The 56586-nt window shown below is 68.7% G+C and carries 52 protein-coding genes (2 of these 52 running past the window's edge); 37 read left to right on the top strand and 15 right to left on the bottom strand.

What is annotated here, in order from left to right:
• The 7 genes from AB0P21_RS17370 to AB0P21_RS17400 form a co-directional block, all read left to right on the top strand.
• Positions 1-548 carry the end of a glycoside hydrolase family 3 protein gene (locus tag AB0P21_RS17370; RefSeq protein ID WP_363697677.1) on the top strand. 1261 nt of this gene lie to the left of the window's left edge, so the window shows 548 of its 1809 coding nt (coding positions 1262-1809); its start codon lies beyond the left edge, outside the window; its stop codon occupies positions 546-548.
• Positions 549-573: 25 nt separating this feature from the next.
• The gene (locus AB0P21_RS17375) at positions 574-1863 is read left to right on the top strand and encodes a DUF1343 domain-containing protein (RefSeq protein WP_363697679.1); all 1290 of its coding nucleotides are present in this window, start codon (positions 574-576) and stop codon (positions 1861-1863) included.
• A gap of 35 nt (positions 1864-1898) precedes the next feature.
• Positions 1899-3584: a serine hydrolase domain-containing protein gene (locus AB0P21_RS17380; RefSeq protein ID WP_363697681.1), complete on the top strand. Its 1686-nt coding sequence runs from the start codon at positions 1899-1901 to the stop codon at positions 3582-3584.
• A gap of 35 nt (positions 3585-3619) precedes the next feature.
• A complete protein-coding gene (locus AB0P21_RS17385) occupies positions 3620-4522 on the top strand; it encodes a MurR/RpiR family transcriptional regulator (protein ID WP_363697683.1) in 903 nt (300 codons plus the stop codon).
• A gap of 32 nt (positions 4523-4554) precedes the next feature.
• A complete protein-coding gene (murQ, locus tag AB0P21_RS17390; RefSeq protein WP_363697685.1) occupies positions 4555-5448 on the top strand; it encodes an N-acetylmuramic acid 6-phosphate etherase in 894 nt (297 codons plus the stop codon).
• 42 nt (positions 5449-5490) lie between these two features.
• Positions 5491-6489, top strand: coding sequence for a GNAT family N-acetyltransferase (locus AB0P21_RS17395; RefSeq protein WP_363697687.1), 999 nt, complete (start codon positions 5491-5493; stop codon positions 6487-6489).
• A gap of 394 nt (positions 6490-6883) precedes the next feature.
• Positions 6884-8245, top strand: a complete 1362-nt coding sequence (locus AB0P21_RS17400) for a fatty acid--CoA ligase family protein (RefSeq protein ID WP_363698443.1) — start codon at positions 6884-6886, stop codon at positions 8243-8245.
• On the opposite strand, the gene AB0P21_RS17405 is transcribed toward AB0P21_RS17400, so the two are convergent.
• Positions 8176-8802: a 4'-phosphopantetheinyl transferase superfamily protein gene (locus AB0P21_RS17405; RefSeq protein WP_363697689.1), complete on the bottom strand. Its 627-nt coding sequence runs from the start codon at positions 8800-8802 to the stop codon at positions 8176-8178. The genes AB0P21_RS17400 and AB0P21_RS17405 overlap by 70 nt on opposite strands.
• A gap of 17 nt (positions 8803-8819) precedes the next feature.
• On the opposite strand from AB0P21_RS17405, the gene AB0P21_RS17410 reads away from it, so the two are divergent.
• Genes AB0P21_RS17410 through AB0P21_RS17475 form a run of 14 tightly spaced genes read left to right on the top strand, consistent with a single transcriptional unit; the run spans position 8820 to position 22531 of the window.
• The gene (locus AB0P21_RS17410) at positions 8820-9074 is read left to right on the top strand and encodes an acyl carrier protein (protein ID WP_270136227.1); all 255 of its coding nucleotides are present in this window, start codon (positions 8820-8822) and stop codon (positions 9072-9074) included.
• Positions 9074-9307: an acyl carrier protein gene (locus tag AB0P21_RS17415; RefSeq protein ID WP_363697691.1), complete on the top strand. Its 234-nt coding sequence runs from the start codon at positions 9074-9076 to the stop codon at positions 9305-9307. The genes AB0P21_RS17410 and AB0P21_RS17415 overlap by 1 nt, the downstream gene beginning before the upstream one ends.
• Complete coding sequence (locus AB0P21_RS17420) at positions 9300-10334, top strand: beta-ketoacyl synthase N-terminal-like domain-containing protein (RefSeq protein WP_363697692.1); 1035 nt, start codon at positions 9300-9302, stop codon at positions 10332-10334. The genes AB0P21_RS17415 and AB0P21_RS17420 overlap by 8 nt, the downstream gene beginning before the upstream one ends.
• Positions 10331-10870, top strand: coding sequence for a beta-ketoacyl synthase chain length factor (locus AB0P21_RS17425; RefSeq protein WP_363697693.1), 540 nt, complete (start codon positions 10331-10333; stop codon positions 10868-10870). The genes AB0P21_RS17420 and AB0P21_RS17425 overlap by 4 nt, the downstream gene beginning before the upstream one ends.
• Complete coding sequence (locus tag AB0P21_RS17430; protein ID WP_363697694.1) at positions 10867-12465, top strand: class I adenylate-forming enzyme family protein; 1599 nt, start codon at positions 10867-10869, stop codon at positions 12463-12465. Before AB0P21_RS17425 ends, AB0P21_RS17430 begins: the two co-directional genes overlap by 4 nt.
• A complete protein-coding gene (locus AB0P21_RS17435) occupies positions 12462-13721 on the top strand; it encodes a beta-ketoacyl-[acyl-carrier-protein] synthase family protein (protein WP_363697695.1) in 1260 nt (419 codons plus the stop codon). Before AB0P21_RS17430 ends, AB0P21_RS17435 begins: the two co-directional genes overlap by 4 nt.
• Positions 13721-14794, top strand: coding sequence for a 4-hydroxyphenylpyruvate dioxygenase (gene hppD, locus AB0P21_RS17440; protein WP_363697697.1), 1074 nt, complete (start codon positions 13721-13723; stop codon positions 14792-14794). Before AB0P21_RS17435 ends, hppD begins: the two co-directional genes overlap by 1 nt.
• Positions 14791-15699: a phytanoyl-CoA dioxygenase family protein gene (locus AB0P21_RS17445; RefSeq protein ID WP_363697699.1), complete on the top strand. Its 909-nt coding sequence runs from the start codon at positions 14791-14793 to the stop codon at positions 15697-15699. The genes hppD and AB0P21_RS17445 overlap by 4 nt, the downstream gene beginning before the upstream one ends.
• Positions 15700-15715: 16 nt before the next feature.
• On the top strand, positions 15716-16516 hold the full coding sequence (locus AB0P21_RS17450; RefSeq protein WP_363697701.1) for a DUF3050 domain-containing protein: 801 nt from the start codon (positions 15716-15718) through the stop codon (positions 16514-16516).
• 10 nt (positions 16517-16526) lie between these two features.
• Positions 16527-17477 carry a thiamine pyrophosphate-dependent dehydrogenase E1 component subunit alpha gene (locus tag AB0P21_RS17455; RefSeq protein WP_363697703.1) on the top strand — a complete coding sequence of 317 codons (951 nt, stop codon included), beginning with the start codon at positions 16527-16529 and terminating at the stop codon, positions 17475-17477.
• The gene (locus tag AB0P21_RS17460) at positions 17477-18454 is read left to right on the top strand and encodes a transketolase C-terminal domain-containing protein (protein WP_363697704.1); all 978 of its coding nucleotides are present in this window, start codon (positions 17477-17479) and stop codon (positions 18452-18454) included. Before AB0P21_RS17455 ends, AB0P21_RS17460 begins: the two co-directional genes overlap by 1 nt.
• A complete protein-coding gene (locus tag AB0P21_RS17465) occupies positions 18451-19800 on the top strand; it encodes a hypothetical protein (protein ID WP_363697706.1) in 1350 nt (449 codons plus the stop codon). Before AB0P21_RS17460 ends, AB0P21_RS17465 begins: the two co-directional genes overlap by 4 nt.
• A complete protein-coding gene (locus tag AB0P21_RS17470; protein WP_363697707.1) occupies positions 19797-21170 on the top strand; it encodes a hypothetical protein in 1374 nt (457 codons plus the stop codon). The genes AB0P21_RS17465 and AB0P21_RS17470 overlap by 4 nt, the downstream gene beginning before the upstream one ends.
• Positions 21167-22531 (top strand): hypothetical protein, encoded by a 1365-nt coding sequence (locus AB0P21_RS17475; protein WP_363697708.1) that lies wholly within the window; start codon positions 21167-21169, stop codon positions 22529-22531. Before AB0P21_RS17470 ends, AB0P21_RS17475 begins: the two co-directional genes overlap by 4 nt.
• Positions 22532-22533: 2 nt before the next feature.
• Here the strand turns inward: AB0P21_RS17475 and AB0P21_RS17480 are convergent, their stop codons facing one another.
• Together AB0P21_RS17480 and AB0P21_RS17485 are read right to left on the bottom strand one after the other, a co-directional pair.
• On the bottom strand, positions 22534-23541 hold the full coding sequence (locus tag AB0P21_RS17480; protein ID WP_363697710.1) for a methyltransferase: 1008 nt from the start codon (positions 23539-23541) through the stop codon (positions 22534-22536).
• Entirely contained in the window at positions 23538-24791 is a 1254-nt protein-coding gene (locus AB0P21_RS17485) for an MFS transporter (RefSeq protein ID WP_363697711.1), read from the bottom strand. The genes AB0P21_RS17480 and AB0P21_RS17485 overlap by 4 nt, the downstream gene beginning before the upstream one ends.
• 134 nt (positions 24792-24925) lie before the next feature.
• On the opposite strand from AB0P21_RS17485, the gene AB0P21_RS17490 reads away from it, so the two are divergent.
• Positions 24926-26185 (top strand): cytochrome P450, encoded by a 1260-nt coding sequence (locus tag AB0P21_RS17490; RefSeq protein ID WP_363697713.1) that lies wholly within the window; start codon positions 24926-24928, stop codon positions 26183-26185.
• On the opposite strand, the gene AB0P21_RS17495 is transcribed toward AB0P21_RS17490, so the two are convergent.
• Entirely contained in the window at positions 26151-26852 is a 702-nt protein-coding gene (locus AB0P21_RS17495; protein WP_363697715.1) for an SDR family NAD(P)-dependent oxidoreductase, read from the bottom strand. The genes AB0P21_RS17490 and AB0P21_RS17495 overlap by 35 nt on opposite strands.
• A gap of 164 nt (positions 26853-27016) precedes the next feature.
• Here AB0P21_RS17495 and AB0P21_RS17500 point away from each other — a divergent pair, with 164 nt between their 5' ends.
• On the top strand, positions 27017-27604 hold the full coding sequence (locus tag AB0P21_RS17500; protein ID WP_363697717.1) for a CatB-related O-acetyltransferase: 588 nt from the start codon (positions 27017-27019) through the stop codon (positions 27602-27604).
• On the opposite strand, the gene AB0P21_RS17505 is transcribed toward AB0P21_RS17500, so the two are convergent.
• Genes AB0P21_RS17505 through AB0P21_RS17515 form a run of 3 tightly spaced genes read right to left on the bottom strand, consistent with a single transcriptional unit; the run spans position 27581 to position 31022 of the window.
• The gene (locus tag AB0P21_RS17505) at positions 27581-28237 is read right to left on the bottom strand and encodes an SGNH/GDSL hydrolase family protein (RefSeq protein ID WP_363697719.1); all 657 of its coding nucleotides are present in this window, start codon (positions 28235-28237) and stop codon (positions 27581-27583) included. The two genes, AB0P21_RS17500 and AB0P21_RS17505, sit on opposite strands and share 24 nt — an antisense overlap.
• Positions 28234-29463, bottom strand: coding sequence for an MFS transporter (locus tag AB0P21_RS17510; protein WP_363697720.1), 1230 nt, complete (start codon positions 29461-29463; stop codon positions 28234-28236). The genes AB0P21_RS17505 and AB0P21_RS17510 overlap by 4 nt, the downstream gene beginning before the upstream one ends.
• A complete protein-coding gene (locus AB0P21_RS17515; protein WP_363697722.1) occupies positions 29460-31022 on the bottom strand; it encodes an AMP-binding protein in 1563 nt (520 codons plus the stop codon). The genes AB0P21_RS17510 and AB0P21_RS17515 overlap by 4 nt, the downstream gene beginning before the upstream one ends.
• A gap of 191 nt (positions 31023-31213) precedes the next feature.
• On the opposite strand from AB0P21_RS17515, the gene AB0P21_RS17520 reads away from it, so the two are divergent.
• The 7 genes from AB0P21_RS17520 to AB0P21_RS17550 all read left to right on the top strand — a co-directional run bounded on the left by AB0P21_RS17520 (position 31214) and on the right by AB0P21_RS17550 (position 39245).
• Positions 31214-32506, top strand: coding sequence for an SGNH/GDSL hydrolase family protein (locus AB0P21_RS17520; protein ID WP_363697723.1), 1293 nt, complete (start codon positions 31214-31216; stop codon positions 32504-32506).
• A gap of 7 nt (positions 32507-32513) precedes the next feature.
• The gene (locus AB0P21_RS17525) at positions 32514-33731 is read left to right on the top strand and encodes a cytochrome P450 (RefSeq protein WP_363697724.1); all 1218 of its coding nucleotides are present in this window, start codon (positions 32514-32516) and stop codon (positions 33729-33731) included.
• Positions 33728-34933, top strand: coding sequence for a cytochrome P450 (locus tag AB0P21_RS17530; protein ID WP_363697726.1), 1206 nt, complete (start codon positions 33728-33730; stop codon positions 34931-34933). Before AB0P21_RS17525 ends, AB0P21_RS17530 begins: the two co-directional genes overlap by 4 nt.
• Positions 34934-34944: 11 nt before the next feature.
• Positions 34945-35874 carry an alpha/beta hydrolase gene (locus tag AB0P21_RS17535; protein WP_363697728.1) on the top strand — a complete coding sequence of 310 codons (930 nt, stop codon included), beginning with the start codon at positions 34945-34947 and terminating at the stop codon, positions 35872-35874.
• Positions 35867-36925 carry an alpha-hydroxy acid oxidase gene (locus AB0P21_RS17540; RefSeq protein WP_363697730.1) on the top strand — a complete coding sequence of 353 codons (1059 nt, stop codon included), beginning with the start codon at positions 35867-35869 and terminating at the stop codon, positions 36923-36925. The genes AB0P21_RS17535 and AB0P21_RS17540 overlap by 8 nt, the downstream gene beginning before the upstream one ends.
• A complete protein-coding gene (locus AB0P21_RS17545) occupies positions 36925-38208 on the top strand; it encodes a PLP-dependent aminotransferase family protein (RefSeq protein WP_363697732.1) in 1284 nt (427 codons plus the stop codon). Before AB0P21_RS17540 ends, AB0P21_RS17545 begins: the two co-directional genes overlap by 1 nt.
• 74 nt (positions 38209-38282) lie before the next feature.
• Positions 38283-39245: a hypothetical protein gene (locus AB0P21_RS17550; protein WP_363697733.1), complete on the top strand. Its 963-nt coding sequence runs from the start codon at positions 38283-38285 to the stop codon at positions 39243-39245.
• A gap of 9 nt (positions 39246-39254) precedes the next feature.
• Here the strand turns inward: AB0P21_RS17550 and AB0P21_RS17555 are convergent, their stop codons facing one another.
• Positions 39255-39857, bottom strand: a complete 603-nt coding sequence (locus AB0P21_RS17555; protein ID WP_363697735.1) for a M15 family metallopeptidase — start codon at positions 39855-39857, stop codon at positions 39255-39257.
• 87 nt (positions 39858-39944) lie between these two features.
• On the opposite strand from AB0P21_RS17555, the gene AB0P21_RS17560 reads away from it, so the two are divergent.
• Together AB0P21_RS17560 and AB0P21_RS17565 are read left to right on the top strand one after the other, a co-directional pair.
• A complete protein-coding gene (locus AB0P21_RS17560) occupies positions 39945-40637 on the top strand; it encodes a response regulator transcription factor (RefSeq protein ID WP_363697737.1) in 693 nt (230 codons plus the stop codon).
• The gene (locus tag AB0P21_RS17565; RefSeq protein ID WP_363697739.1) at positions 40630-41724 is read left to right on the top strand and encodes a HAMP domain-containing sensor histidine kinase; all 1095 of its coding nucleotides are present in this window, start codon (positions 40630-40632) and stop codon (positions 41722-41724) included. Before AB0P21_RS17560 ends, AB0P21_RS17565 begins: the two co-directional genes overlap by 8 nt.
• Positions 41725-41728: 4 nt before the next feature.
• On the opposite strand, the gene AB0P21_RS17570 is transcribed toward AB0P21_RS17565, so the two are convergent.
• The 6 genes from AB0P21_RS17570 to coaA all read right to left on the bottom strand — a co-directional run bounded on the left by AB0P21_RS17570 (position 41729) and on the right by coaA (position 47821).
• The gene (locus AB0P21_RS17570; protein WP_363697740.1) at positions 41729-42862 is read right to left on the bottom strand and encodes a UDP-N-acetylglucosamine--N-acetylmuramyl-(pentapeptide) pyrophosphoryl-undecaprenol N-acetylglucosamine transferase; all 1134 of its coding nucleotides are present in this window, start codon (positions 42860-42862) and stop codon (positions 41729-41731) included.
• Positions 42859-43482 (bottom strand): D-Ala-D-Ala dipeptidase VanX, encoded by a 624-nt coding sequence (vanX, locus tag AB0P21_RS17575; protein WP_363697742.1) that lies wholly within the window; start codon positions 43480-43482, stop codon positions 42859-42861. Before vanX ends, AB0P21_RS17570 begins: the two co-directional genes overlap by 4 nt.
• Positions 43479-44510 (bottom strand): D-alanine--(R)-lactate ligase, encoded by a 1032-nt coding sequence (gene vanA / locus AB0P21_RS17580; protein WP_363697743.1) that lies wholly within the window; start codon positions 44508-44510, stop codon positions 43479-43481. Before vanA ends, vanX begins: the two co-directional genes overlap by 4 nt.
• Positions 44507-45490: a D-isomer specific 2-hydroxyacid dehydrogenase family protein gene (locus AB0P21_RS17585; RefSeq protein ID WP_363697744.1), complete on the bottom strand. Its 984-nt coding sequence runs from the start codon at positions 45488-45490 to the stop codon at positions 44507-44509. The genes vanA and AB0P21_RS17585 overlap by 4 nt, the downstream gene beginning before the upstream one ends.
• 106 nt (positions 45491-45596) lie before the next feature.
• A complete protein-coding gene (locus AB0P21_RS17590) occupies positions 45597-46760 on the bottom strand; it encodes a peptidoglycan bridge formation glycyltransferase FemA/FemB family protein (protein ID WP_363697746.1) in 1164 nt (387 codons plus the stop codon).
• 107 nt (positions 46761-46867) lie between these two features.
• Entirely contained in the window at positions 46868-47821 is a 954-nt protein-coding gene (gene coaA, locus AB0P21_RS17595; protein WP_363697748.1) for a type I pantothenate kinase, read from the bottom strand.
• A gap of 93 nt (positions 47822-47914) precedes the next feature.
• Between coaA and AB0P21_RS17600 the strand changes: the two genes are divergently transcribed.
• From AB0P21_RS17600 to AB0P21_RS17610, 3 genes are read left to right on the top strand one after another with little or no spacing between them, the layout of a single operon-like run.
• Positions 47915-48265 (top strand): holo-ACP synthase, encoded by a 351-nt coding sequence (locus AB0P21_RS17600; protein WP_363697750.1) that lies wholly within the window; start codon positions 47915-47917, stop codon positions 48263-48265.
• A gap of 1 nt (position 48266) precedes the next feature.
• Positions 48267-49730, top strand: coding sequence for an NAD(P)H-hydrate dehydratase (locus AB0P21_RS17605; RefSeq protein WP_363697751.1), 1464 nt, complete (start codon positions 48267-48269; stop codon positions 49728-49730).
• Between the two features lie 55 nt (positions 49731-49785).
• Entirely contained in the window at positions 49786-52743 is a 2958-nt protein-coding gene (locus AB0P21_RS17610) for a sugar-binding protein (protein WP_363697754.1), read from the top strand.
• Here the strand turns inward: AB0P21_RS17610 and AB0P21_RS17615 are convergent.
• A complete protein-coding gene (locus AB0P21_RS17615; protein ID WP_363697755.1) occupies positions 52730-53527 on the bottom strand; it encodes an META domain-containing protein in 798 nt (265 codons plus the stop codon). The genes AB0P21_RS17610 and AB0P21_RS17615 overlap by 14 nt on opposite strands.
• A gap of 173 nt (positions 53528-53700) precedes the next feature.
• On the opposite strand from AB0P21_RS17615, the gene AB0P21_RS17620 reads away from it, so the two are divergent.
• Together AB0P21_RS17620 and AB0P21_RS17625 are read left to right on the top strand one after the other, a co-directional pair.
• Positions 53701-56151 carry a lamin tail domain-containing protein gene (locus tag AB0P21_RS17620; RefSeq protein ID WP_363697757.1) on the top strand — a complete coding sequence of 817 codons (2451 nt, stop codon included), beginning with the start codon at positions 53701-53703 and terminating at the stop codon, positions 56149-56151.
• A gap of 84 nt (positions 56152-56235) precedes the next feature.
• A protein-coding gene (locus AB0P21_RS17625; RefSeq protein ID WP_363697759.1) for an HAD family phosphatase crosses the window boundary here: on the top strand, positions 56236-56586 show its 5' portion. Its footprint extends 297 nt past the window's final position; 351 of the gene's 648 nt are visible here — the first part of the coding sequence; its start codon is at positions 56236-56238; its stop codon lies off the right edge, out of view.

A 56586-nucleotide genomic window follows, 5' to 3' on the forward strand; every position in this document is an offset into this window, starting at 1 on the left:
AGAAGATCGTCGACAAGTCGGTCACGCTGGTCAAGAACGACGCCGCCGCGCTGCCTCTGAGCAACACCCCGCGCAAGGTGCTCGTCACCGGCTGGGGAGTCACCACCACCCAGGCGCTGGCGACCAGCCTCACTGCCCGCGGCGCGACCACCACGGTCGCCCAGACCGGCGCGACGCCGACCGACGCGGCGATCACCGACGCGGTCACCAAGGCGCAGGCCAACGACGTCACCGTGGTCCTCACCCAGAAGGCCTGGGACACCACGGTCACCGACAAGCTCGCCAAGCAGCAGAAGCTGGTCAAGGACCTGCTCGCCACCGGCAAGACCGTGATCGTGGTGGCGGTCCGCGACCCCTACGACATCGCGTACTTCGACGCGGCGCCGACGTACCTGGCCACCTACGGCTACGCGGCCGTCTCGATGGAGTCGCTGGCCAAGGTCCTGTACGGCGAGATCAAGCCCACCGGCAAGCTCCCGGTCGACATCCCGGTCGCGGGTCAGCCCGCCACGCCGCTCTACAAGTTCGGCCACGGACTGTCCTGGTGACTCGTACTTCCACGAAGGAGAACCGATGAAGCGCCGCAGTCTGCTCGCCGGCGCGGGAGCCCTCGCCGCCGCCCCGCTGATCGATGTCCAGGGTGCGGCCGCCGCCGCGCCGGCCAAGCACGGCAAGGGCGTCACCACCGGCGCGCAGGCGCTGGCCAAGGACGGCTGGAAGGCGCTGGCCGGCCAGAAGGTCGGCGTGATCAGCAACCCGACCGGCATCCTCGACGACCTCAACCACATCGTCGACACCATGCACGCCTCCGGCAAGGTCAACGTGGTCGCGGTCTTCGGTCCCGAGCACGGCTTCCGCGGCAGCGCGCAGGCCGGTGGCTCCGAGGGTGACCACGTCGACCCGCGGACCGGTATCCAGGTCTACGACGCGTACGGCGCGAACGCGGCCAAGCTCGTCACGCTCTACCAGAAGTCCGGCGTGGAGACGGTCGTCTTCGACATCCAGGACGTCGGCGCCCGGTTCTACACCTACATCTGGACCATGTACGAGGCGATGCTGGCCGCGGTCCAGACCGGCGCGAAGTTCGTCGTGCTGGACCGGCCGAACCCGGTCGGCGGTTACGCCCGCGGTCCGATGCTGAAGCCCGGCTACACCTCGGGTGTCGGCAAGGAGGAGATCATCCAGCAGCACGGGATGACCGTGGGCGAGCTGGCCCGGCTCTTCAACGCGGAGTACCTGCCGCTGGACGCGAACGGCGCCCGGCTCAAGGAGCTGCAGGTGATCCAGGTGAAGGGGTGGAAGCGCGACCAGCTGTTCGCCGACACCGGCCTGACCTGGGTGATGCCGAGCCCGAACATGCCGACCCCGGACACCGCGCTGCTCTACCCGGGCGCCTGCCTGTTCGAGGCCACCAACATGTCCGAGGGACGCGGGACCACGCGGCCGTTCGAGCTGATCGGCGCGCCGTACGTCGACTACAAGTGGGCGCAGGCGTTGCAGGCCAAGAACATCCCGGGCATCGATTTCCGCGAGGCCTACTTCACGCCGTTCATCTCCAAGAACGCGAACGTGCTGTGCGGCGGCGTCCAGATCCAGATCACCGACCCGACCAAGGTCGAGGCGATCGTGGCCGCGACGCACATGATCGTGGAGGCCAAGAAGCTGTACCCCGGTTTCGCCTGGCGTACCGGTGACAACCCGCCCGGGCGCTGGATCGACCTGCTGACCGGATCGGATCGGTTCCGCACCATGCTGGACGGTGGCGCCACCGCGGAGGCGATCGTGGCGGCCTGGAAGAGCGAGACCGACGCGTGGACCGCCCGGCGGGCGAAGTACCTGCTGTACAAGGGAGATCATCGGTGAAACTGCTCCGGCCGATCGCGATAGTCTCTGTCCTGATGCTCACCATGACCACTCCCGCGGTTGCTTCGGGCAACAAATCCGGGCGGTTCGACCACCCGTACGACGGCTACGCGCCGAAGTCCACCCTGCTGCGCGACGCGACCCCGGCCAAGGCCGGTCTCGACCCCGCGCCGATCGACGCCGCGCTGGCCCAGGTGGCCGGCTGGACCCAACCCTCCGGCACCACCAAACCCCTGTACGCCGGCGCGGTCACGCTGCTCGGCCACGACGGCAAGGTGGTCACCAGGACGGCGACCGGCCTGGCCCTCAAGTACTCCGACGGTTCGGGCACCGAGTTGCCGCCCGACCAGCAGATCCCGATGCGCACCGACACCATCTTCGACATGGCCTCGGTCTCGAAGCTGTTCACCTCGATCGTGGTGATGCAGCTGGTCGAGAAGGGCAAGGTCGGGCTGGACACCCCGATCGCGACCTACGTGCCGGAGTTCGCCGAGAACGGCAAGGCCGCGATCACCGTCCGGCAGGCGCTCACCCACACCACCGGACTGCCCGCGTTCCTGCCGCTGTGGCGGGACTACCCCACGCCGGAGCTCAGGCTGAACGCGGCGTTGACCGCGAAGCTGGTCAACCCGAGCGGCAGCACCTATCTCTACAGCGATCTCAACCTGATCTCGCTGGGCGAGCTGGCCCACCGGGTGAGTGGCAAGACGCTCGACAAGCTGGTCGCCGACGGCATCACCAAGCCGCTGCAGATGCGCGACACCGGCTACAACCCCGACGTGAAGAAGAAGCCGCGGATCGCCGCCACGGAGTACCAGACGGCGCCTGCCCGCGGAATGGTCTGGGGCTCGGTACACGACGAGAACGCCTGGTCGCTGAACGGGGTCGCCGGGCACGCCGGCGTCTTCTCGACGGCCGACGATCTGGCCGTGCTGGCGCAGACCTTCCTCAACGGCGGTAGCTACCGCGGCGCGCGGATCCTGAAGACCGACACCGTCACCGCGATGGTCACCAACTTCAACCAGGGCTTCCCGGGCAACGACCACGGGCTCGGCTTCGAGCTGAACCAGCGGTGGTACATGGGTGGTCTGTCCAGTCCGCGTTCGGCGGGGCACACCGGCTACACGGGGACGTCGGTGGTGATCGACTTCGACTCGCGGTCGTTCGCGATCCTGCTCACCAACCGGGTGCACCCGAGCCGTAACTGGGGCAGCAACAACCCTGCCCGCAGGGCCGTAGTACAAGGGTTGGCGTTGTCGTTGGGTGTTGGGCCGCAGCATGGCAAGGATGCCTGGTTCTCCGGTACGACGGATGCCAGTACGTCGACGCTGGCGGCGAAGGTCGCCGTACCGGCTGCCGGCGCGAAGGTCTCGTTCGACCTGTTCGTCGACACCGAGGACTCGGATCTGCTCTGGCTGGAGACGTCCGCGGACGGCGCCACCTGGACCAAAGTGCCTTTCACCGTTCGCGATCGGGGCTCGGTGACCGACACCGACGGGACCATCAGCGGTTCCGGCGATCGGCACTGGCACCAGGTGACCGCGGACCTCGGCGCCGGTGACCAGACGTTGCGCTGGCGCTACACCTCGGATCCTTTGTACCAAGGCCGCGGCGTCTACGTGGACGGTGTGAAGATCTCCTCGGGGCGGCAGGTTCTGTTCGACGGCGAGCGGCATCCGGAGTCATTTACCGCCTCTGGTTGGAGACTTTCGCGTCGATGACCCCGCTCGGTGCTTAATCGCCGTACGGTGGCGTCATGACTTCAGTTACCTCTCCAGAACCCACGGGGCCGCTGCTGGTCCGGGTCCGCGCGGTGATGCCCGCGCTGGCTCCGGCCGAGCAGCGGGTGGCGAACGCGGTCCTCGCGGACCCGGGCGGAGTGGCGGCGATGACGATCTCCGAACTGGCCGAGGTGGCGTCCACCTCGGAGACCACGGTCATCCGGTTCTGCAAGCAGATCGGCGTCCCCGGCTATCCGCAGCTCCGCCTGCAACTGGCGGCTCAGTCGGCAACGGAGAACATCCGGCCCGAGGTCGGCGGTGACATCGAGCCGGGTGACTCGCTGGCCGACGTCGTCGGCAAGGTCGCCTTCGCGGACGAGAAGGCCGTCCGGGAGACCGCGCAGCAGCTGGATGTCGAGGCCCTGAGCAAGGTGGTCGCGGCGGTCGCCAAGGCGCCCCGGGTCGACCTGTACGGGACCGGCGCCAGCGCGTTCGTGGCGCTCGACCTGCAGCAGAAGCTGCACCGGATCCGCCGGGTCGCGTTCGCCTGGTCGGACGTGCACGTCGCGCTGACCAGTGCCGCGCTGCTCGGCGAGGGCGATGTGGCGATCGGCATCTCGCACACCGGGACCACGGTCGAGGTCGTCGAGGCGCTCGAGGAGGCCGCCAAGCACGGCGCCACCACCGTCGCGGTGACGAACTTTCCCCGGTCGCCACTGGCCCGGACCGCAGATCTTGTGCTCACCACCGCCGCGCGGGAGACGACTTATCGTTCCGGCGCGATGTCCAGCCGGATTGCGCAATTAATGGTGATCGATTGCCTGTTCATCGGCGTCGCTCAATCGGTTCTGCCGGACGCCCGGAAGGCCCTGGAAGAAACCGCCACCGCGGTCCGCGGGCACCGGTTGAAGAGTTCTGTCAATGATCAACAGAATTGAAAATTCTTCAGTAGAAAACTAACATCGTAGTTGTGATCACACCCACGGAGCAGCGCAACCCCAGGACGCTCGCGATCGATGCGGTGGGCACCACCGAGATTCTTCGGATGGTCAACGCGGAGGACGCTCGGGTCGCGGGTGCGGTGGCCGCTGTGATCCCCGAGCTGGCGCGAGCGGTGGATGCCGCCGTCGAGGCCGTCCGCAACGGCGGGCGGGTGCACTACTTCGGCGCCGGCACCTCCGGGCGGCTGGCCGTCCTGGACGCGGCCGAGTTGCTGCCGACCTTCCACGCTCCCGACGACCTGGTGGTCGCTCACCACGCCGGTGGCATGGAGGCGCTGCTGCGCGCGGTCGAGAACGTCGAGGACTCCGAGGAGGGTGGCGCCGCCGACGCGGCCACCGTCACCGGCCGCGACGTCGTGATCGGACTCGCCGCCTCCGGCAGTACGCCGTACGTCGCGGGCGCGTTGCGCGCTGCCCGGGCGGTCGGCGCGACCACGGCCCTGGTCACCTCCAACCCGTCGGCGCCGTTGGCTCCGCTGGCCGACATCGTGATCGCCGCCGACACCGGCCCCGAGGTGATCGCGGGCTCCACCCGGCTGAAGGCCGGCACGGCGCAGAAGCTGATCCTGAACAGCTTCTCCACCACGCTGATGATCAAGCTCGGCCGCACCTGGTCGAACCTGATGGTCGACATGGTCGCCACCAACCAGAAGCTCCGCGGCCGGATGCTGCGCATCCTGGGGGAGGCCACCGGCGCCGACCCCGAGGCCTGCGCCACCGCTCTGGCCGAGGCCGACGGTGAGCTCAAACCGGCTCTCGTGCACCTTCTGACGGGCTCTCCGGTCCCGGAGGCCCGCCGGGCCCTGTCCCAGGCCAACGGGCGCGTAGCCGTGGCTCTAGGGCTGCTCAGCGCCTCTGCGTAAAACTGTTCGCCGCGGACCGGGCTGATCCCTACAGTCGGTTGGGTGATCACTGAGCGCATCGACCCACGCGACCCGGCTGCTTTCGGCGAATGGCATGCGGTGATGGCCGCTGCCACCGGGGAGGGCCGCGAGTACCCCGCGATCTGGTCGCTGGCGGAGATGCGGGTCGCGCTGACCCGGGACTCGCCGTATGCGGCGTCGGAAATCTGGATCGTCCGGACCGACGACGGGCAGCCTGCCGGCTTCCTCCACCTCCACCTTCCGTTGCTCGACAACACGAGCCTCGTCTCGGCCGACCTCGGGGTGCTGGCCGAGCATCGCCGGCAGGGCTACGGGTCTGCCCTGGCCAAGCTGGTCGAGGAGCGGATGGCCCACCACGGCCGCGAGATCGTGCAGGCCATGGTGCACAACCCGCTCGACGGCGCCGCTCCGGGCCGCCCCTTCGCGCTGGCCCACGGGATGAAGGTGGGCATCGTCGACATGCACCGGGTGCTCCAGGTGCCGGTCGACAACGCGTACCTGGAGAGCCTGGCCGCCGAGGTCGCCGATCACCATCGCGACTACCAGCTGGTCACCTGGCGGGATCGTTGCCCCGATCACCTGGTCGACGCGTACGCCGTACTGGAGGGCACGTTCCTCAGCGAGGCGCCGATGGGGGACCTGGAGATGGAGAACGAGGTCTACGACGCGGCCCGGATTCGGTTCCGGGAGGATCAGGCGCTGGCTCAGGGCCGGCAGTCCTGGGTCACTGTGGCGATCGCGCCGGACGGCGCCCTGGTCGGGCAGACCGAGCTGTTCATCCCCAGCCACGACCCGGCTAACGCGTACCAGTCGGGCACTCTGGTCGCTGCAGCGCACCGCGGGCACCGGCTCGGGCTCGCGCTGAAGGCCCGCAATCAGCTCGAACTGCAGCGCACCGAGACCGGCCGCCGGGTGCTGCACACCTGGAACGCCGAGCAGAACACCGCGATGAACGCGGTCAACGAGCGGCTCGGGTTCCGGCCGGTGGAGCTGACCGAGGAGTGGCAGCGCCGAATCTGAAAAAAATTCTGGCCCCGGGATAGTGGAATAGTCCGATAAACGATGGCTTGAATCGGGCGCGGGGAACCCTTCGGCGCCGTGTTTGTGAACGTAAAAGCTAACCGAACACTGCTGATCCACCGGTTTGTGGGCATCCCGGGTGTTTGATTTCGATGCGATGCAAAACGGAGCAGCATGGCTGATTCGGACCGGAAAGAAAAGCGATCCGGGCCACGTCGCGAAGGGTAGCTAGCTCATCACTTTCGGTCCATAGCGGGACCGCGTAATCGTGTCGTATCGTCACGTCATCGCCAGGCCTTGGTGGGGGTGCTGGTGCTCTGAATCCTTTGTGTTCAAGGCGAACTTCGGAGCTCGGATGACCATGGACGGTACTGTCGTGGTGCCCGGAACCACTATGGGTGCCCAGTGGGTCGATGACGTGTTGCTGGCCGGTGCGGCCAGTGACGTGTGTTTCAGACTCCCTACTCCAATTGATCGCGGAATGCTGCGCCGGCTGGTCCGGGACAGGCAGTCCGAATTGGCTGAATCGGGTTTGCGCCCAGGTGGCGCTGCCGCATTGCGTTTACCGCCGTCAATGGCGTTCATTACGCATTTGCTGGCGATTTGGCGCAGCGGTGGTCAGGCGATCCTGCTGGATCACCGGCTGACCGACTACGAGGTCCGGCGGGCGATCGAGCGACTCGTTCCCCAGGTCGTGGTGTCGCCGGACGGGCCGGTGCCGGCCGGGTTGCGGACGTTCGTGGAGATCGACACCGACGTGGCCAGCTACTCGGGTCACCCGGCCAACACGGCGCACGCCGTGGTCCAGCTGAGCTCGGGCTCGACCGGACCGTCGAAGGTGATCGGGCGGACCGCCGAGGACCTGATCGAAGAGGTGCTGCGGTACACCCAGATCGACGGGGTGCCGACCCGCGGCGAGCGGATCATCCTGCTGCCGTCGATGGTGCACGTGCTCGGTCTGGTCGGCGGGTTGATGTACGGCCTGCACGCCGGGGTCGAGCTGGTCCCGCCGGCGCGGTTGACCGGCGACGCCATCGTCCAGGCGATCGCGAGCGAGACCAGCCCGGCGACCGTGCTCGGGGTGCCGTTCCACATCGGCCTGCTCGCCTCGGTGCAGGAGCCGCCGCGGCTGCCGCAGTTCAAGCGGATGACGACCGGTGGCGAGCTGGTGCCGGCGGCGATCGCGGAGGCGTTCGTCGCGAAGTTCGGCGCGTCGCTGGGCAACATGTACGGGATGACCGAGGTCGGGGTGATCGGCACCGACCTGTACGGCGCCCACCGCCCGTCGATCCGGCCGGCGCCGGGGATCGAGGTGCGAGCCGTCGACGGCGAGCTGCACATCCGGCGGCCGGAGTCGCCGTACCTGGGGTTGTCGGACCCGAGTCGCTGGTCCGACGGCTGGCTGCACACCAAGGACGCCGGCGTCATCGACCCGGAGACCGGCCTGGTGTCGATCAAGGGCCGGCTGGACTCCCAGGTGTCGGTCGGCGGGCTGAAGGTCGACCTGACCGAGGTCGAGTACACGATCGGCACGCTCCGCGGCGTCGAGGCGGCAGTGGTCGTCCACGACGGCGCGATCACGGCGTACGTGCAGCTGAACGAGCAGCGCGACGTGGCGCGGATCGAGTCCGACCTGGCGCAGCTGCTGGCGTCCTACAAGCGGCCGCGCTCGGTGCGGGTGCTGGATCAGTTGCCCCGGACAACCACCGGGAAGCTCGTCCGCGACACCACCGTCCTGCGCAAGGCCGCCCCGTGATGCTCGACAACTTCGATGGATGTGGTGCTGGTGGGCACGGCGACGGCGAGTACTCCGTCGGTTCGCAGCGCCGGCCACTGCACGGTCAAGGTCGGCTCCGATTCGATCGTGCCGCCCTCGAGCGGCATCAGGCGGCGGAGGCCGGAGTTCCGCAGGCCTTTGCCCAACGCTTTTCCGACAGCTTCCTTGGCGGTCCACAGGCGCAGAAAAGCCTGCAGACCGTCGGGTTGACCGGCCATCCAGGCCAGCTCGACCGGATCGAACCAGCGCCGGGCCACCACGGCCACTTCGCGGGCGTGCTGGTTCTCGACGTCGACCCCGACCGGGCCCTGCCGCCCGGCCGCGACGGCGACCAGGTCCGGGGTATGGCTGACGCTCACCCAGAGCGGCGGCAGCAGTGGGCGACCGAGGTCGTCGTGGTGCAGGACCGGCCGGGCGCCGAGCAGGGATTCGGCCAGGTCGAGCAGGAGCTCGTGGGCAGCGCGCCGCTGATCGCGGTCGGACGGTGCCAGCCAGACGTGCACGGGGGCCAGATCGGTTCCCGGACGCAGATTCACAGAAAGAAGGTATCCCGATGAGGGAAGAGGTTCGCGAGTTCGTCCTCGCGCAGTTGCAGGACATGAACTACGACGTCGAGGGCATCGACGACGAGACCACCCTCGGCCCGGCCGGGGTCGACCTGGAGTCGCTCGCGCTGGCGGACCTGTCGGTGCGGGTCGAGGACAAGTTCGGCGTCCGGTTCTCCGACGACGAGTCCGAGGAGCTGGCCCTGATGACCGTCGGCGAGTTCACCACCGCGGTGGCCGGCCGGGTAGCGACGCAGGTCTGATGAGCAGCCTCCCCCCGCCCGGGAGAGCCGAAATCGTCGACTGGCTGGCAGCGCTGGGCGATCGCCAGCCCGGCGACGTCCGGGAACGGATCGACTCGATGGAACTGGCCTGGCTGGTCCATCAGGTCGAGCAGCGCTACGAGCTGGAACTCGACGACGACCAGCTGGACCGGATCAAGACCATCGACGACGCCGTCGCGGTGCTCGCGGAAGCGCTCAAGAGTCATGTCTGAGCCCAGCCAGGTCTCCGTCACGGGCTTCTCGGTGCTGAGCGCGCTCGGCCGGGGCGCCGAGGCGCAACTGGCCGCGGCGCTGCCCGGCGCGGCCGCGTTCGGCGAGGTCCGGCGGTTCGACACCTCGAACCGCCGGGTGACCCGCGCGGCCACCGCGCCGGACGCCCGCTCGCTGGAGGAGGAACTGCTCGACGCGGTCATCGACGCCTGCGCCGACGCCGGTCTGACTCCGGCGCAGCGGGCGACGACGCCGCTGTTCCTCGCGGTGCACGGACGCGCCGGCGTCCGCGGCCTGGCCACCAGAGCGGCGAAGATCTACACCAGCGCCTGCGTCTCGGCCAGTACCGCGGTCGCCGACGCGGCCGCGCTGATCCGCAACGGCTACGCGGAACGGATCGTGGTGGCAGCCGGGTACCTGGTCGAGTCCGACCAGTTCGCCCTGTTCGACGCGGGCCGGGCGCTGTCCGACGACAGCACGGTCCGGCCGTTCAGCCTGGACCGCAGAGGACTGCTGCTCGGCGACGCCGTCGTCGCGGTCGTTCTGCAGAGCGGCGAAGGACTGGCCGAGATCGCCGGCTGGGGACGAGCGGGCGACGCCTATCACCCGTGTCAGCCGGCCCCGGACGGGCAAGGGCTGGCCGCGGCGATCGAGGCTGCGCTGCGCAAGGCGGAGCTGCCCACCGATGTCGTCGGCTACATCAACGCCAACGCCACCGGTACTGCGTTCAGCGACGCCTCGGAGGCAGCCGCGATTCGCACGGTCTTCCCGACCGACGTGCCGGTCAGTTCGACGAAGTCGGTCCACGGTCACACGCTGGAAGCCTCCGGCCTGCTCGAGTTGCTGATGACCGTGCTCGCGTTGCGGGCCGGCAAGCTGCCCGTCAACGCCGGTTTCACCAGTCCCGATCCGAGTTGCCCGCTGGATCTGATCCTGGACGCGCCCCGACCCGCGACAGCGCAGTACGGGCTGACGCTGAACGCGGCCTTCGGCGGCGCGAACACGGCCTTGCTGGTGCGTGCTGGATGAGCCAACTGGTCGAGATTCCGGAAGTCCATGTGATCGCGGACGGTCACTGGCCGCAGTTGGGTGACGACGCGCTGGCAGGCCCGCCGGCGCTGCCCGGCTTCATCGGGTCGTCGTTCAGCCCGTTGGTCGCCGTGGTCGCGGATCGTTGCCTGCAGTCCCTGTACGGCGAGGTCGCCGCGAAACAAGGCGAGAAGGTCGGCATCGTGCTGGTCAGCCGGACCGGTGACCGGGTCGCCGCCGAGCAGGTCCGGCAGATAGTTGCTGACGGCAAGCGAGTTGGGCCGCTGCACTTCTTCCAGTCGGTGCCGAACAGCGTGGCCGGTTACGTCGCGGCCCGGTGGGGTCTGCACGGGCCGGTCGTCTGTCTCAATCCGCCGGGGCACGCGCCCAGCACCGCCCGGCAGGCCGGTTTCGACCAGGCCGCGCTGCTGATCGCCGACGGCGACGCGGACCAGGTGCTGGTCGTGCTGGTGGAACAGGCAAGTCAGGGCGACACCGCCGTCGCCCTCTTGGTGAGTGGGGGAGATCTGTTGTGAAGAGTCTGAGAGCCCGGCTGGCGGCCGATCCGGCCATCGGGGCGGGCAACGTGCTGGCGACCGTGATCGCTCACGGCGCCGATCTGAACGGGCCGGGGTTGACCTTCGACACCGCTGTCGACGACTACCCGGCCGAACATCCACTCACTCTCGGGGAGCTCGACGACCGGGTCCAGGCGCGCACGTCGTGGTTGCGCGACCAGGGCATCGGTCGGCGCGACGTGGTGGCGATCTGGGCCACCGACGCCGCCGACATCGTGCTGAGCTTCCTGGCGCTGACCCGGGTCGGGGCGATCCCCGCCTTGCTGAACGGCAAGATGGCGCCGGCGATCGCCGAGGAGTACATCCGCCGGCTGCGGGTGACCGGCGTGCTGGCCGACGCCGCGCATCGCGAACTGTTGCAGGAAGCACCGATTCTGGGCGAGCCCAAGGAGCTCGGCACGGGCGATCCGGCGAAGGCGCCGGCGCAGTACCGGCACCACCAGGACGACCCGATCGTGATCACCCACACCTCCGGCACGACCGGGGTGCCCAAGGCGGTGCTGCACACCCACAAGACCCTGTACGCCGCGCTGAAGCACCTGCTCACCATGCCGCAGTCGCAGGGCACCGACAGGATCCTCAACGCGCTGCCGATCCCGCACACCGCGACGATCCTGATGGTCAACCAGGTGCTCGGCAACCGGGCCGAGATGCTGCTGCTGTCCAGCCAGGACGCGTCCGTCGTACTGGCGCAGATCGAGCGCTGGAAACCGCACGGTGTCTACGGATTCGCGGTCACCTGGGCCGGGCTGGCCCGTGAGGACCTGGCCGCGCACGAGATGGACTCGGTCCGGATGTGGTTCAACACCGGCGACTGCGCGCACGAGCCGCACATCCGCAAGCTGGTGGCCGTCGGCACCCGCGAGACGGTCGGCCGGGGCGGCCGGACGACGATCCGTGGTTCGCACTTCGTCGACGGTCTCGGCTCCAGCGAGATGGGGCACAACGGCTTCCACATCACCCACACGATCGACTCCGACCACTACGGCCGCTGTATCGGCAAGCCGTACCAGTTCGCCGAGGCGACCGTGCTGGACGCGAACGGCGAGGAGCTGCCGGTCGGCAAGGTCGGCCTGCTCGGGTTCCGCTCGCCGACCGTCTCCCCGGGGTACTGGAACGACTCGGTCAACACCTACAAGTTCCGGCTGAACGGCTGGTTCCTGACCGGTGACCTGGTCTACCGCGACGACACCGGCCACTTCTTCCACCTGGACCGGGTGCCCGACGCGGTGGCCGGCTTCGACGGACCGCAGCTCTACACCTCGATGTCCGAGGAGCGCATCTTGGCGGCGCTGCCCGAGGTGCAGGACTGCACGGTGATCATCGTCGCGGAGGACGGACGGTTCGTCACCGACGTGATGCTCGAACTCGCGGCCGACGCGGACCCGACGGCGGACCGCGACGCTCAGGTCCGCGAAGCGGTAGGTGAAGAGGTCGCCGCGACCATTCGCAATATCAGCGTGGTGGCCGAGGACGAGGTTCCGGTGACGGTGACCGGCAAGGTCCGCAAGGTCGCCCTCCGGCAGGACCGCTTGTCCGGGGTTCCGTCATGACCGGCGTGACGATCACCGGCATGGGGCTGATGACGCCCGTGGGCCGGGGGGTCGAGCAGGTCTTCGGGAGTCTGCTGAAGGGGAAGTCCGGGATCAGCCGGCCGCCGGCCGGACATCCGGTGGCGAACTCCGTCGAGCTGGCCGGCTTCCTGCCGGAGTTCGACCCGGGAGCAATCGCGAGCGGCCCCGACGGCAAGGTGATGGACCGGACCGTGATCCTGGCCCAGCTCACCGCCGAGGAGGCCCTCGCCGATGCCGGGATCGTCGTCGGCGAGAACGTCCAAGAGGACCGGATCGGCGTCATCATCGGCGGTGTCGGCGGGATGGCGACGCTGGAGAACCAGGTGCTGGCCAGGGCCGAGCGTGGCCGGGCCGCGGTCAGCCCCTACCTGCTGACCGGCATCCTCCCGAACATGCCGGCCGCCCGGGTGGCGATCCGGTTCGGGATCCGCGGCTACACCTCGTCGGTCGGTACGGCGTGCGCGTCCGGCGCGCAGGCGATCGCGGACGCGGTACGGCTGATCCGTGGTGGTGAGGCGGATGTGGTGATCTGCGGCGCGAGCGAGGCGCCGTTGTTCCCGACCTTCGCCGAGACCTTCGCCAACGCGCGAGCGCTCGCCAGAGGCTGGGACGACCCGACCGACGCGAGCCGCCCGTTCGACCTGCGCAGGAACGGTTTCGTGCTCTCCGAAGGCGCCGCGCTGCTGGTCCTGGAGAACACCGAGCACGCGAACCAGCGCGGAGCCACCGGGTACGCCGACCTCGCCGGGTACGGCGTCAACGCGGACGCCCACCACCCGACGGCGCCGCGTCCCGACGGCACCGGAGCCGCCGCCTGCATGCGCCAAGCATTTGCCTCAGGCAAGGTTTCGCCGGAGCAGGTCGGCTACGTCAACGCGCACGGCACCAGCACCAAGCTCGGCGACGTCGCCGAGTCGGTCGCGATCGGCCTGGCGTTCAACGGGTCCAGCCCGGCGGTGAGCTCCACCAAGGCGCTCACCGGTCACATGCTCGGGACCTCGGGGGTGGTCGAGGCGGCCGCCACGGCCCTGGCGATCAACACCGGGTTGCTGCCGCCGACCTACAACCTCGAGGACCCCGATCCGGCCTGCCCGCTGGATCACATCCGCAACGAGCCGCGCGAGGCGCGTGCGCAGTACGGGTTGTCGAACTCCTTCGGGTTCGGCGGCCAGAACGTCAGCCTGCTGTTCGGACCTCCGAGCACAGAGATCAAAAGTGAGGGGAAGGTCTGGTGATGGAGATCTACGGGATCGACCACGTGGAGATGTACGTGGGCGACGCCAAGCAGGCGGCGTTCTATCTGACGCACGCGTTCGGCTTGCAGGTGCACGGTCAGGGCGGCCCGGAGACCGGGTTGACCGACCAGCGCTCGCTGCTGCTGCGGGAGAGCGCCGTACAGATCGTGTTGACCTCGGGGCTGGCCGCCGACCACCCCGCCGCCGAGTACGTCCAGCGGCACGGTGACGGGGTCGCCGTGGTGGGCATCGAGGTGGACAACGCCTCGGTCGCCTACACCGAGCTGCTCGGCCGCGGCGCCGAGTCGGTGCGCGAGCCGGTGACGTACTCCGACGAGCACGAGACCACGGTGGTGATCGCGGAGGTGGCCGGCTTCGGCGACGTGATCCACCGGCTGGTCGAGCGGCACGGACCGCGGCGGGAGTTCCTGCCCGGCGCGTACACCATCACCGAGCCGTCGAAGGGCCCGGACGAGAAGCTGTTCAGCGAGATCGACCACCTGGCGATCTGCGTGCCGTCGGGCGAGCTGAAGTCGACCGTCGAGTTCTACGAGAACGTCTTCGGCTTCCTGCCGATCTTCGACGAGTACATCGAGGTGGCCGGTCAGGGGATGGAGTCGACGGTCGTCCAGAGCCCGTCGAAGCACGTCACCTTCACGCTGATCGAGCCCGACCCGAACCGCCGGCCGGGGCAGATCAACGACTTCCTCACCTGGCACGCCGGGGCCGGGGTGCAGCACGTCGCGCTGCGGACCAGCGACATCGTCGAGGCGGTCGGCACCCTGAAGGAGCGCGGGGTCAACTTCCTCGCCTCGCCGTCGGCGTACTACAAGGCGCTGCCGGACCGGGTCGGCGAGGTGGAGACGCCGATCGCCGACCTGGAGGAGCTCGGCATCCTGGTCGACAAGGACCACTGGGGCCAGCTGCTGCAGATCTTCACCGAGTCGATGCACGTCCGCCGGACGCTGTTCCTGGAGATCATCGAGCGGCGCGGCGCGATGACGTTCGGCAGCGGCAACATCAAGGCGCTGTACGAGGCGAAGGAGCGCGAGCTGCAGGGGGTCGAGGTATGAGCGGCCTCGAGTTCACCTTGTCGGCCGAAGAGATCGAGTTGCTGCCTTCGGACGAGGACGTGGCGTTCTACCAAGAGCACGGCTGGTACCTGTCCAAGAAGCTGCTCACCGACGACGAGACCGACGAGCTGGTCAACGCCAGTGAGCGGTACTACGCCGGCGAACGCGACCGGAACCTGCCGGCCGCGCCGGCCAAGCTGGCCTACTGGGACCCGTCCAAGGGCGACGTCCAGCGGCACAACGACTACGTGCACTACGAGCACGACGGGCTGGCCAAGATCCTCGGCAAGCCGCTGATCGGGGCCGTCGCGGCCCGGCTGGCGCAGGTCGAGGAGATCCGGATCTTCCAGTCCACCCTGATCTACAAGCCGCCGATCGAGGGCGAGCCGTCGAACATCGTGCCCTGGCACTTCGACAAGCACTACTGGTCGTCCTCGTCGTCGGACCGGATGCTGACCGCGTTCATCCCGTTCCACGACTGCCCGCCCGAGATGGGCACCATCACGATGGTCGACGGCAGTCACCGGTGGAAGGAGATCGGCGCCAACGACACCGTGGTGCGGCACTTCGCCGAGCGGGACAAGTCCGAGCTGGACGAGATGCTGGCCGAGAACGCCGCCTTCAACGGCGTCGAGGTGGTCAAGCTGCCGATCACGATTCCCCGCGGCCACATGAACTTCCACCACTGCCGGACCTACCACGGCAGCGGCGCGAACGTCAGCGACCGCCCGCGCCGGGCGATCTCGCTGCACCTTCAGGACGGCGGCAACTCCTACCGGGAGTTCCCGCTCTCCGACGGCACCCTCGCGGCGTACAACCACGACGCCCTGGTCCGCCGGACCCCGGACGGCAGGCCTGACTACGCCGACCCGGACTTCTGCCCCACTCTCTGGGCCGACCGCTAACACAAGGAGAAGGAACATGTCACGTTACGACTGGGGTCAGACCCACCCGGGCATCGAGCAGCTGGAGAAGGCCGTCAGCGAGGCCCGCGACAAGGTCGTCCAGCACCCGCTCTACGCCAACCTGGACACGCACGAGTCGCTGGTCACCTTCATGGAGCACCACGTCTTCGCGGTCTGGGACTTCATGTCCCTGCTGAAGTCCCTGCAGCGCGAGCTCACCTGTGTCACGGTCCCGTGGATCCCGACCGAGCACCGCAACAGCCGCCGGCTGATCAACGACATCGTGATGGTCGAGGAGAGCGACGAGCTGGGCGGCGACGACGGCAAGCCGGCCTTCATCAGCCACTTCGAGCTGTACGTCGACGGCATGCACGAGGCCGGCGCCGACACCGCCGCGATCGACAAGCTGATCGACCTGCTCCGCGACGGCGGCCAGGTGGTCGAGTCGCTCACCGCGGGCGGCGTCCCGCAGGTCTCGATCGACTTCGCCGGCACCACCTGGGGCATCATCGAGAACGCCCCGGTGCACTGCCAGGCAGCGGCCTTCGCCTTCGGCCGCGAGGACCTGATCCCGGACATGTTCACCCAGGTGGTCGCGGTGAACGAGCGCTCCAAGAAGCTGAACACGTTCGTGGACTACCTGGAGCGGCACATCGAGGTGGACGGCGAGTTCCACACCCCGATGGCGATGCAGATGGTCGCGGACCTGTGCGGCGACGACCAGCAGAAGTGGGACGAGTGCGCGGACACCATCAACACCGCGCTCGCCGCCCGCGCCCGGCTGTGGGACGGCATCCTTGCCGCGATCAAGGGCTGAGGACTGACAGATGACCTCCATCGATCTCTACCGGACCGTGCGGCTGATCCGCCGCTTCGAGGAGCGCGCGATCGAGTTCGTCCGGTCCGGCGAGATCGTCGGGGGGATTCACCCGTACGTCGGCCAGGAGGCGATCGCGGCCGGAGTCTGCGCCGCCCTGCGGCCGGACGACCTGATCACCAGCACGCACCGGGGACACGGGCACGTGCTGGCCAAGGGGGTGAACCCGGCCCGGATGTTCGCCGAACTGATGGGCCGGGAGTCGGGCCTGAACAAGGGCCGCGGCGGCTCGATGCACGCGGCCGACTTCGGGCTCGGCATCCTGGGCGCCAACGCCATCGTCGGGGCGGCCGGCTCGATCGCCACCGGCGCGGCCTGGGCGCACCGCAAGCAGGGCAAGTCGACCGTCGCGGCCACCTTCTTCGGTGACGGCGCGGTCAACGAGGGAATGTTGCTGGAGGCCTTCAACCTGGCCGCGCTCTGGCGTGTTCCGGTGGTGTTCGTCTGCGAGAACAACGGCTACGCCACCACCATGCCGGTCGACTCGGCGGTGGCCGGCAGTATCACCGGCCGGGCCAAGGCGTTCGGCATCCCGGCCTTCACCATCGACGGCCAGGATCCAGAAAAGGTGCTGGCGGCAACGACCGCCGCGGTCGACCGGGCCCGGGCCGGCAAGGGCCCGACCTTCCTGGAGTGCACGACGTACCGGTTCGACGCGCACCACACCTTCGAGCACCGGACCCGGCTCACCTATCGCTCGACCGAGGAACTGTCCGCCGGGTGGTCGCGGGACCCGGTGGAGATCCAGGGCGCGCGGCTGGCCGCGGAGGATCGGGCCGCCGTCGACGCCGAGGTCGAGGCACTGCTCGACGCGGCGGCCGGGATCGCGCTGGGCAGCGCCCATCCCGACCCGGCCGCCGCGCTCGAGTACCTCTACAACTCGCCGGAGGTGTTCAGCTGATGCCCAAGCTCTCGTATCTGAAGGCGATGAACCGGGCGCTCGGCGACGAGCTCGAGGCCGACGACCGGGTGTTCCTGCTCGGCGAGGATATCCGGGTCGCGGCCTCGAACCTGACCGCCGGGCTGTTCGGCCGGTTCGGTCCGGACCGGGTGCTCGACACCCCGTTGTCGGAGCAGGCCTTCACCAACTTCGCCACCGGCGCGGCGATGGCCGGGCTGCGGCCGGTGATCGAGTTCCAGATCCCGTCGCTGCTCTTCCTGGTCTTCGAGCAGATCGCCAACCAGGCGCACAAGATGTCGTTGATGTCCGGCGGCCAGTGCAAGGTCCCGGTGACGTACGTCGTCCCGGGATCGGGCTCGCGGACCGGATGGGCCGGGCAGCACTCCGACCACCCTTACAGCCTGTTCGCGCACGTCGGGGTGAAGACGGTGGTGCCGTCGAACCCGGCGGACGCCTACGGATTGTTGCTCTCGGCCATCAGGGACGACGACCCGGTGGTGGTGTTCGCGCCGGCCGGCGCGCTCGGCTTCCGGGAGGATGTCGACTTCTCGACCCTGGCGCCGGTGCCGCTCGGCGTCGGCCGGATCGCGCGGGCCGGCTCCGATCTCACAGTCGTTGCCCTGGGCCACCTTGTCCAGGACGCGCTGGCGGTGGCCGACGAGCTGGCCGGTGAGGCGTCGATCGAGGTGTTCGACCCGCGCACGGTCTATCCGCTGGACGTCGAGGGGCTGGCCGCGTCGGTGGCGCGGACCGGGCGGCTGGTGGTGATCGACGACTCGAACCGGACCAGCGGGTTCGCTGCCGAGGTACTGGCGGTGGCGGCCGAGCGGTTCGAGCTGGTCGCGCCGCCGCGCCGGGTGACCCGGCCCGATGGAGCTGTGCTGCCGTTCGCGCTGGCGCTCGACCGGGCGGTCCAGCCGGGACGCGATGACCTGGTCGCGGCGATCCGCGGCGTACTGGAGGGGGAGAAGAAGTGACCACCCGACCATCCGCGGCCGACCTCTGGCCGGTGCTGCCGGACGAGGTCCGGCAGAAGTTCCTCGACTACGGCCACAAGCACTGGGCGCAGGTCTACGAGGACGTGGCGTTGCACAGCCAGCACTGGCTGCCGCTCCGTACGCCGATCGGGACCTATGCCGGGGTCGACGAGATGAACCGGATCACCCAGCGGGTCTCGCAGTTGGTGCTCGACGCCTGTCGCCGCAGGGCCCGTACCGCGGGGGAGCTGCGCGCGGTCCTGCAGGTCCCGGACGACCGGATCCAGTTGCTGGACGACAGTGAGCCGCTGACCGGGCGGCTGATCAACGCGATCCGCTCCGACCTGCTGATCGAACGCGGGGTACCGCGGATGGTCGAGTGCAACGTGGAGAGCGCGCTGGGCGGAGTGCTGGACGCCGACGGCGTGATCAGGCGGTGGGCGGAGGTCTACCGCGACGAGCCGTTGTTCGCCGCGATGGGTGCCACCGCGCCGCCGTCGCCGGTCGACGCACGGTTCGACGCGATCCGCGCCGACGTCGGGCCGGGCAAGGTGACCGGGATGATCTACACCTCCGGTGGCGGCTACCCGGGGGCGCACGACGCGGAGTACATGATCAACCGGCTGCGGCCGTTCGCCGATCGGGGCCGCGAGCTGGGCGTCGACCTGGTCGTCTATCCACTCGAGTGGCTGAAGCAGGACGAGGCCGGCCGGCTGACGGCGGGGGACCGGACGCTCGACGCGGTCTGGCGGATGTTCGTCCCCACCGTCGATGCCGACCTCGACGGGATGGCCGCGCTGCGGGCGGCGGACGCGGCCGGAACCGTCCGGATGTATCTGCCGACGGCTGTCTGGCTGCTGAGCAACAAGACGATCTTCGCCTGGCTGTGGGACGACCTCGACCGGCTGCCGGCCGAGGACGCGGAGATCGTCCGCGCCAACATCCCGCGGACCTGGGTCTACGAACCGGGGCTGCGGCAGCGGGTGATCGACGACCGCGAGCGGCTGGTGTTCAAGCCGACCGACGACTACGGCGGCCACGGTGTCTTCATCGGCCCGCTGACCTCGCCGGAGGACTGGATCGCGGCGATCGACGGCGCCACCGGACCGCACATCGTCCAGGAGCTGATCGACGCGGAACCGCTGACGATGCAGTTCTTCCAGCCGGACAGCGGCGACGTGGTCGAGGCCGACGTCTCGTACTGCGTCTCGACGTACCTGTTCGACCGGATTCCGGCGGGTGTCTTCACCCGCTTCTCGCCACCCGGCGCGGGGGGCGTGGTGAACCTGACCCAAGGCGCGCTGACCGGCGGCCTGCTGCAAGTGAACGTGGGGGAGAACCGATGAGCTTCGACTGGCAGAACACCTCGTTCGACTACTGGAACGAGTTGCCGCAGGCAAGCAAGGAGAAGGTGCTGGCAGCCGGCTCGGAGGACTGGAAGGACGTCTTCAGCGGCGTCCTGACCTTCAACAAGTCCTGGCGGCCGCTGCGGCCGGTGATGATCCACCAGACCACGTACGACGAACTGGCCCAGGTGATGGACCGGCTGCTGGGGCTGCTGCTGGCCACCGGGCAGCGGCGGGCGAAGACGGCCGGCGAACTGCGCAAGCTGCTCGGTACGCCGGAGGGCCTGATCGAGTACCTGGACGACGACGAGGTGCTCGGCGAGCAGCTGATCCAGTCCGGTCGCCCGGACATCCTGATCAGCGGCGGAGTGCCGAAGTTCGTCGAGTTCAACATCGGCAGCGAGGCCGGGTGCGTCTGGGACACCGAGCGGGTGTCGACGCGGTTCCTGTCGGTGTTCGCCGACCACGGGCTGCAGACGCTCGACGGGGTGGACGGTCCGGTGCAGGTGGTGGAACCGCCCTCGCCGGTCGACGGGCGCTACCAGGCGATCGTCGACACGCTCGGGCTCAAGCCGGGCGACCGCCTGACGACCGTACTGCGCACTGAGGGCGTGTATCCGGGCAGCGACAACCTGGAGGCGATCGTCCGGTCGCTCGACCCGTTCATCGAGCGGGGCAAGGGTTTCGGGATCGACGGGGACGTCTCGCCGCTGATCTGGCTCGAGGCCGACGAGGACGGCGAGCTGGTCACTCAGGGACGACGCGTGGACGCGGTCTTCCGGTTGTTCGTCTGCACGGACATGCCGCAGATCCCCGGTCAGGCTGCGCTCAAGGAGGCGGTTGCCTCCGGCAAGACGAAGCTCTTCACCTCGTCCGCAGGCTGGTTGCTCGCCAACAAGCTGGTCTTCACCTGGCTGTGGGACGACATCGAGTTGCTGTCCGCCGAGGACCAGGAACTGGTTCGTCAGCACGTGCCGTGGAGCCGGCGGCTGACCAGCGAGATGCTGGACGATGCCGTTGCCCAGCAGGCTTCACTGGTGCTGAAGCCTGCCGACGAGTACGGCGGCGCCGGAGTACTGGTCGGGCATGAGACCGACCCGGGTGCTTGGCGGGAAGGGCTGGAGGAGGCCGTCCGTCGAGGTGGCTTCCTGTTGCAGGACTATGTGCGGCCGGACCGGTTGTCAATGGACTTCGTCAACATCGAGACCGGTGAGCACCTGGCCGCCGAGGTGCCGTACTCCGTCGGGCCGTACACGTTCGGGCGCAAGTCGTTCGGGTGCTTCCTGCGGGTCGGGTGTCATGAGCAGGGTGAGGTGCTGAACCTCAAACGGGCCATCCACGTCACCGGGCCGTTGCTGGTCTCGACGTGACCGGGTACGACTGGGCAGGGCAGCCGGGATTTGATGCCTGGGGCAACCTGTCGGACGACGTACGGGCCGCGGTGCTGGCAGCTGGTGAGGCGGGGTGGCAGGACGTCTTCGACGAGATCGCTACCTACAACGAGACCTGGCGGCCGCTGCGGCCGGTGCTGATGAGCAAGGCGTGGCTCGAGGAGCTCTACAGCTTGAGCGACCGGATGCTGCAGTTGCTGCTGGAGTGCTGCCAGCGACGGGCTTCGACCGCTGGCGAGCTGCGAGAGCTGCTGGGGATCCCGGCCGGGCGAGTCGAGTTCCTGGACGACGACGAGCTGCTCGGGGATCACCTGGTGGTCTCCGGGCGGCCGGACATCCTGCTGACCGACGGGGTGCCGAAGTTCGTCGAGTTCAACGTAGGCAGCGATGTGGGCAGTGTCTGGGACTCCGAGAAGGTGTCGGCGCGGTTCCTCGCGCTGTTCGAGAAGTCCGGCGTCGCGTCGATCCTGCCGGTCGAGGCGCCGGTGTCGGCGGTCGATCGGCGGTACGCCGCGATCCGCGAGGCACATGGGCTGGAGCCGGGTGCCCGGCTGACGATGGTGTTCCGGACCGACGGCGAGTACCCGGAGTCGCACGACCCGGAGAAGCTGGTGGAGCTGCTGCAGCCGTTCGCCGATCGCGGCCGGGACAACGGCTTCGACATGGACGTGCAGCCGGTCGACTGGCTGACCCTGGACGAGAACGGCGAGCTGGTCGGGCGAGGGCGGCGGGTCGAGACGATCCTGCGGCTGTTCGTCTGCTCGGAGATGCCGCCGACCGTCGGGTTGCAGGCGATCAAGGATGCGCTGAAGGGCGGTGCGGCGCGGCTGTTCACCTCGGCGGCTTCGTGGCTGATCAGCAACAAGGTGGTCTTCGCTTGGCTGTGGGAGGACGCCGCTTCGCTGCCGGCGGAGGATGCCGCGCTGATCCGGACCCACCTGCCGCGGACTCGGTTGCTCACGCCCGCGCTGGTCTCGTCAGTGCTGGCTGAGCGGGAGTTGCTGGTGCTCAAGCCGGCGGACGAGTTCGGCGGCTCGGGGGTCGTGGTCGGGCGGGAGGCGTCGGACGAGGAGTGGCGTGAGCTGATCGAGCGCGGGGCGGCCGAGGGGTTGCGCCTGGTGCAGGACTACTCGAAGCCCGACCGGATGGTGATGGACTTCGTGGGGCTGGGCGGTGGCGCGCACGAGCGGGCCGAGGTGCCGTTCTCGATCGGGCCGTACACCTTCGGGCGGCGCGGGGCCGGCTGCTACGTGCGGATCGGCAGCCAGGGCGAGGGGGAGGTTCTCAACCTCAAGCGCAACGTCCACGTCACAGGGTCGTTGCTGCTCGGCGGCGCGTGATGTCAGGCGACGACGTACTCCAGCACCCGGGGGCCGGCCTTCGGGAGGTGGATGGCCGCTCGTCGGAGACCGGCGGCCGTGGCGGCGTCGTCGTACTCGGTGAGGGTGCGCTCGCGACCGTGGCCGAGGACGAGCATCAGCAGGTCCATCGTGGCGAAGACCGCCGGGACGGTGTCGGAGGCCTCCAGGACGAGCACGGAACCGTTGTGCTGCAGGGCTTTCCGGCACTTGGTGAGTGCCTCGACTGCTTGGTCGTCCTCGAAGGAGTGCAGGAGGTAGCGCAGTACGAAGACGTCGGCCTTGGGGAGCTCCAGCTCGAAGAGGTTGCCGCCGATGACGTCTGCCTCGACACCGGCGTTGGTGAAGTTGCGCTGGGCGGTCTCGATGCTGGCCGGCAGCTCGACCAGCGTGCCCTTCAGCTGCGGGTGAGCGCTGAGCAGCGCGATCAGCTGAGCGCCGGTGCCACCGCCGATGTCGACCACCTGGCTGAAGCGACTCCAGTCGAGCGCCTCCGCGAGCGCTGGGCCTTCGGTCGTGGCGCGCTCGGCCATCAGCTCGTCGTACGACGCGGCGGCGGCGGGCGAGAGGCTGGTCTTGTTCCCCGCCGCGGCCGGCCCGCCGGCGCGGATGGTGGGAAGCAGGTCGACGAACGCACGATCCATGTGACCGCCGAACCCGTCGAGGTCAAGCCACTTCCGTGGGCTGCCCGGAGCATCGTCCAGCAGCCACTTCGCACCGTCACCCAAAGCAAACCGAGCGGCACCCCCGGACCCGCCGCCTTCTTCTTCGCTCGCGGCCTCGAAGAGGCCGCGAGCGACGAGATAGCGCATCAGGCGGTGGAGGGCAGCGGCGTCAGCGCCGGACTTTTCGGCGAGGGCCTCGGCTGTGAGGGGGCCGTCGGCGAGCAGGTCAGCCAAGCGCAGGGTGGCAGCGACGCGGATGGCCATCGGCATGACGAGATCGCTCATCGCCGCCAACTCAGCGGGCCCGGGCTTCGACTGCGCGGTCATGCGGGGTCTCCTGTGGTGGGTAGCGGCTCTTTGACCGACGGCTCGGACGAGCGGCGGTACCTGAGCAGCGGGATCAGCGTGAGGGTGAGCAGCACCAGGCTGCCGATCAGGATGGTGGGGCGCAGCCCGATGCCGGCTGCGGCGACGCCGGCCAGCGCGGAGCCGATCGGGATGCCGGAGACCGCCACCGCGGCGACCACGCCGAACACCCGGGTTTGCAGCTCGACCGGGATCCGCTCGTACAGCACCGCGCCCACGATCGGGTTCACGCTCGCCATTCCGAAGCCGGCGAAGAATGTCACCAGCAGGACGACGATCAGGCTGTCGCTCAACCCGAGCACCAGAATTCTCGGCGCCCCACCGATCGCCGCTCCGATGAAAAAGGAAAGCATTTGCGGCAGCTTTGTCGCAAAGATGGTGAATACCACGTTCCCGGCCAGTGACCCGGCCGCAAAAACACCCAGGATGATGCCGAGCCGGGTCGGCGAGCCGAACACGTCCTGCACCCACAGCGGCAGCAATACCGTGCTCGCCGCCTGCTGGAAGAAATTGATCAGGAACAAGGTCGAGATCATCCCGAGCAGCAGTTTGTCGGTGCGCAGGAACGCGAACCCGCCGCGCAGCGCCTGGAAGTACGGCTCCTTGACCGGAGCGACCTCGACCTCCTCCGGCTTCGGCCGCACCAGCGCCCACACCAGCAGCGCCGCGATCGCGAACGTGCCGGCGTCCAGCCAGATCGTGTGGCGGGCCCCGAGGGTCGCCACCAGGATGCCCGCGAGCGGCGCCCCGATCAGCCCCGCGGTACGGTTCATCGCCTCATATGCGCTGGTCACACGGATCATCGGGATCCCCGACTCGGCCGTCACCGGCCGCAGCAGGACGTGTTTCACCCGGTCTCCCACACCGCGCATCCCGCCGCTGACCGCGATCAGCAGGCACAGCTGCCAGAACCCGAAACTGGGCATCGCGGCCACCAGCGCCATCGTCGCCGCCGAGCTCAGGTCGCAGGCGATCGAGGTCCGGCGCATCCCGAACCGGTCCGCGATCGGCGCCGCCAGCACGCTCGTCATCAAGTACGGAATCATCTCCGCCGCGGCGACCAGCCCCATTTTCGCCGGACTGCCGGTGCTGATCAGCACCAGCCACGGAATGGCGACCACGGAGAACCGGCTGCCGAACGCCGAGAATACGTCGGCGGTGAGCAATGCGTAAAGCCCGATTCGCCGTTGCTGAATCACATTCGCCCCCATGTTCGTCGCGTCCTCCCCCGGCAGTCAGGGTACGGCACGGATCAGGTGAAGGTAAGTGTTCCGCTGGGCAGATTCAAACAGCGGCAAGAAAGCAGACAATGCGCTTTCGGCACGCCGAAAAGTTGGGGGAAACAATGGGTGGGGACGACATTGTCAGAGCCTTGGCCGCGGGTGGGACGGCCGATCCGTACCCGCTCTACGCGCAGCTGCACCAGCTCGGGGAGGCGCTGGCGCTGACTGCTCCGGAGCTGCCGTACTCGGCGGCCGTGTTCGGCTACCGGGCGGTCGACCGGATGATGCGGGACGCCTCGTTCGAGGTTCACGACGCGCTCCGGATGGAGTCGATGACGCCGACCTGGCGCGATCACCCGGTGCTGGTGACGCTGATGAACTCGATGATGTTCAGCAACGGCGACCGGCACGGCCGGATGCGCGGGCTGTTCCGCAAGGTGTTCACGCCCCGGCGGGTGCTGACGATGGAGCCGGAGATCGTCCGGATCACCGCCGAGCTGCTGGACCGGGTCGCCGAGCTCGGGGCTGACGGGTCCGAGGTCGACTACATGGCCGAGTTCGCGTACCTGCTGCCGGCCCGGGTGGTCGGTCAGCTGCTCGGGTTGCCGGACGAGGACATCAGCTGGTTCCGCTCGCAGGTCGACCTGATCAACGACTGGCTCGACTTCCGCCGCAAGGGCCCCGAGGTGATGACGGCCGCGAACGAGGCGGCGGCCCGGATCACGGAGTACTACCTGGAGCTGATCGCCCAGCGCCGCAAGGAGCCGCAGGCCGATCTGATCAGCGACCTCACCCAGGCCGTCGACAGCGGGCTGCACGAGGTCACCGACCTGGAGCTGGTCGGCAACCTGCTGGTCCTCTTCAACGCGAGCTTCAGCACGACGATCCACCTCTTCGGCAACGCGCTGCCGCTGCTGCTCGAGCGGCCGGCGATCCGCAGTACGCCGGAGTTGATGCCCGCGTACGTCGAGGAGGTCCTGCGCTACGACACCCCGGCACACGTGTTCATCCGGGTCGCGAGCGCGGACACGGAGTTCCTCGGGGTGCAGCTCAAGGAGGGCGAGCTGATCGCGGTCCTGACCGGGGCGGCCAACCGGGATCCGCAGCGGTTCGCGGAGCCCGACCGGTTCGACCCGGCGAGGACGGACAACCAGCCGATCAGCTTCGGCGCTGGGGCGCACTACTGCCTCGGTGCCGCGTTGGCGCGGTCCGAGGCGCAGGTGGCGTTGCCGATGGTGCTCGAGCGGTTCCCGCAGCTCGCGCTCGGCAGTGAGCCGGTGCGGACCGATCAGCTGATCCTGCGTGGCTTCCGGTCGTTGCCGATCACCGTGGCCGACCGGGTGCTGGTCAAGGCCGGGGGTAGTGCTGATGCATCAGGGTGATGTCCTTCAGTTCCGCGTCCCGGGGCGTGTCCAGGATGCTGCGAATGGTGTGTGCCATCGTCTCGGGCTGCACCCACTCGTCCGGCACGTACTCCTTGCCTTCCTGGGCGTGCACCTTGGCCTGCAGCGGCGTCGCGACGCGGCTCGCGTAGATGCTGCTCACCCGGACGCCGGTGGTGAACTCCTCCAGCCGCAGCGTCTCGGCGAAGGCGCGCAGGCCGTACTTGCTCATCGCGTAGCCGATCCAGCCGGGCCACGGGTAGAGGCCGACCAGCGAGTTGACCAGTACGACGGTGCCCCTGGCTTCGCGCAGCGCGGGCAGGGCCAGGCGGGTCAGCTCGGACGGGCCGACCAGGTTGACCTCGAGGTGCTCGCGGATCAGCGCCGGGTCGCTCTCGCCGAACGGGCGGCCCTGGCAGATGCCGGCCGCGTGCACGACGCCGCCGAGCCGGTCGGGGAACTCCAGGCTGCCCGCGAGGCTGTCGGCGTCGCCGATGTCGCCGACCAGCACCTGGCTGCCGGGCAGTTCGCCGGCCAGCTTCTCCAGGCTCTCGGCGTTGCGGCCGAACAGGACCAGCGCCCGGCCGTCGGAGTACAGGGACCGGGCCAGCGTGCTGCCGATGCAGCCGGTGGCGCCGGAGATCAGGATCGCGTCGTTGTCGGCCATGGCCGGACTGTAGACGAAGTGACGGCATTTCGGCAGTGTTCGGAAATCAGGATCCGAGGCAGTCCAGGAGAGCGGAGCAACCAGTGTCGAGTGCGCCCAACCCAAATGTCGTCTATCCGTTTAACGATCGTCGGCGCACTGTATTCCTGAAACCCCTGATTACGGTGCCCTATGTCCAAATCGGGGAATTCACCTATTACGACGACCCGGACGACGCGGCCGGTTTCGAGCGCAACAACGTGCTGTATCCGTTCGGGCCGGAGAAGCTGATCATCGGCAAGTACTGCCCGATCGCCGCCAAGGCGACCTTCCTGCTCTCCTCGGCCAACCACCCGCTGGTGGGAGTCTCGGCGTACCCGTTCTTCATCTTCGGCGGCGCCTGGGCGGACCAGACCCTCGCGCCTGCCCTGGAGGCACCCCGCAAGGGCGACACGGTGGTCGGCAACGACGTCTGGATCGGCTACGGCGTCACGGTCATGCCCGGCGTCACGATCGGCGACGGGGCGATCATCGCCACCGGTGCGGTGGTCACCACCGACATCCCGCCGTACTGCGTCGCAGGCGGCAACCCCGCGCGGGTCATCAAGCACCGCTACGCGGAGGACGACGTAGCCCGGCTACTCCGCGCTGCCTGGTGGGACTGGCCGGTCGAACTGGTCACCGAACACGCCCACACCATCTTCACCGGCACCCCAGCAGACGTCGAGAAGATCGCCCTGGACCACGGCCTAGCGGGTGAGGTGGGTGCCTAGGCGGCGGATGGTTTCGGCGGCGGCTACGGCGTCGCTGCGGGCTGTGCCGTGGCGGCCGTCGGGGGAGTAGAGGGTGGGGTCCGAGGAGAGGGGGTGGTCGGTGAGGTGCACGTGGATCGTGTTCAGGCGCTCCGACAGGGCACGCGTGCGGGCGGACAGGGTCTCCATCCGGGTGCGGAGGCCGGGGCGGAGCCAGTCGGCCACTGCGGGGGAGTAGGAGACGTTGAACATGCCCAGGGTGATTACTTCGGCGCCGGACAGCTGCAGGGCGGTGATCATCGCCGTCAGCTCGGCGTCGACCTTGTCGGGGTTGTAGCGGGCGGAGAAGGCGTCGTTGCCGCCGCCGACCACCAGGGCTAGGTCGGGCTGGAAGGCCAGGGCCGCCTCTAGCTGGGTCGCGTGGATCTCGTGGGCCCGGAGGCCGCTGACGCCCAGGTTCAGGTAGTCAGGGACCTGGAGCTCGGCAGCGAGCCGGTCGGCCCACTGCAGCTCGGAGTACCCCGGTACGGGCGAGCAGAGGCCCTCCGCCACGCTGTCACCCAGTACTGCGAAGCGCCGCCACGGGTGTCCTGCCAGTAGCTTCGCGGCCTCACCGTCGGCCAGGCAGTACTCGTCGGTTGCCTCAGTGATCATGCTGCCTCCTCGTAGCGGGGTAGTTCGACCGGATGCCGCCACCAGCGGTACACGGGCACCAGCGTGACCAGCAGCAGGACCACCCCGGAGCCGATCACTGCGGGACGCAGCCCGAACGTCGCGGCGCTCCAGCCGGCCAGTACGCCGCCGATCGGGATCCCGATGAAGGCGATCGCCCCGGTCACCCCGAACACCCGCGTCTGCAGCGCGGCCGGCACCCGCTCGTACAGCGTCACGCCCATCACCGGGTTGACCGCCGCGTTCGCGACCCCGCAGCAGAAGCTGACCGTGATCACCAGCCACAGGTGGTCCGACAGCCCCAGCGTGAACAGCCGGGGCGCGCCACCGATCGCCGCCCCGATCACGAACGACGAGTACTGCGGCAGCCGCGGCCCGAGCACCGTGAAGATCACGTTCCCGAGCAGCGCGCCCGCCGCGAACCCGCCGAACAGCAGTCCGAGCGCGGCCGGCGACTTGAGCACCTGCTCGACCCACAGCGGCACGAACACCGCAGTACTGGCCTGGTTGAAGACGTTCAGGAAGAAGATCATCACGATCATCCCGAGCAGCAACTGGTCCTTGCGCAGGTAGCTGAACCCGCCCCGCAGCGCCTGGAAGTACGGCTCCCGCACCGGCGCCGGGGTGTCGTCCTGCACCGTCGCGGGCAGCCGGACCAGCAGCCCGATCAGCGCCGCGCAGACCAGGAACGAGATCGCGTCCACGATGATCGCCTGGTTCGGCCCGATCCAGCTGATCAGCAGCCCGCCGAGCGGCGCCCCGATCAGCGTCGCGGTCCGGGTGAAGCCCTCGTACGACGAGGTCACTCGAATCATCTTGACCCCGGCCGCGTCCGCCATCGGCTTGAGCATCACGTGCTTGACCCGGTCGCCACAGCCTCGCAATGCCCCGGCGACCGCGACCATCAGGCACAACACCCCGAACGGCGAACCAGGCGTCAGCACGATCGCCAGCATCGCGGCCGCGCTGCCGAGATCCGTCACGATCGACGTCCGGCGCAGCCCGAACCGGTCGGCCAGTGGCGCCGCGAGCACCCCCGAGACGACGTACGGGAGCATCTCCGCGCCGGCGACCAGTCCCATCTTCGCCGGGCTGCCGGTGGTGGTCAGCACCAGCCAGGGGATCGCCACCATCGACACCCGGTCGCCGAGGACCGACAGCACGTCCGCGCTGAAGAGCGCGATCAGGCCGGCTCGACGGCGGTTCATACCCCAGGCGCAACGTGTCGGGCCCGCAGCGCCACCTTGTCGATCTTGTGCGCCGAGGTCAGCGGCAGCTCGGCCAGGAAGTCGACCTGCTGCGGCGTCCACATCTCGTTGAACTCGTCCCGGACCAGCTTCTGCAGCTCCTGCTCGGTCACCACGGCCCCGTCGTACCGGACCACGTACGCGTGCGGCACCTCGCCGAACGCCTCATCCGGTACGCCGATGACAGCCGCCGCGCGCACCCCGGGGTGCGACTGCAGCAGGTCCTCGATCGGGCGGCAGTACACGTTCCAGTTGCTCGACCCGGTGACGATCGTGTCCTGCACCCGATCCACCACGTACAGGTAGCCGTCGGCGTCCAGGTAGCCCAGGTCGCCGGTCCGCACCCAGTCGTCGACGATGGCCCGCTCGGTCAGGTCCGGGCGACCCCAGTACCCGACGAAGCGCAGCTTGCTGGTCGCGTAGATCTCGCCTGTCTGGCCGGGCGGGACAGGGCGGCCGTCGGCGTCCCGGATCTCCACCCGGACATCCCCGTACGGCGCACCCGACGACCGCAGCCGCTCGGGGTGCGCCGGGTCCTCCGTGAGTCCCGGCTGGGCCGTGACCACGATGACCTCGCTGAGCCCGTAGACGATCCGCAGTACCGGTCCGAAGCGGGCGATGGCCTGCCGCAGCCGGGACGGCGCAGCGGGCCCGGCGCCCACGTTGAGCATGAACAGGCTGCTCACGTCGGTGGTCGGCAGGTCCGGGTGGTCGAGAAGTTGGTAGAGCAGCGGCGGCGAGACGTAGGTCGAGTTGATCCGCTCACGCTCGATCGTGGCCAGCGCGCGGCCGGCGTCCCACTCGTCCTCCAGGAACAGCACGCCGCCCATGAACAGGTTGAAGAAGCTGGTGATCTGCCCGCTCGCGAACGCCATCGGCGAGTGCGACAGGTGCCGTAGTACGGGCAGTCCGGCGGCCAGGTAGTCGGCGGCCAGCGTCAGGATCTGCTCGTAGAACGCCTGCCGGTGGTGCACCAGCTTGGGCTCGCCGGTGGTGCCGCTGGTCTGCAGGCAGGTGGCCGGCGTCAGGTCGGCGTACTCCGGCTGGAAGGTGGCTGTCGACGGCGCCAGCAGGTCCGGGCCCAGGCCGCCTTCGCCCAGGCAGTGCACCGGTACTCCGAGGCTGACGGCCAGCCGCTCGCCGACCACGGCCTTGGTCCGCGCGTCGTAGACGAACACGTCCGCCTCGGACAGCCGCGCGAACGCCTCGATCTCGCGGCGGCCCGCGATCGGCGCGATCCACATCGTCCGGGCGCCGATCAGGTGCAGCGCGAGCTGGAGCGCCGGCAGCTCGAGGGTGTTGCCGGCCAGCACCAGGACGCCGGTGTCCGGGCCGACCCCGCGGTCCTGCAGCGTCGCGGCCAGGTCGAGCACCTGGGCCCGCAGCTGCGCGAAGGTCAGCCGCCGTCCGCCCGCCACGATCGCCTCGGCCTCGCCGTACCGCGCGAACAGTCCGAGAGCGGTGACGACATATGAACTGGACTGCTCCAGATTTTCGTCCAGCACGGCATCGACCGACATGGCGCCCCACCCTTTCGGTATCCGGGCGACTGTACTGCGGGAATTTCCCGGCGGCCAGTCCTTCGTCAATTCAAGCGAACAATTCAATGCGCCCGTTGACGTGTCAGGAATCCGGAACTAGGTTTCCGTCACCGCCACTCGCGCAGGGTTTTTCTTACCCGTCGCGCGCCAACCCATTGGGGGGTTGTTCCATGCGCATTCCCAGTACCGTCAGATCGGCCGCACTCGCGGCCGCCGTTTCCCTGGCCGGCTCGGCCCTGGTCTTCACCGGATCGTCGGCCCAGACGGCCGCCTCCGGCAGCGGCGACGATTGGGTGGGCAGTTGGTCCACCGGCATCGTCAAGCCGGAGACCGCCGGCTTCACCGCCACCGGCCTCAACAACCAGAGCGCCCGCTACGTGGTCCGGCCGTCCGTGGGGGGCGACAAGGTCCGGATCCGGTTCACCAACATCTACGGTGACCGGCCGGTGCAGATCGGCGCGGCGACCGTCGCCTTCGCCGACACCAGCACGCCGGTGCAGTCCGACATCACGGTGGCGTCCAAGCGCACGCTGACCTTCAACGGCGGCTCGCCGACCGCGGTGATGAACACCGGCGCCGAGCTGCTCAGCGACCCGGTCAACCTGAAGGTGCCGGACCTGAGCACGCTGGTGATCAGCGTCTTCTACCCGACCGCGACCGGCCCGACCAGCTGGCACGCGTCGTCCAACCAGCAGAACTTCTTCGGTCCGGGTGACCTGACCAACGCTGCGGACGGTACGCCGTACATCACTACGCGTGCGTGCTGCTGGACGTTCCTGTCCGGTGTCGACGTGCTCACCGACAAGCCCTCCGGCTCGATCGTCGTGCTCGGCGACTCGATCGCGGACGGCCTGCTCAGCACGGCGAACGCCAACAACCGCTGGCCCGACCAGTTCGCCGAGCGGCTGGTCGCCGAGCGTGGCAAGAAGGCGCCCGGTGTGCTGAACGTCGGCGAGGCCGGCAACCGGCTGCTGCAGGACAGCAGCGGACTCATCCTCGGCGGCCCGAGCGGCACCGAGCAGCTCGGCCTGAACGCGCTGGCCCGGCTGAACGAGGACGTCTACGCGCAGACCGACGTCCGCACCGTGATCACCCACCTCGGGGTGAACGACATCTGGATGAACGGCGCCAGCGCCGACCAGATCATCGCCGCCCTGAAGCAGATCAACAGCCAGCTGCTGGAGAAGAACATCGGCAGCATCGGCGCCACCATCACCCCGTACGGCGGCTTCACCACGCCGGGCGGCTGGTCGCCGGAGAAGGAGGCGACCCGGGTCGCGGTGAACCAGTGGCTGCGCACCCAGCAGGAGTTCGACGGCATCATCGACTTCGACAAGGCCGTCCGGGACCCTGCCGCGCCGGAGAAGCTGCTGGCGGCGTACGACGGTGGCGACCACATCCACATGAGCGACGCCGGCTACCAGGCGATGGCCAACGCGATCCCGCTGAAGCTGGTGCGGTGAGCCGCTGATGACCACCGCCGCAGATCTTGTGCTCAAGGGACTCTTCAGCGAAGCCGGTCTGGAAGATCCGTACCGGTACTACGCCGAACTCCACAAGCTAGGTCCCGTCTCCCTCCTCGGAGGAAATGGCGGCTATGCGGCGGTGGTCACCGGCTACGAAGCAGCCGATCAGCTGCTGCGGGACCCGCGGTTCCGGGTCACCGACGACGTGTTCAGCGATGATCACGGCGGCACCGAGTGGCGGCAGCATCCGCTGCTCGCGGTGCTCAACAACTCGATGATGTACAGCAACGGTCCCCGGCACCTGCAGGCCAGACGCCTGTTCCACCAGGTGTTCACCCCGCGCCGGGTGGCCGAGCTGGAACCGGCCGTCGGCCAGTTGGTCGACGGCCTGCTGGACGGTCTGGCCGACCGGCTGGACCAGGACGGGGAGGCGGACTTCATGACGGAGTTCGCCTACCCGTTGCCGAGCAGCGTGGTCGCCGCGCTGCTCGGTATCCCGCAGGACGACCTGGCCTGGTTCCGGCCCAGAGTCGAACGAATCAACGACTTCCTCGACGTCACGGGCAAGACCGACGAGATCCTGGCGGCCGCCGACCAGGCGACCCGCGAGCTGTCGGACTACTACAGCACGCTGATCGACGAGCGGCGCAAGACGCCCAGCGACGACCTGATCAGCCAGCTGGTCGAGGCGATCGACGCCGGGCTGCACGAGGTGTCGGACTACGACCTGGTCTGCAACCTGCTGGTGCTCTTCAACGCCAGCTTCGTCACCACGATCCACCTGATCGGCAACGGGATGTGGACGTTGCTCGACCGGCCCGACCTGCGCCCCGCCGCCGGTACGCCGGCCTTCGTCGAGGAGGTCCTGCGGTACGAGGCGCCGGTGCAGTTCGTGGCGCGCTGGTCGGAGGAGGAGACGGAGTTGGCCGGTGCGGTGATCCCACCCAAGGAGGTGGTGCTGGTGATGCTCGGTGCAGCCAATCGGGACTCCCAGCGGTTCCCTGATCCCGATGTCTTCGATGTCAGCCGGGCCGACCTCAAGCCGTTGAGCTTCGGGGCCGGCCCGCACTACTGTCTCGGTGCCGCGCTGGCCCGGGCCGAGGCACGGATCGCCTTCCCGCAGTTGCTGGAGCGGTTCCCGTCGTTGCGATCGGCTCGTCCGCCGATCCGCAATCCGCAGCAGTTCCTGCGCGGCTACAAGTCGATGCCGGTGACAACATGACCGCCGACGAGATCCTCGCCCTGCTGCAGACCGACGAGGGCCGGCGAGCGCCGTACCCCTTGTACGAAAGGCTGCACGAGCTCGGCCCGGTCAACCTGACCCCCGCCAGCCCGGCGTACGCGGCGGTGGCCAACGGGTACGCGGCGGTGGACCAGATCCTGCGCGACCCCCGGTTTGTGAAGGGCGGCCCGGCGCCCGCTCCGGACGCCGATCCGGTCAGTACGGCGCTGGGCAACTCGATGATGTTCCGGACCGAGCCCGATCACGGCCGGATGCGGCGTGCCTTCCATCAGGCCTTCACCCCGCGCCGGGTGCAGGAGCTGGAGCCGGCCATCCTTGAGCTGACCGACTCGTTGCTGGATCGGCTCGCGGCGCTGGGCGCCGACGGGCCGGTCGACTTCATCGCCGAGTTCGGCTACCTGCTGCCGGCCGGGGTGATGAGCGCGCTGCTCGGCATCCCGGCACCGGACCTGGACTGGTTCCGGACCCGGGTGCAGCGGGTGGAGGACTACCTGGACTTCGGCGGCCGGACGCCGGAGAAGGTTGCCGCCGCCAACGAGGCCGCTGTCGAGATGTCGACTTATTACCAACGGTTGATCGACGACCGCCGGGTTGCGCCGGGCAACGACCTGATCAGCGGGCTGGTCCAGGTGATCGATGCCGGTGACGGCACGCTGACCGACGAGGAGCTGGTGGGCAACCTGCTGGTGCTCTTCAACGCCAGCTTCGTGACCACGATCAACCTGCTGGGCAACGCGTTGCCGCCGCTGCTCGAGCAGCCGGAGTTGGTCAAGGCGCTGGCCGCCGATCCGTCGGTGGCCGAGGCCTGTGTCGAGGAAGTACTGCGCTGGGACGGGACCGCGCAACTCGTCGTACGGACTGCTTCGGAGGATCTCGAAGTGGGTGGCGTGACGATCCCGGCCGGTGGACTGGTGCTGGTCATCCTCGGCGCGGCCAACCGGGATCCGGCGCGCTTCCCGGCGCCCGAGGTCTTCGATCCGGAGCGGCCGGACAAGCGGCACATCACCTTCGGCGCCGGTGCCTACTTCTGCATCGGTGCGGTGCTCGCGCGGGCCGAGGGGCGGCTCGCGCTGCCGCGGTTGTTCCAGCGTTTCCCCGATCTCGCGCTGGCGGAAGCGCCGGTGCAGAGTGCCGGCCTGGCCCTGCGGGGCTTCGCCACCATGCCCGTGACCCTGAGGTGAGAGGTACGACCATGCCGCTGGACCCGCTGTTGGTGGAGATGCGCGCGAAGCGCGAAGCGGAGAACGTGCCGCCGCTCTACACGCAGTCGCTGGCCGAGGCTCGCGCTGCCGACCTGGCCTCGATCCAAGCCGGTGGCGGCGAGGTCGAGCCGGTGCGGCACGTCCGCGACCTGGTGATGGAGGAGTCCGGGATCCCGTTGCGGATCTACCGGCCGGCCGGCGACGGGCCGCTGCCCACGCTGGTGTACTTCTTCGGCGGTGGCTGGACGCTCGGCAGCATCGAGACCTCCGACGGAGTCTGCCGCCAGCTCGCCAATCTGGTGCCGTGCCAGGTGATCACCGTCGGCTATCGGCTCGCGCCGGAGAATCCTTTCCCCACCGCTGTGAACGACTGCCATCGCGCGACCCAGTGGATCGCCGCGCATGCGGTGGAGCTGGGCGTCGACGTCGCCCGGATCGCGGTCGGCGGCGACAGTGCCGGGGGCAACCTCGCGGCCGCGACCACCTTGCTGGCCAGGGAGTCCGGCCCTGCGCTGGCCGCTCAGCTGCTGGTCTACCCGAACACCCTCTACGGCTCGGACACCGCGTCCATGCGAGCCGGGGACGACCCGTACCTCTTCAACCGCACCTCGGTGAACTGGTACTGGCAGCACTACCTGACCGACGAGGCCGACGGCACCAACCCGCTGGCCTCGCCGCTGCTGGCCGCCAGCCACGCCGGCCTGCCACCGGCCTTCATCATCACGGCCGAGTTCGACCCGTTGCGCGACGAGGGCGAGTTCTACGCCGAGAAGCTCTATGCGGCAGGCGTCCCGACCGAGCTGACCCGGTACGACGGGATGGCCCACGGCTTCTACACGATGTCGGGTGTCCTGCCGACCGCCCGCAAGGCCCTGACCGAGTCGGCCGGCTGGCTCCGAAGAACGTTCGACGATGCCTGAATCGTTCGCCGACTACGAAAGCCTCGCGGCGGCTGTCCTGCCCGCCGCGGTCCGGGACTTCGTTGCGGGCGGGAGTGGCACCGAGACGACGCTGTGGCTGAACCGTACTGCGCTGGACGCCGTGACCGTGGTTCCCCGGGTGCTGGCCGGCGCAGAGAGCGCCGACACGTCCTGCCGGTTGTTCGGTGGTGCTGCCTCGATGCCTGTCGCCGTGGCGCCGATGGCGTATCAGCGGTTGCTGCATCCCGAGGGGGAGATGCTGCTGGCGCGCGCTGCCGCTGCCGCGGGAGCACCGTACGTGATCAGCACGTTGAGCAGCTATCCGTTGGAGGAGATCGCGAAGGCGGCGCCGTCGTGGTTCCAGCTGTACTGGCTGCGGGATCGGGCGATGGTCGAGTCGCTGGTCGAGCGGGCCGAGGCAGCCGGCTGCGGGGCGTTGATGGTGACGGTGGACGTGCCGGTGATGGGTCGGCGGCTGCGCGACGTACGGAATGCTTTTGCGTTGCCGTCGGATGTGGTGGCCGCCAATCTTGTCGGCAGCGTGAGTGAAGCGCACGTCGGGGTACCGGGGTTGTCTGCTGTTGCTGCTCACACCGCGTCGGCGTTCGAGCCTGCTGTGTCCTGGCGTGATCTCGAGTGGTTGAAGAGCCGGACCGATCTTCCCCTGGTGGTGAAGGGGATTCTCGATCCGCGGGACGCCGTCCGGGCTGTGCAGATAGGTGCTGATGGCATCGTTGTGTCGAATCACGGTGGGCGGCAACTGGACGGGGCTGTTGCCTCGATCAACGCTTTGCCTGGTGTGGTCGATGCTGTTGGCAAGGAGTGTTCGGTGCTGCTGGACAGTGGCGTCCGTAGTGGCACCGATGTGCTGCGTGCGCTGGCGCTCGGCGCTTCCGGCGTACTGGTTGGGCGTCCGTTGCTCTGGGCGCTGGCCGTCGACGCCTGCGGTGAAGCACTGGACCTGCTGCACAGAGAGCTGGCCGACGCGATGCTGCTGGCCGGTTGCGCGGACGTCGCGTCCGCGGCACGACTCACCACGGGGAGGGCCTGATGGCTGATCTGAACGTGGCGGACCTGCACGGTTCGCTCACCGATCGCGCGCTGAACTCGATGAACTTCCTCAACGAGGTCGCCAACCACTACCCGGACGCGATCTCGCTCGCCGCCGGGCGGCCGTACGAGGAGTTCTACGCGCTGGAGGACCTGCACGGCTACCTCGACACCTTCGGGCAGTACCTGCGCGAGGAGCTCGGCTACGACGAGGCCGGGGTGCGGCGGACGATCTTCCAGTACGGCCGGACCAAGGGCATCATCCACCCGCTGATCGCCCGCAACCTGGTCGCCGACGAGGGCATCACGGTCGACCCTGACGCGGTCGTGGTGACGGTCGGCTGCCAGGAGGCGATGGTCCTGGTACTCCGCGCGCTCCGCGCGGCTCCGGCCGATGTGCTGCTCGCGGTCTCCCCGGCGTACGTCGGTATCACCGGCGCTGCCCGGCTGGTCGATCTGCCCGTGCTTCCTGTTGCCGGTGGCAACGGAGGGGTGGATCTCGATGATCTCGTTGCCGTGGTCAAACGCGCGCGAGCCGAGGGTCTGCGTCCGCGCGCTTGCTATGTGATGCCTGACTTCGCCAACCCGTCCGGCCTCAGCCTCGATCTGGAGACTCGGCAACGACTGCTGGCACTGGCCGCCTCGGAAGATCTCCTGCTGCTCGAGGACAACCCGTACGGACTGTTCCCCGCGGCCGGCGTCGAGCGGCTGCCGACGCTGAAGGCGCTCGACACCGAGCGTCGGGTGATCTATCTCGGCTCCTTCGCCAAGACCGCACTGCCTGGTGCCCGGGTCGGTTATGTGGTGGCGGACCAGACGGTCGCCTCTCCTGACGGCTCCGAGGGCTTGCTCGCCGACGAGCTGTCGAAGATCAAGAGCATGCTCACGGTCAACACCTCGGCGGTGGCCCAGGCGATCATCGGTGGCAAGCTCCTGCAGAACGACTGCAGCCTGGTCGCCGCCAGCACCCGCGAACGGAAGATCTACGCCGAGAACCTGCAGGCGATCACTGACGGTCTTGCCGCGCGCTTCCCGGCCGGCGAGGTCAGCTGGACGGTTCCGTCGGGTGGCTTCTTCGTCGTCGTCACGGTGCCGTTCTTGGTGGACGACGCGTTGCTGGAGAAGTCGGCGCACGAGTACGGCGTGCTGTGGACCCCGATGCACCACTTCTACGACGGCGACGCCCCGATCCATGCTCTGCGGCTGTCGTGCAGCTCAGTGACCCCAGCCCAGATCGAGGTCGGCCTCGACCGGTTGGCAGCCCTCATCAAAGACCACCTCTAGGTGACACCGCGGCGAGCTATAGTCCCGCGGTCTCGGGACCATGCACCACGCTTTCCCTGGAGGGGGAACTCTTGATGAAATTTCAGCGCCTCGCGCTGGCGCTGTCCGGTGCCGGACTGCTCGCCGCTACCGCTGTCTCCGGTTCGGCCGTGGCCGCCGATCCGAAGCCGTCCTTGACCGTGAAGACCGCCAAGGCGAAGGTCGCCGAGGCGCAGCAGCGGGCGTCGGCGAAGTCGGCCGTGGCGGAGCCCTGCAGCAGCTGGGTCGGCTCGGTGGATGCCACCGGATTCGTGAAGTCGAACGACGTCTACCCGGCCAAGCCGCCGACGGCCGAGCCCAGTCTCGAGTTCAAGTTCGTCGGCGCCCGCGCTGCCGGTAACTGGTACCTGGCGTTCGACGCGGCGGATCGGCTGTACATGTACGGCCTGTTCCTGCAGGGCGGCAATCTGTACCGGCACTCGACGGCCATCGCGGACTCCGGCGTGATCACGCCGACGGCGACCAAGGTCGGCTCCGGCTGGACCAGCTTCAAGACCATCGCGACCTCGAACTACAGCATCGCGCAGCCGCGGCATGCCTATGTCTACGGCTTGAACGCCAACGGCAGCCTCTACCGCTACGCGCAGGTCGGCACCGCGTTCAAGGCGCTCGGCTCGTTCCCCGGCTTCAAGTCGTTCAAGGCGATGACCGTGATCAGCGAGACGGCCACCTACGACACGTTGCTGATGACAACGACCGCCGGTGCGCTCTACACCGTCCGGATCCCCGTCGCGGCAACCACGAAGCCGGTCCTGAAGTTGGTTCGCAGCACCGGGTTCGCGGCGTACGAGGCACTCACCGCGAACACTTGCGGCGAACGTGGCGGCTCGCTCGTCACCGGGATCGACCATGACACCGACTCCGGTGTCCAGTACGCGTTCAGCAAGTTCAACGGCGCGGCGACCGCGATGACGGCGTACGGGACGATCCCGGTCGTCTTCGACGGCACCACCACTACGTCGTTCACCACGCACTACGACCAGTTGGTCGGGGAGTAGCAGCAGGTTTCACCGCATTCTCGGGTCTTGGGTGGGATCGGCGTACGGAGCCGGACACCCAAGGCTCGTTGCTTTCGGGCGTAGTTCGTAGTGCCAGGGTTCGTTGCGGTAGATCTGGCACAGGCCGTACTCCGCGCCATGGTCCGACAACCAGGTCGTGGCGTCGGAGTGCCCGATGTCCGCCGCGGCGCCGGACACGTGCGGGGACGTGTCCGGCGTGGCGACCCAGCGGGCCGCCTCCTCTTCCGAGCCGTACTTCGAGACCGCCTGCCGCAGCAACTGATCCTGGTACGCCGGTGAGCGCCAGCCGCTGTTGACGTAGAACTCGATGCCCTCGCCGGCGGCCGCGGTTGCGGCCTTCTGCAGGGCTCGCCGGAGATCTGGCTCGAGGTTCTCCACACCGGGGTACTGCTCGGCGAAAACGGTCGCGTCGTCGGGGAGAACGCCATCGGCCTCGGTGGCCCGGCCGCCGTGCAGTACCTCGCTGATCGAGGACGCCGCCGACTGGTAGAACAGGGCGCCGACGATCGCGGCGACGGCCACGACCACAGCGATCGCGCCGGGCCCGCGGGTCCGGAGGGCCGTCGGTCGGGGTGCAGTGGTTCGGCTCATGATGCCAGCCAAGGCCTTGCGGTGTTGTCAGTACGTAGGTGGTTTTCGATACGTAGGCGATACATGCCGACTCGTAACATGGAGGCCATGCGCGTACTGATCGTCGAGGACGAGCCCCTGATGGCGGCCGGCATCAGGGACGGGCTGCGGTTGGAGGCGATCGCGGCCGACATCGCCGGTGACGGTGACACCGCGCTGGAGCTGCTGAGCGTCAACAGCTACGACATCGCCGTCCTCGACCGGGACATTCCCGGGCCCTCCGGTGACGAGGTCGCCCGAAGGATCGTTGCCTCCGGCAGCGGAATGCTGATCTTGATGCTCACCGCCGCCGACCGGATCAACGACAAGGCCTCCGGCTTCGAGCTCGGCGCCGACGACTACCTCACCAAGCCGTTCGAGCTGCAGGAGCTGGCACTCCGGCTGCGCGCTCTCGACCGCCGGCGCTCGCTCAACCGGCCGCCGGTGTGGGAGATCGCGGGGCTGCGGCTGGATCCGTTCCGCCGTGAGGTCTACCGCGACGGCCGGTACGTCGCGCTGACCCGCAAGCAGTTCGCCGTACTGGAGGTGCTGGTCGCCGCTGAGGGCGGCGTGATCAGCGCCGAGGACCTGTTGGCTCGGGCCTGGGACGAGAACGCCGATCCATTCACCAACGCGGTCCGGATCACCGTCTCGGCGTTGCGCAAACGCCTCGGCGAGCCGTCGATCATCGGCACCGTGCTCGGCGTCGGCTACCGGATCGAGACGGCCGGCAGCGGCGCTGCGGAAGGGGACCGTGGATAGGGCGCCGGGCCTGAGCGTTCGCCTCAAGCTCACCCTCAGCTATGCGGCGGTGGTCCTCATCACCGGCGCCGGGCTGCTGTCGGTCGTGTGGTTCTTCCTGCTGCGTTATGTCCCAGAGTTGCTGATGGGCAGAGGCCCGTACCCGATGGGGCCTGATCGCACCGACCTGCAGGCGGCCTTCTTCCCGATGGCCGGCCTGATGCTGGGGATGCTGCTGGTGTTCGGTCTGCTGGGCGGCTGGCTGCTGGCGGGCAGCATGCTCGCGCCGATGACCAGGGTCACCAACGCAGCCCGGCTGGCGGCGAACGGATCGCTAGCCCACCGGATCCTGCTGGAGGGCCGCAACGACGAGTTCCGCGAGCTCGCCGACGCCTTCGACTTCATGCTCGCCCGGCTCGAAGCCCACGACGCCGAGCAGAAGAGGTTCGCGGCGAACGCCTCGCACGAACTGCGCACCCCGCTGGCGATCACGCAGACCCTGCTCGACGTCGCCCGCCGGGATCCCGAGCACGACAACGGCGAGCTGGTCGAGCGTCTGCACTACGTCAACAACCGGGCGATCGAGCTCACCGAGGCGCTGCTGCTGCTCAGCCGGGCGAACCAGCGCGCGTTCACCCGGGAGCGGGTCGATCTGTCGCTGGCCGCGGACGAGGCCACCGAGACGCTGCTCGCTCTCGCGGAGGAGAACGACGTCACCCTGGTGGCCTCGGGCGACCTGGCTCGCACCATCGGCTCGCACGCGCTGCTGCTCCAGCTGACCACGAACCTCGTGCACAACGCGATCGTCCACAACCTGCCGGCCGGCGGCGCCGTCTGGGTCACCACCAAGGCCGAACCCGACCTGGTCGAGCTGACGGTCGAGAACACCGGCGAGAAGGTCACCCCGCAACTGCTCTCGACCCTGACCGAGCCCTTCCAGCGCGGCACCCAACGCGTGCGCACCGATCACGCGGGGGTCGGCCTCGGCCTGGCGATCGTGAAGAGCATCACCCAGGCGCACGACGGAGAGCTCGAGCTGGTACCCCGGCCCGAGGGCGGGCTGCGCGTGACCGTGCGGTTTCGCGCCGCGCCACCGCAGTACGGGTAGGTGCTCACGAGACGGGTCTCCGTCGTACGGTGATCGCGGCGAGGACGTGCTTGGCCAGTACTACGTCCGCGTCCGTCGCGCCGGCTGCTGACGCCTTGGCCGACATCGCGGCGATCCGCTCGGGGTTGGTGAGCACCGGGAGCAGGGTGTGCTCGATCCAGGCTGGGGTGAGATCGCTGTTGTCGACGAGGAGTGCGCCGCCTGCCGCGACGACGGGTTCGGCGTTGAGTCGTTGCTCACCGCCACGCAGCGGCAGCGGGACGTAGGCCGCGGGCAGGCCGACGGCGGCCAGTTCGGCGCAGGTCATCGCGCCTGAGCGGCAGATCACGAAGTCGGCGGCAGCGTAGGCGTAGTGCATCTCGTTGACGTAAGGGACGACGACGTACGGCGGATCGGCGGGGGCGCCGTGGGGTCGGTCGGCGGGTGCGGCGGGCTGGACCTCGAGCACGTGCTGCGGGCCGGTGATGTGCAGGACCTGCACACCGGCTGCCCGGAGCACCGCGCCCGCGCCGGACACCGCAGCGTTGATCGCCCCCGCGCCCTGCGAACCACCGGTGACCAGCAGCACCGGCCCATCGGGTCGCAGACCGAACCTCCGCCGAGCCTCGGCGCGCAGTACAGCTCGATCAAGCCCGGTGATCGCCGGCCGCAGCGGGATTCCGATCGCGGTCGCGTGGGCCAACTGGACACTCGGTGCCGCGGTGAACACGTGGGTCGTCATCCGGGCTGCCAGCCGGTTGGCCACTCCGGGCCGGGCGTTCGCCTCGTGCACGACAATCGGCAGACCCAGCTTGCGGGCCGCCAGATAAGCCGGACCAGCGACGTACCCGCCGAAGCCCACAACCACCTCGGCCTGAACCCGCGTGAGCACTTCTTCGGCCGCCCGGACGGATTCGTGCAGCCGCCCAGGCGTGGCCAGCAGCGCCCGGCTCAGCTTGCGTGGCAGCGGTATCGGCGGGATGAGCTCGAGCCGGTAGCCGCGGGCCGGGATGAGCGTGGTGTCCAGGCCGCGGACGGTGCCGAGGGCGGTCACCTCGGCCGCGGGCTCCAGCCGGCGGAGCGCGTCGGCGAAGTTCAGCATGGGCTCGATGTGCCCGGCCGAATGCCCGCCGGCCACCACCACCCGGACTGCCGTCACGATCGGCCTGAGCCCGTGATGGGGAAGTCGAAATAGGTGTCCGGATGCGGCTCGTTCAGCAGTGTGTAGTGCCACCACTCGCGGTCATACCGGCTGAATCCGCAGTCCTCCATGACCGCACAGAGGTGCTGTCGGTTCTGCGCCTCGGCCTCAGTGATGCCCTCGGCGCCATGGTGGGAGATCGGGTCCATCAGGTCGTGGTCGCCACCCATCGCGGCGAGCTCGCCGGTCGCCAGGTGGTAGAGCGTCAGGTCGACGGTGCTGCCCCGGCTGTGCCCGGACCGGGCGGACACGTAGCCGCGCTCGAACATCTCGGTCCGGTCGATGTTCGGATAGTGCCGCTGCTTGGTCCGACCATCCTCCGGCTGCCTCGACCAGCTCGCGAAGCGGTCGACGGCGCGTTGAGGGCGGTAGCCGTCCCAGAGCAGCAAGCCGAGGCCCAGGGTTGCGGCCTTCTCCTGTGCGCTGTCCAGCGCCGCGCACAGTGCCCTGGTCCCGACGATCCGATTGGCCAGATAGCCGTCGAGCGGCTTACCAGTGAAGTTGTCCCAGGTCGCGTACTTCGCGTCCCAGCGCAGGCCGGGCACCAGTTCGTCGACGAAGACGAAGTCGGCGTTCATCGGATCTTGCCCGTCAACGCCAGCGAGACCAGCCGGTCGATCACCTCGACCAGCGGCAGCCCGGCGGCCGCCATCATCCGCGGATAGCGACTGTACGACGTGAGCCCGGGCAGCGTGTTGACCTCGTTGAGCACCACCCGCCCGTCGTCGGTGAGGAACAGGTCCACCCGCGCGAGTCCGCGACATCCCAGCGCCCGGTAGATGGTCTTTGCTGTTTCTCGGACCAGCGTGCGGGCCGCTGCCGGGATGTCGGCGGGGACGATGGCGACCGAGTTGTCGGAACCGGTCTCCGGCGTACTTTCCTGATGGATCCGGAAGAACCCGTGCGAGAGCGCGATGTGGTCCACCTCGCCGGCGAGCAGATCCGCGCCGTCTCCCAGAATGGCGCAGCCGATCTCCGCGCCGACCACCGCTTCCTCGATCAGCACCTTCGCGTCGTACTGCCTGGCCGTCGCCACCGCGCTCGGGAGTTCCTCCGGTCCGGCCACCTTGCTGACGCCGAACGACGACCCGGACCGGGCCGGCTTCACGAACACGGGGTAGTTGAGTTGGCCGGGATCGAGGGTCTCGCCCGCCGCGAGAGTCCGGAAGGCCGGCGTGGCGATTCCCGCGCTGCGCGCCACCAGGTAGGCCAGCGATTTGTCCATGCAGAGTGCGGAACTCTGGATATCGCATCCGACATAGGGGATTCCGGACAACTCGAGCAGACCCTGGATCGCGCCGTCCTCGCCGAGCTTGCCGTGCAGCACCGGCAGCACGACGTCCAGGGCGATCGTCTCGTACTTGCCCTCGTCGAGCACCAGCAGTCCGCTGGTACTGCGGTCCGGCGACAGGACGACCGGGCGACAGTTGCCCTGCTCCCATTGGGGTTCGGGTCCGTCGCACAGCAGCCACTCGCCGCTTCCCGTGATCCCGATGTAGAACGGTTCGTACCTGTCCCGGTCGAGGCTCTCCGCGACCTGCTGGGCGGACTTGACCGAGATGGGGTGCTCCTCGGAGCAACCTCCGAACAGGATTCCGAGCTTCATATCCATTGCCGCTTTCTGTCGATGAAGGTCAGGCAGTTGAGCAGAGAGTTCTCGACGGTCTCCCGGAGGGCGCCGTCGGTGTAGTAGGCGGTGTGTGGGCTGATCAGTACGTTCGGCAGCTCCTGCAGCCGAAGCAGCGTCTTGCTGGCGATCGCCTGGTTCCGGCAGTCGGCGTAGAAGATTCCTTCCTCGCCCTCGAGGACGTCGAGTGCCGCGCCGCCCAGCCGCCCGCTCTCCAGTCCCGCCAGCAGGGCTTCAGTGTCGAGCAGTTGGCCGCGCCCGGTGTTGATGACGAACGCGCCGTCGCGCAGCAGCCCGAGCCGCTGCCGGTTCAGCAGGTGGTGCGTGTCCGCCGTCAGCGGCGTGTGCAGAGTGACGATGTCGCTCAGTCTCAGCAGCTCGTCGAGCGGGACATAGTCCGCGGAGCTGGCCGGGTAATTGTCATAGGCAACTACTTGGCAACCGAAGCCACGGAGCCGGTCCATCACCGCTCGGCCGATCCGTCCGGTGCCGATCACTCCGACGGTCAGTTCGCGCAGCTCTTTGCCGCGGACCTCGTCCAGCCGGTAGTCGTGCACATCCGTCCGGCGGACGACGGATTTCGCTTGCCGGACAGCCATCAGCATCAACATCAGCGTGTAGTCCGCCACCCCATCGGGGGAGTAGGCAACGTTCCCGACGGAGATGCCGACGCTGTCGGCGTACTCGAGGTCGATGTGGTTGACCCCGATACTGCGGGTGGAGATGTACTCCACCCCGGCCCGGCTGAGCGCGAGCAGGGTGGCGTCGGTGATCGGGCTCTTGTGGCCGACACTGATGCACCGATTCCCCAACGCCAGTTGGTGATTGGCCGCGGAGACCGCTGCCGCTGTGATGGTCGGCTCGACCCCGAGGCGGGGCGCCAGCTGCTGGATCAGCTCGGCCTCGTCGGGCTCGCAGCCGAAGACCGTGATGCCGATGGCCGGTTCGCTGGAGTTCATGACTCCAGTCAAGGCAGCCGGGTGTAGCCGCTACGTATGGATTTCCCGATATGCCCTGGCAACACCCGGCTGCGTTGAATCAGCAGCGTGACCCTGGCTCTCTTCCTCATCGTGCTCGCCGTCGGCTTCGTGCTCCGGGTGCTGCAGATCCTTGTCCGGCAGCGCCGCGCTGCCGCAGGTAGTGATCGAACGCGCGATAGATGATCGGCCGCAGCGGCAAGTCCCACTCGCCGACGTACCGGACCGCCTCACCACCGGTACCGACCTTGAACTGCACCAGCCCGACGTGCGAGTCGTCCGCGTCGAGCGTGGGTGTGATGCCCCGCAGGTCGTAGACGTCACAGCCGGCCGCGAGCGAATCGCGGATCATGGCCCACTGACAGGCGTTGGAGCCACGCACCTCACGCTTGTCGGTGGAAGACGCGCCGTACGAGTACCAGGCCCGGGTGCCGACGCGAACCATGATGGCCGCGGCGACCAGCTCGCCTTGGTGGTGGGCCAGATAGAGCTTGATCCGCTCGTGGTCCTCGGCGGTGAGCTCCGCGAACATGGTCTCGAAGTAGCGCAGCGGCCGCGGTGTGAAGCCGTCGCGCTCGGCGGTGTGGACGTACAGATCGTGGAACGACTTCAGGCCCGTGCCGACCGAGACCTCGACACCTTCCTTGGCGGCCTTCTTGATGTTGCGCCGCCAGAGTTTGTTCATCCCTGCAAGGAGATCGTCCTCGGTCTTGCCGGCCAGCGGGACCTCGTACCTGAACTGCGGCTGCCCCACCCCGAACCCGTCCTCAGGACTCTGAGCCAGCCAGCCGGCGTTCCTGAGATGGTTGGTCACGTGAGTGCCGGTTGGGTTCGTTCTTTGGCTGGGCAAGTCGGTCAGGCGCTGGACGGCCGGATCGGCGATGCCTTCCTTGACCTGTGCGGCATTCCAGATGTCGGTAGGTATCGGCGGAACTAGCCGGATCGCGAAGGCACCATGCTTTTTGAGGTATGTCGCCAGTGGGTCCAGCCAGTCGCTGAGGTCGCTGGACCAGTCAATTGCCGGTCCCTCTGCCAGGTAGGCGAGCGTGTAGCGCTCGAGCCGCGGTACCGGACGGTGGAGCACCAGACCGGCGCCGATCAACTGCTGGCCGTCGTACCAGCCGATCGACTCACTCCGCCATTCGGTTTTGACCCGCCCCCAGGCGGGGGTCTGCAGAAAGCTGACCGATGGCTGGTTCCGGATGAAGGCCAGGTGCTCGGCGGCGCTGATCGGGCCGACGGTCAAGTTCACGCCGGACAGAATTCGCTGAGGATCATGCAGGTAGTCAAGAAGATGCGGTGTTGCTGGGGTGTATGGAGTTTTTGATATGCGGGGGATAGGTGGCGCGGGGGCGAAACCTACAGTTTGCGGAGGCGTACCCAGCGGACTGCGTGGTCGGGGCCCTTGCGGAGTACGAGGGTGGCGCGGGAGCGGGTGGGGAGGATGTTTTCGCGGAGGTTGGGGCCGTTGATGCCGTCCCAGAGGGATTCGGCTTTGGCGACTGCTTCGCCATGGCTGAGTTCGCCGTAGCGGACGAAGTACGACTCGGGGTTGCGGAAGGCCGTTTCCCAGAGTTTGAGGAAGCGGTGCACGTACCAGGAGCGGATGTCGGCGGCAGCGGCGTCGACGTAGACCGAGAAGTCGAAGAAGTCGCTGACGGCGAGACCGCTTTTGCCGTCGGCGTGCCGGGGCGCCGGCTGGAGGACGTTGAGGCCTTCGAGGAGCAGGATGTCGGGTTGCTCGACGGTCGTGCGTACGTCGGGCATCCGGTCGTAGTGCAGGTGTGAGTAGACCGGCGCCTCGACGTTGTCCATGCCGGACTTGACCTCGACCACGAAACGCAGCAGCGACTTGCGGTCGTAGGACTCCGGGAAGCCTTTGCGGAGCATCAGGTCGCGGCGCTCCAGCTCGGCGTTCGGCCAGAGGAAGCCGTCGGTGGTGACCAGGGCGACGCGGGGGTGCTCGGGCCAGCGGGCCAGCAGTTCGCGGAGCAGCCGGGCGGTGGTGGACTTGCCGACGGCAACCGACCCGCCGATGCCGATCACGAACGGTGTCCGGGCGGCGGCGGGTTTGCCCAGGAACGCCTCGGTGTCCGACTGCAGCGCCCGGGCGTGCCGGACGTACAGCGACAGGATCCGCGACAGCGGCAGATAGACCTCGCGGACCTCGTCGATGTCGATCTCGTCACCGAGACCGCGCAGCCGCTCGATCTCCTCGGCCGTCAGCGGTGACTCGGTCGTCTCGGCCAACTGGGCCCAGGCGGCGCGGTCCAGCTCGGTGTACGGGGTCACCTCCCGCGACGGCTGCAGCATGGGGCCCATTCTTCCCACACCTGGCGGGGATACGCTGACCGGCATGTGCGGCAATGAGACTGCGGCTGTGGCGGTTGTCACACGGGGAGCCCGATGATCGTCGGCGTGGGCATCGATGTGGTGGACGTCGAGCGGTTCATGAAAACGCTCGAACGGACCCCGACGCTGCGTGACCGGGTCTTCACCCCGGCCGAGGCGAAGAAGCCGCCGGCCTCGCTGGCGGCCCGGTTCGCGGCCAAGGAAGCGCTCGCCAAGGCGCTCGGCGCGCCGGCCGGGATGCACTGGCACGACGCCGAGGTGTGGACCGACGACTCCGGCCGGCCGTGGCTGGAGATCACCGGGACGGTCGCCGAGCAGGCGGCGCGGCTCGGAGTACAGAGTCTGCATCTGTCGCTGAGCCACGATGCCGGGATCGCGTCGGCGGTCGTCGTACTGGAGGGTTGAGATGCGCCGGGCGCACACCGTCGAGCAGGTCCGGTCGGCCGAGGCCGAGCTGATGGCGAAGCTGCCGGCCGGGACGTTGATGGATCGCGCCACCTCCGGGCTGGCGGTTGCTGTCAGCAACTTTCTTGGGTTCTCGTACGGCGCGCGCGTGGTGCTGCTGGTGGGCTCGGGGGACAACGGCGGTGATGCCCTGTACGCCGGTGCGAAGCTGGCGCGGCGCGGGGCGAAGGTGACTGCGGTGCTGTTGTCGGAGAAGTACCACCGGGAGGGGCTTGCCGCGCTGGTCGCGGCCGGAGGCCGAGTCGCCGCGGGCGGTGAGCCCGGAGCTGACGCGGGAGGTGAGCCCGGCTTCGCGGGGGACCAGCCCACCTTCGCGGAGGTGATTGTTGGTGCCGACGTTGTTGTCGACGGCATCGTTGGGATTGGTGGTCGGCCAGGGTTGCGGGGGCGGGCCTTGGATGTGGTGCGGGCGGTTGAAGAGCAGGGTGTGCCGATCATCGCCGTTGATATGCCGTCTGGAGTGGATGTCGACAGCGGCGAGACGCCTGCTGAGCATGTCAAAGCAGCACTTACCGTCACCTTCGGCACTCACAAGGTCTGTCATCTGATCGATCCAGCCGCCACAGCGTGCGGACCGGTGCATCTGGTGGACATCGGCCTCGACCTGCCGCCCGCCGCTGTCGAATCGCTCCAAACAGCAGATATCCGAGACCTCTACCCGACTCCGACCGCCGAGTCAGACAAGTACTCGCGCGGCGTCCTCGGGCTGATGGCCGGCTCGACGCAGTACCCGGGAGCCGCGGTCATCGCGACCTCCGGTGCGCTCGCCGGGCCGATCGGCATGCTCCGGTACGTCGGACCCGACGCGGTCGCGGAGGCGGTCAGGGCTCAGCACCCCGAGGTGGTGGCCGGCGAAGGTCGCGTCCAGGCATGGGCGATCGGATCCGGGCTTGGTGATGAGCTCGACAAAGCCAAGGTCAAGGACCTTCTCGACGCCGAAGTACCGGTGCTGCTCGACGCGGACGGCCTGAAAGCCCTCGACGACTCCGGCGATCACGTGAACGTCCTGATCACCCCCCACGCCGGCGAACTCGCCCGCCTCCTCGGCGTCGAGCGCTCCCTGGTCGAGGCCGAGCGCCTCAAGCACGCTCGCCAAGCCGCCGAACGCTTCGACGTCACCGTCCTTCTGAAGGGCTCCACGACAGTCATCGCAGCACCCGACGGCCAGACCCGCGTCAACACCAACGCCGGCGCCTGGCTCGCCACCGCCGGCGCGGGCGACGTACTGGCCGGACTCTGCGGCGCGCTCCTGGCTGCGGGCCTCAACCCGCTCGATGCCGCCGCAGTCGGCGCCTATCTGCACGCCGCGGCGGCCAACCTGGCCTCCAACGGCGGGCCGGTCACCGCGATGCAAGTAGCTGCCAAGGTGGCGGAGGCGACCCGCCAGGTCTTGCTTGAAGAGTAAATAGCCAGGTAGGACGAGAAGTGCCAGCGCCTCCACCGCCCGAGGAGATCCGCAGATGAAGCGCATTCTCGTCCTGCTCGCGACCGTCCTGCTGCTCGCCGCAGGCCTGCCCGCGACCACAGCCGCAGCCGACGCGGCCGACCGCGCCGGTACGCCGTACGTCGCGGACCGGGCCACCAAGATCGACGTGATGGGGGAGTGGGCGCACCCCGACGACGACACCAGCATCATCGGCCCCTGCGGTGTCTGGCATCAGCGCTACGGCACCAAGTGCGGGATCATCATGGTCACCCGCGGTGAGGGTGGCGGCAACAGCGCCGGCAACGAACTCGGCCCCGACCTCGGCCTGCGCCGGGAGAACGAGGACCGGGTCGCGCACTACCGCTCGGGCACCGTCGACATCTTCAACCTGGACCGGGTCGACTTCTTCTACAACCAGAGCGCGCCGCTGACGCAGTACTTCTGGGACGAGCAGGAGACGCTGCGCCGCGTCACCCGGGTGATCCGGACGACGCAGCCGGAGATCTACATCGGCTTCACCCCGACGCTCAACGCGGGACACGGCAACCATCAGCAGGCGGGCCGGCTGATCTGGGAAGGCGTGCTCGCGGCTGCCGATCCGACCAAGTTCCCCGAGCAACTCAAGGGCAAGAACGCGCTGAGCACCTGGCAGGTCAAGAAGGTCTTCTCGGGCGGCAGTACGGCGGGCACCGGCGGCACCACCACAGCGGCGAACTGCACCACCGGCTTCATCCCGACCGGCCTGGACACGGTGGCCGGCGTCTGGACCGGTTACGACTCGCCGTACAAGTGGCCAGCCGGGAACCTGCAAGGCAAACCGGCCGGCGAGGCGAAGATCTGGCAGCAGGTCGCCGACGAGGGGCGCGCGGCTTATCCGACCCAGAGTCGCGTGATGTACAAGGGCGTTTCGGCACCCGCCTGTCCGCGGTTCGGGATGACGCAGTCGTTCGTGCCGTTCCAGCCGAACAGCAGTCCGGCAGGCGGTCTGGACAACGCGATCCTGTTCGGGGCGACGCAGCCAGATCCCGGCGGCCTGCCGAAGGGGACGCTCGAGTACCTGACCTTCTCCCGCTTCCTCAACGTCGCGGGCGAGCCGTTCCAGGCAACCCTGCATCTGCAGGGCTCCCTGAAGGCGGGCAAGGTCGAGCTGACGGTGCCGCCGGGGTGGACCACCAGCGCCCCGCAGAACCTCGGCAAGTTCAACGGCAGCATAGACGTGACCTTCACCGTCACGCCGAGCGCCACGGCAGCCGTCAACCAGAACTTCAAGATCTCCGCCCTCTTCACCAGCGGCACCAAGACCGGCTACACCGACAACCTCGTCCGGATCGTCCCGCCGACCGAAGGCCGGTTCCAGCGCTGGGGCAACTGGCAGGAGTACGACGAATGGCTGCGCACCACGGCACCGCAGGCCACCCGGCTCGGCCGCTCGGCCGCGATCCAGTCGATGCCGATCGGCAGCACGCTCGCGCTACCCGTCGTCGTCCACAACTGGTCGAGCCAACCGCGCAGCGGGACGGTCGGGCTCACCTTGCCGGCCAACTTCACCGCCGACACGACCAGCAAGCCGTACGGCGTACTGCAGCCGGGCGCCGACACCACGGTGACGTTCCAGCTCACCAACACCGACACGACCTTGCCGGCCACGCAGAACGTGCCGATCCCGATCACGACGGACGCGAGCAGCGAGACCCTGACCCTCTCACTCGTCCCCAAAACGGCGATCTCACAGGCCGCGACCGCGCCGACCGTCGACGGCACCGCAACACCAGGCGAGTACGACGGCCCGACGCTCGACATCAGCCGCGTCTGGCAAGGCGCCTGTTCCAACGCCAACGACTGCGGCGCGGGCAGCACCGCGAAGGTCACCTGGGCTGACGACGCCCTCTACTTCTTCGTCCACGTCACCGACGACTACCAGTCCTACGCCGTCACGCCGCAGGAGTGCGTCGGGCACTGGCAGGCCGACTCGGTGGAGATCCTGCTCGACCCCCGAGGCACCGCGTCGCAGGTGCTCAAGGACACCGCGAACACCTTCAAACTCGGCATCTTCCCCTTCACCAACGACCCGGCCAACAACAACGGCCCGTGCTGGGAGCGCGACGCCGACAACCACCAGGGCTACTCGTCCGGCGCGCTCAGTATCGGCAACGCCCCCGGCGTACAGGTCGCCACCAATGCCACCTGGGTCGGCAGCAACGAGACCACCACCCCGCACGCGTACGCCGGTGGCGGCTACGACGTCGAGGTGAAGATCCCGCTCGCCGCCCTGCCCGCCGCGGTCGATCCGGCCAAGCTCGGGCTGAACATCACGCCGTACGACAACGACGACACCTCAGCAGCCGGTACGACGACCCTGCGGCACATCGACATGAGCACGCGAACCGGCTGGTCAGCGATCGGCTCGGTCCAGTCCGACCCGTACCGCTGGGGTCAGGCATCGCTGACCGGCTACACCCCACCCGCCGACCGCCCGACCACTCCGGCGCCGCCCAACGTGTCCAACCCCAACCTCAACGGCGCCCTGTCACCCCAGACGATCGCGCAGTCTGCGCGCAACGGCGTACCGATCTCCGGCAGGGTCCCGACCTCCGACCTCAAGATCCTGTACGCCGGTCTGGGTCGCGCCTCGCTGGACGTCTACACAGCGGCGGGCACCCCCGGCACGGCTCGCCTGTTCCTCTGGAGCGGTCAGATCGGCGCGATCCCGGTCTACACGACGAGTTGCGCACCGGCCGCCGATCCTGCCCCCGACTACGGCCTGACGCCTTGTGCTGTCACCGACGGCGGCTATCCGCCGTGGTCGCCGGACATGAGCGGCCACGTGGTCAAGCAGACCAGCCAGCAGATCACGAGGGGCGTGCAGCACCTCGCCATCCCGCTCAGCAAGGCGCAACGCGCCAAGCTGGCAGCGGACGGCCGGCTGCTGGTCTCCTTCGAGACAGCGCAGAACCAGGTGCAGGCGTACGACGTACGGCTCAGCCGGCGGTGAGGTCGAGGCCGTTGCCGTTTGCGGCGCGCAGCTGCAAACGGTTGGCCTCGATCGTGTAGGCCAGCTCGCCCTTCAGCACGGCCAGCACGCTCTGCTCGAGTTTCGCGACGTCGCCGCTGCAGCCGACCAGGGTGACGCTGAGCTCCCCGAGGGTGAACTTGTCGCCGGTCCTGGCGATCATGCCCTGGAAGTCGTTGCACCCGGTCGAGCCGGTGATCCGCTCACCGCTGATGGTGAGAAACGCCTTCTCCGAGCCCACGGTGTGGGACGCGGTCTGCCCGGTGACGACGCTCTTGAGCAGCCACTTGGTCCCGTCCAGCGGCTTGTCGCGTTCCACGGTCTCGCGGTCCTGCAGGACGACCCGGGTGGTGTCGCGGGTCAGGGTGAGCTGGTCGGCGTCGAGCTTCCAAGCGGGCCCGTCCTGCAGCAGCTTGCCGACCCAGTCCTCCTGAGCGTGCCGGGCCGGGTCGCAGCCCATGTCCGTGCCGCCCAGCGCCTCCACCTTCAGCTTGCCGCCGTCGGTGGAGACCTTGCCGCCCAGCTGGTTGCAGCCGGTCTCCGCGTGCACGGTGCCGTCGGCGAACCGCAGGCCGATCCGGGTGTTCGGCGCCAGCTGCTTCGGCTTGCCGTCCTCGGTCACCGAGACGGACAGGAACGACTTCCCGTCGAGCGACCCGCCGCCTGAACCGCTGCCCGGGCCATTGCCTGGGTCACCGGCACCCGACTCGCTCCCGCAGGCGCTCAGCAGCAGCAATCCGGTCGCGATCCCAACCACCATCCGCATCTTCACAACCTAAGGACGCTACAGGTCACCGTCTCGTTGCAGGGCGTTGCGGCCGGGCGTGGCCGCCGCAATGAACTCCCGGAGAATTGTTGCCAGCGCTGGTTTCGCTCGCCGCTCCGTAGCACCATGCTCCTCGGTGGAATCACCATTTTGACCGAGGGGGGAACAAACTTATGGCGCTGAGCAGAGTGCGCCGACGGATCGTGGCAGCTGGTCTGCCCGTTGCCGTCCTGGTGGCGATGGCGGGCCTTTCCGGTACCGCGAACGCCCTGTCGACCGACGTTGTCATCTCCGGCGTGTACGGCGGCGGTGGCAACTCAGGGGCGGTCTTCAAGAACGACTACATCGAGCTGGCGAACCTGAGCGGCAGCCCGGTCGACGTGACCGGCTGGTCGGTCCAGTACGCGTCCGCCGCCGGAGCCGTCTTCCAGATGACCACGCTGAGCGGCAGCATCCCTGCCCACGGCAAGTACCTGGTCCAGCAGGCCGCCGGTGCGGGCGGCACGGTCTCGTTGCCGACCCCGGACGCGACCGGTTCGATCCCGATGTCGGGCACCTCCGGCGTGGTCGCTCTGTCGACGGCAGCGATCCCGCTGGTTGGCTGCGGCATCAGCTGCGCGACCGCGCCGAACGTGAAGGACCTGGTCGGCTACGGCGCGACCGCGAACGTCGAGACGCTGGCAGCGCCGGGCCTGAGCAACACCACGGCCAACGCGCGCACCGGCGCGATGATCGACACCGACAACAACTCGGTCGACTTCAGCTCCGGTGTGCCCAAGGCGACGAACAGCGCCGGCGTCACCGTCAGCGCGGGCGACCCGGGTGATCCCGGCGACCCGACGCCCGGTACGACGCGGATCCACGACATCCAGGGCGCCGGCCGGATCTCGCCGATCGTCGGCCAGAGCGTCACCAACGTGCCCGGCATCGTCACGGCGGTCCGGGTCACCGGCAACTCCCGCGGCTACTGGTTCCAGGACCCGACGGCCGACGCGGACCCGCTGACCAGCGAGGGCCTGTTCGTCTTCACCGGCTCGACCACCCCGGCAGTCGCCGTTGGTGACTCCGTACTGGCTACCGGACGGGTGACCGAGTTCCGGCCGGCCGCGGGCGCGCAGTCGCTCACGGAGATCGGCGGCCCGGTCAACACGATCAAGCTGACCAGTGGCAACGCGCTGCCGGCCGCGGTACCGGTCGTGTTCCCGGATGCCTACACGAAGTCCGGTTCGCTCGAGGCGCAGCCGTTGGAGCCGTCCAGCTACGTGCTCGACTGGCTGGAGACCTACGAGGGCACCCGGGTCACCGTGGTCCAGGACACCCGGCTGGTCAGCCCGGTCAACACCGAGTTCGGCGAGCTCTGGGTGACGCTCAAGCCGAACCAGAACCGGTCCCCGCGCGGCGGCACCGTCTACAAGTCGTACGACGACCAGAACAGCGGCCGGCTGATGATCCAGGCCCTGCTCGGCGCACCGGCGGCGAACGTCGGCTCGACCCTGGCCGGTGGCACCACCGGCGTCATCGACTACCAGTCGTTCGGCGGCTACGTGCTGCAGGCGACCCAGCTCGGCGCGATCACCGAGGGCGGCCTGAAGAAGCAGAAGGTGCTGCCGCCGAAGAAGACCGGCGACCTGTCCGTTGCCACCTACAACGTCGAGAACCTGGCCTTCACCAACCCGGACTCCAAGTTCGCGAAGCTGGCCCAGGCCGTCGTCACCAACCTCGGATCGCCCGACATCCTCGCGCTGGAGGAGATCCAGGACAACAACGGCGCCACCAACGACGGCACCGTCGCCTCCGACCAGACCGTCGCCAAGTTCGTCGCGGCGATCCAGGCGGCCGGCGGACCGGCGTACGCGTCGCGCTCGATCAACCCGAACAACGGCACCGACGGCGGTGAGCCGGGCGGCAACATCCGGCAGGTGTTCCTGTTCAACCCGGCCCGGACGACGTTCGTCGACCGGCCCGGTGGCGACGCGAACACGGCTGTCTCGGTGGTCCGCGCGCGGCCGACCAGCAACCAGGTCTCGCTGTCGGTCTCGCCCGGCCGGATCGACCCGGGCAGCGACGCCTGGGCCTCGAGCCGCAAGCCGCTGGTCGGCGAGTTCCTGTTCGACGGCAACAAGCAGCTGTTCGTGATCGCGAACCACTTCAACTCCAAGGGTGGCGACCAGCCGCTGAGCGCGGCCGTCCAGCCGCCGAACCGGACCAGCGAGGTGCAGCGCCTCAAGCAGGCCACCGAGGTGCACGACTTCGTCAAGGACCTCAACGAGAAGAGCGCCGGCCGGGCCCGGGTCGTCGTCCTGGGCGACCTGAACGACTACCAGTTCAGCCCGTCGGTGGCGACCCTGACCGAGAACGGCACCCAGCTGAAGACGCTGATCGACACGCTGCCGGCCGAAGAGCGGTACAGCTACATCTTCGACGGCAACTCGCAGGTGCTCGACCACATCGCGGTCAGCCCGGCGATCAAGGGCTACTCGTACGGCGTGGTGCACATCAACGCCGAGTTCTCCGACCAGGCCAGCGACCACGATCCGCAGATCGTCCGCATCCTGACCGGCTGTGACACCGACCCGCTGCCGACCCGCTGCCTGCCCGGCAGCCCGGTGGTGGACGTTCCGTAGTACTGATCGGACCCGGCCCCGGGCGACCGCCGCACCTCGGTGCAGCGGCCCGCCCGGGGCCGTCGTCTGTCGTAGGGTCGGCGGGTGACCGGACCTGGATTGGTGATCTTCGACAACGACGGCGTACTGGTGGACTCGGAGCGGCTGGCGAACGGGATCCTGGCCGAGCTGCTGACCGAGGCGGGGCTGCCCTACACGCTCGAGGAGGCCGTCCGCGACTACATGGGCGGCAGCATGGTGTCGATGCGGCAGAAGGCCGAGGCGATGCTCGGGTCGCCGTTGCCGGCCGATCTCGAGGACCGGTACCACGAGCGGTTGTTCGACGGATTCGCCCACCTGCAGCCGGTGCCCGGCGTCCGGGAGGTGCTGGATCGGCTTGATGCCGACGGCATCACCTACTGCCTGGCCTCGTCCGGGACGCACCGCCGGATTCAC

Origin of the sequence: Kribbella sp. NPDC056861, from assembly GCF_040687575.1 — a bacterium.
Classification (GTDB): Bacteria; Actinomycetota; Actinomycetes; order Propionibacteriales; family Kribbellaceae; genus Kribbella.

Excerpts from the sequence above, each read along its gene's own strand:
- AB0P21_RS17555 (WP_363697735.1), bottom strand. The coding sequence starts at position 39,857 with ATGAGCCGAACCACTGCACCCCGACCGACGGCCCTCCGGACCCGCGGG.
- AB0P21_RS17520 (WP_363697723.1), top strand. The coding sequence starts at position 31,214 with ATGCGCATTCCCAGTACCGTCAGATCGGCCGCACTCGCGGCCGCCGTT.
- AB0P21_RS17400 (WP_363698443.1), top strand. The coding sequence starts at position 6,884 with ATGGGTGCCCAGTGGGTCGATGACGTGTTGCTGGCCGGTGCGGCCAGT.
- AB0P21_RS17385 (WP_363697683.1), top strand. The coding sequence starts at position 3,620 with ATGACTTCAGTTACCTCTCCAGAACCCACGGGGCCGCTGCTGGTCCGG.
- AB0P21_RS17535 (WP_363697728.1), top strand. The coding sequence starts at position 34,945 with ATGCCGCTGGACCCGCTGTTGGTGGAGATGCGCGCGAAGCGCGAAGCG.
- AB0P21_RS17600 (WP_363697750.1), top strand. The coding sequence starts at position 47,915 with ATGATCGTCGGCGTGGGCATCGATGTGGTGGACGTCGAGCGGTTCATG.
- AB0P21_RS17560 (WP_363697737.1), top strand. The coding sequence starts at position 39,945 with ATGCGCGTACTGATCGTCGAGGACGAGCCCCTGATGGCGGCCGGCATC.
- AB0P21_RS17445 (WP_363697699.1), top strand. The coding sequence starts at position 14,791 with ATGAGCGGCCTCGAGTTCACCTTGTCGGCCGAAGAGATCGAGTTGCTG.
- vanA (WP_363697743.1), bottom strand. The coding sequence starts at position 44,510 with ATGAAGCTCGGAATCCTGTTCGGAGGTTGCTCCGAGGAGCACCCCATC.
- AB0P21_RS17585 (WP_363697744.1), bottom strand. The coding sequence starts at position 45,490 with ATGAACTCCAGCGAACCGGCCATCGGCATCACGGTCTTCGGCTGCGAG.
- AB0P21_RS17615 (WP_363697755.1), bottom strand. The coding sequence starts at position 53,527 with ATGCGGATGGTGGTTGGGATCGCGACCGGATTGCTGCTGCTGAGCGCC.
- AB0P21_RS17610 (WP_363697754.1), top strand. The coding sequence starts at position 49,786 with ATGAAGCGCATTCTCGTCCTGCTCGCGACCGTCCTGCTGCTCGCCGCA.
- AB0P21_RS17425 (WP_363697693.1), top strand. The coding sequence starts at position 10,331 with ATGAGCCAACTGGTCGAGATTCCGGAAGTCCATGTGATCGCGGACGGT.
- AB0P21_RS17410 (WP_270136227.1), top strand. The coding sequence starts at position 8,820 with ATGAGGGAAGAGGTTCGCGAGTTCGTCCTCGCGCAGTTGCAGGACATG.
- AB0P21_RS17420 (WP_363697692.1), top strand. The coding sequence starts at position 9,300 with ATGTCTGAGCCCAGCCAGGTCTCCGTCACGGGCTTCTCGGTGCTGAGC.
- AB0P21_RS17460 (WP_363697704.1), top strand. The coding sequence starts at position 17,477 with ATGCCCAAGCTCTCGTATCTGAAGGCGATGAACCGGGCGCTCGGCGAC.
- AB0P21_RS17485 (WP_363697711.1), bottom strand. The coding sequence starts at position 24,791 with ATGGGGGCGAATGTGATTCAGCAACGGCGAATCGGGCTTTACGCATTG.
- coaA (WP_363697748.1), bottom strand. The coding sequence starts at position 47,821 with ATGCTGCAGCCGTCGCGGGAGGTGACCCCGTACACCGAGCTGGACCGC.
- AB0P21_RS17515 (WP_363697722.1), bottom strand. The coding sequence starts at position 31,022 with ATGTCGGTCGATGCCGTGCTGGACGAAAATCTGGAGCAGTCCAGTTCA.
- hppD (WP_363697697.1), top strand. The coding sequence starts at position 13,721 with ATGGAGATCTACGGGATCGACCACGTGGAGATGTACGTGGGCGACGCC.
- AB0P21_RS17510 (WP_363697720.1), bottom strand. The coding sequence starts at position 29,463 with ATGAACCGCCGTCGAGCCGGCCTGATCGCGCTCTTCAGCGCGGACGTG.
- AB0P21_RS17380 (WP_363697681.1), top strand. The coding sequence starts at position 1,899 with ATGCTCACCATGACCACTCCCGCGGTTGCTTCGGGCAACAAATCCGGG.
- AB0P21_RS17605 (WP_363697751.1), top strand. The coding sequence starts at position 48,267 with ATGCGCCGGGCGCACACCGTCGAGCAGGTCCGGTCGGCCGAGGCCGAG.
- AB0P21_RS17470 (WP_363697707.1), top strand. The coding sequence starts at position 19,797 with ATGAGCTTCGACTGGCAGAACACCTCGTTCGACTACTGGAACGAGTTG.
- AB0P21_RS17375 (WP_363697679.1), top strand. The coding sequence starts at position 574 with ATGAAGCGCCGCAGTCTGCTCGCCGGCGCGGGAGCCCTCGCCGCCGCC.
- AB0P21_RS17415 (WP_363697691.1), top strand. The coding sequence starts at position 9,074 with ATGAGCAGCCTCCCCCCGCCCGGGAGAGCCGAAATCGTCGACTGGCTG.
- AB0P21_RS17550 (WP_363697733.1), top strand. The coding sequence starts at position 38,283 with ATGAAATTTCAGCGCCTCGCGCTGGCGCTGTCCGGTGCCGGACTGCTC.
- AB0P21_RS17450 (WP_363697701.1), top strand. The coding sequence starts at position 15,716 with ATGTCACGTTACGACTGGGGTCAGACCCACCCGGGCATCGAGCAGCTG.
- AB0P21_RS17505 (WP_363697719.1), bottom strand. The coding sequence starts at position 28,237 with ATGATCACTGAGGCAACCGACGAGTACTGCCTGGCCGACGGTGAGGCC.
- AB0P21_RS17530 (WP_363697726.1), top strand. The coding sequence starts at position 33,728 with ATGACCGCCGACGAGATCCTCGCCCTGCTGCAGACCGACGAGGGCCGG.
- AB0P21_RS17435 (WP_363697695.1), top strand. The coding sequence starts at position 12,462 with ATGACCGGCGTGACGATCACCGGCATGGGGCTGATGACGCCCGTGGGC.
- AB0P21_RS17490 (WP_363697713.1), top strand. The coding sequence starts at position 24,926 with ATGGGTGGGGACGACATTGTCAGAGCCTTGGCCGCGGGTGGGACGGCC.
- AB0P21_RS17545 (WP_363697732.1), top strand. The coding sequence starts at position 36,925 with ATGGCTGATCTGAACGTGGCGGACCTGCACGGTTCGCTCACCGATCGC.
- AB0P21_RS17495 (WP_363697715.1), bottom strand. The coding sequence starts at position 26,852 with ATGGCCGACAACGACGCGATCCTGATCTCCGGCGCCACCGGCTGCATC.
- AB0P21_RS17480 (WP_363697710.1), bottom strand. The coding sequence starts at position 23,541 with ATGACCGCGCAGTCGAAGCCCGGGCCCGCTGAGTTGGCGGCGATGAGC.
- vanX (WP_363697742.1), bottom strand. The coding sequence starts at position 43,482 with ATGAACGCCGACTTCGTCTTCGTCGACGAACTGGTGCCCGGCCTGCGC.
- AB0P21_RS17455 (WP_363697703.1), top strand. The coding sequence starts at position 16,527 with ATGACCTCCATCGATCTCTACCGGACCGTGCGGCTGATCCGCCGCTTC.
- AB0P21_RS17525 (WP_363697724.1), top strand. The coding sequence starts at position 32,514 with ATGACCACCGCCGCAGATCTTGTGCTCAAGGGACTCTTCAGCGAAGCC.
- AB0P21_RS17620 (WP_363697757.1), top strand. The coding sequence starts at position 53,701 with ATGGCGCTGAGCAGAGTGCGCCGACGGATCGTGGCAGCTGGTCTGCCC.
- AB0P21_RS17540 (WP_363697730.1), top strand. The coding sequence starts at position 35,867 with ATGCCTGAATCGTTCGCCGACTACGAAAGCCTCGCGGCGGCTGTCCTG.